The organism is Streptomyces sp. Ag109_O5-10 (assembly GCF_900105755.1).
Classification (GTDB): domain Bacteria; phylum Actinomycetota; class Actinomycetes; order Streptomycetales; family Streptomycetaceae; genus Streptomyces.
The window spans coordinates 449,081-506,751 of record NZ_FNTQ01000001.1 but is presented as its reverse complement, the minus strand read 5'-3'; the positions used below and the strand labels follow the sequence as shown (position 1 = coordinate 506,751).

At 72.1% G+C, this 57,671-nt stretch carries 47 protein-coding genes (2 of these 47 running past the window's edge); 22 read left to right on the top strand and 25 right to left on the bottom strand.

The features are described 5' to 3' along the window. The 5 genes from BLW82_RS02515 to BLW82_RS02495 all read left to right on the top strand — a co-directional run. Window positions 1–1,744, top strand: the 3' portion of a protein-coding gene (locus BLW82_RS02515; RefSeq protein WP_093497248.1) for an alpha-galactosidase. Its footprint begins 443 nt before the window's first position; only the last 1,744 of its 2,187 coding nucleotides appear in the window; the start codon falls outside the window, past its left edge; it ends in the stop codon at window positions 1,742–1,744. 123 nt (window positions 1,745–1,867) lie between these two features. Beyond that, window positions 1,868–3,046 carry an ROK family transcriptional regulator gene (locus BLW82_RS02510; protein WP_093497247.1) on the top strand — a complete coding sequence of 393 codons (1,179 nt, stop codon included), beginning with the start codon at window positions 1,868–1,870 and terminating at the stop codon, window positions 3,044–3,046. 35 nt (window positions 3,047–3,081) lie between these two features. Next, complete coding sequence (locus BLW82_RS02505; RefSeq protein WP_093497246.1) at window positions 3,082–4,878, top strand: alpha-galactosidase D; 1,797 nt, start codon at window positions 3,082–3,084, stop codon at window positions 4,876–4,878. 109 nt (window positions 4,879–4,987) lie between these two features. Continuing rightward, on the top strand, window positions 4,988–7,333 hold the full coding sequence (locus tag BLW82_RS02500; protein ID WP_093497245.1) for a glycosyl hydrolase family 95 catalytic domain-containing protein: 2,346 nt from the start codon (window positions 4,988–4,990) through the stop codon (window positions 7,331–7,333). 44 nt (window positions 7,334–7,377) lie between these two features. Further along, a complete protein-coding gene (locus BLW82_RS02495; protein WP_093507807.1) occupies window positions 7,378–8,586 on the top strand; it encodes an SGNH/GDSL hydrolase family protein in 1,209 nt (402 codons plus the stop codon). 21 nt (window positions 8,587–8,607) lie between these two features. Here the strand turns inward: BLW82_RS02495 and BLW82_RS02490 are convergent, their stop codons facing one another. The 4 genes from BLW82_RS02490 to BLW82_RS02475 all read right to left on the bottom strand — a co-directional run bounded on the left by BLW82_RS02490 (window position 8,608) and on the right by BLW82_RS02475 (window position 15,106). Continuing rightward, complete coding sequence (locus BLW82_RS02490; protein ID WP_093497244.1) at window positions 8,608–11,481, bottom strand: helix-turn-helix transcriptional regulator; 2,874 nt, start codon at window positions 11,479–11,481, stop codon at window positions 8,608–8,610. 123 nt (window positions 11,482–11,604) lie between these two features. Further along, window positions 11,605–11,958, bottom strand: coding sequence for a UBP-type zinc finger domain-containing protein (locus tag BLW82_RS02485; protein WP_093497243.1), 354 nt, complete (start codon window positions 11,956–11,958; stop codon window positions 11,605–11,607). After that, window positions 11,955–13,433, bottom strand: coding sequence for an ATP-binding protein (locus BLW82_RS02480; RefSeq protein WP_093497242.1), 1,479 nt, complete (start codon window positions 13,431–13,433; stop codon window positions 11,955–11,957). The genes BLW82_RS02485 and BLW82_RS02480 overlap by 4 nt, the downstream gene beginning before the upstream one ends. Then, window positions 13,430–15,106, bottom strand: a complete 1,677-nt coding sequence (locus tag BLW82_RS02475; protein ID WP_093497241.1) for an NAD(P)/FAD-dependent oxidoreductase — start codon at window positions 15,104–15,106, stop codon at window positions 13,430–13,432. The genes BLW82_RS02480 and BLW82_RS02475 overlap by 4 nt, the downstream gene beginning before the upstream one ends. A gap of 192 nt (window positions 15,107–15,298) precedes the next feature. Between BLW82_RS02475 and BLW82_RS02470 the strand changes: the two genes are divergently transcribed. Further along, window positions 15,299–16,168 carry a universal stress protein gene (locus BLW82_RS02470; protein WP_093497240.1) on the top strand — a complete coding sequence of 290 codons (870 nt, stop codon included), beginning with the start codon at window positions 15,299–15,301 and terminating at the stop codon, window positions 16,166–16,168. Between the two features lie 13 nt (window positions 16,169–16,181). On the opposite strand, the gene BLW82_RS02465 is transcribed toward BLW82_RS02470, so the two are convergent. Continuing rightward, window positions 16,182–17,417 (bottom strand): DUF4032 domain-containing protein, encoded by a 1,236-nt coding sequence (locus BLW82_RS02465; RefSeq protein WP_093497239.1) that lies wholly within the window; start codon window positions 17,415–17,417, stop codon window positions 16,182–16,184. A gap of 126 nt (window positions 17,418–17,543) precedes the next feature. Here BLW82_RS02465 and BLW82_RS43820 point away from each other — a divergent pair, with 126 nt between their 5' ends. Beyond that, window positions 17,544–18,068, top strand: coding sequence for a hypothetical protein (locus BLW82_RS43820; protein WP_143063620.1), 525 nt, complete (start codon window positions 17,544–17,546; stop codon window positions 18,066–18,068). Here the strand turns inward: BLW82_RS43820 and BLW82_RS02455 are convergent. The 3 genes from BLW82_RS02455 to BLW82_RS02445 all read right to left on the bottom strand — a co-directional run bounded on the left by BLW82_RS02455 (window position 18,065) and on the right by BLW82_RS02445 (window position 20,402). After that, a protein-coding gene (locus BLW82_RS02455; RefSeq protein ID WP_371131269.1) for an IS5 family transposase occupies window positions 18,065–18,816 on the bottom strand; the annotation gives its coding sequence in 2 pieces (ribosomal slippage) (window positions 18,065–18,528 and window positions 18,528–18,816; 753 coding nt in all). The two genes, BLW82_RS43820 and BLW82_RS02455, sit on opposite strands and share 4 nt — an antisense overlap. A gap of 124 nt (window positions 18,817–18,940) precedes the next feature. Further along, window positions 18,941–19,690, bottom strand: coding sequence for an MBL fold metallo-hydrolase (locus BLW82_RS02450; RefSeq protein WP_093507806.1), 750 nt, complete (start codon window positions 19,688–19,690; stop codon window positions 18,941–18,943). Window positions 19,691–19,775: 85 nt separating this feature from the next. Further along, entirely contained in the window at window positions 19,776–20,402 is a 627-nt protein-coding gene (locus BLW82_RS02445; protein WP_093497238.1) for an alpha-ketoglutarate-dependent dioxygenase AlkB, read from the bottom strand. Window positions 20,403–20,536: 134 nt separating this feature from the next. On the opposite strand from BLW82_RS02445, the gene BLW82_RS02440 reads away from it, so the two are divergent. Both BLW82_RS02440 and BLW82_RS02435 read left to right on the top strand, forming a co-directional pair. After that, window positions 20,537–21,166 carry a TetR/AcrR family transcriptional regulator gene (locus tag BLW82_RS02440; protein ID WP_093497237.1) on the top strand — a complete coding sequence of 210 codons (630 nt, stop codon included), beginning with the start codon at window positions 20,537–20,539 and terminating at the stop codon, window positions 21,164–21,166. Window positions 21,167–21,180: 14 nt separating this feature from the next. After that, window positions 21,181–22,854, top strand: coding sequence for an FAD-binding dehydrogenase (locus tag BLW82_RS02435; protein WP_093497236.1), 1,674 nt, complete (start codon window positions 21,181–21,183; stop codon window positions 22,852–22,854). Between the two features lie 151 nt (window positions 22,855–23,005). Here BLW82_RS02435 and BLW82_RS02430 read toward each other — a convergent pair whose 3' ends face one another. Then, a complete protein-coding gene (locus tag BLW82_RS02430; protein ID WP_093497235.1) occupies window positions 23,006–23,353 on the bottom strand; it encodes a DUF488 domain-containing protein in 348 nt (115 codons plus the stop codon). Between the two features lie 165 nt (window positions 23,354–23,518). Here BLW82_RS02430 and BLW82_RS02425 point away from each other — a divergent pair, with 165 nt between their 5' ends. The 4 genes from BLW82_RS02425 (at window position 23,519) to BLW82_RS02410 (ending at window position 28,355) form a co-directional block, all read left to right on the top strand. Beyond that, the gene (locus tag BLW82_RS02425; RefSeq protein ID WP_093497234.1) at window positions 23,519–24,922 is read left to right on the top strand and encodes a M1 family metallopeptidase; all 1,404 of its coding nucleotides are present in this window, start codon (window positions 23,519–23,521) and stop codon (window positions 24,920–24,922) included. Window positions 24,923–25,031: 109 nt separating this feature from the next. After that, on the top strand, window positions 25,032–25,775 hold the full coding sequence (locus BLW82_RS02420; protein WP_093497233.1) for a hypothetical protein: 744 nt from the start codon (window positions 25,032–25,034) through the stop codon (window positions 25,773–25,775). Between the two features lie 19 nt (window positions 25,776–25,794). Further along, on the top strand, window positions 25,795–26,496 hold the full coding sequence (locus tag BLW82_RS02415; RefSeq protein WP_093497232.1) for a response regulator transcription factor: 702 nt from the start codon (window positions 25,795–25,797) through the stop codon (window positions 26,494–26,496). Then, complete coding sequence (locus BLW82_RS02410) at window positions 26,493–28,355, top strand: HAMP domain-containing sensor histidine kinase (protein ID WP_093497231.1); 1,863 nt, start codon at window positions 26,493–26,495, stop codon at window positions 28,353–28,355. The genes BLW82_RS02415 and BLW82_RS02410 overlap by 4 nt, the downstream gene beginning before the upstream one ends. Here BLW82_RS02410 and BLW82_RS02405 read toward each other — a convergent pair. After that, window positions 28,348–28,602 (bottom strand): WhiB family transcriptional regulator, encoded by a 255-nt coding sequence (locus BLW82_RS02405; RefSeq protein WP_093497230.1) that lies wholly within the window; start codon window positions 28,600–28,602, stop codon window positions 28,348–28,350. The genes BLW82_RS02410 and BLW82_RS02405 overlap by 8 nt on opposite strands. A gap of 111 nt (window positions 28,603–28,713) precedes the next feature. Beyond that, the gene (locus tag BLW82_RS02400) at window positions 28,714–29,928 is read right to left on the bottom strand and encodes a saccharopine dehydrogenase NADP-binding domain-containing protein (RefSeq protein ID WP_093497229.1); all 1,215 of its coding nucleotides are present in this window, start codon (window positions 29,926–29,928) and stop codon (window positions 28,714–28,716) included. 121 nt (window positions 29,929–30,049) lie between these two features. Between BLW82_RS02400 and BLW82_RS02395 the strand changes: the two genes are divergently transcribed. Next, on the top strand, window positions 30,050–30,742 hold the full coding sequence (locus tag BLW82_RS02395) for a TetR/AcrR family transcriptional regulator (RefSeq protein ID WP_093497228.1): 693 nt from the start codon (window positions 30,050–30,052) through the stop codon (window positions 30,740–30,742). A gap of 90 nt (window positions 30,743–30,832) precedes the next feature. On the opposite strand, the gene BLW82_RS02390 is transcribed toward BLW82_RS02395, so the two are convergent. Further along, complete coding sequence (locus BLW82_RS02390) at window positions 30,833–31,720, bottom strand: LysR family transcriptional regulator ArgP (protein WP_093497227.1); 888 nt, start codon at window positions 31,718–31,720, stop codon at window positions 30,833–30,835. Window positions 31,721–31,816: 96 nt separating this feature from the next. Here BLW82_RS02390 and BLW82_RS02385 point away from each other — a divergent pair, with 96 nt between their 5' ends. Both BLW82_RS02385 and BLW82_RS02380 read left to right on the top strand, forming a co-directional pair. Then, a complete protein-coding gene (locus tag BLW82_RS02385; protein WP_093497226.1) occupies window positions 31,817–32,434 on the top strand; it encodes a LysE/ArgO family amino acid transporter in 618 nt (205 codons plus the stop codon). Between the two features lie 129 nt (window positions 32,435–32,563). Next, window positions 32,564–33,877 carry an MFS transporter gene (locus tag BLW82_RS02380; protein ID WP_371131283.1) on the top strand — a complete coding sequence of 438 codons (1,314 nt, stop codon included), beginning with the start codon at window positions 32,564–32,566 and terminating at the stop codon, window positions 33,875–33,877. Window positions 33,878–33,881: 4 nt separating this feature from the next. On the opposite strand, the gene BLW82_RS02375 is transcribed toward BLW82_RS02380, so the two are convergent. Next, entirely contained in the window at window positions 33,882–34,331 is a 450-nt protein-coding gene (locus BLW82_RS02375) for a cyclic nucleotide-binding domain-containing protein (RefSeq protein WP_093497225.1), read from the bottom strand. A gap of 397 nt (window positions 34,332–34,728) precedes the next feature. Between BLW82_RS02375 and BLW82_RS02370 the strand changes: the two genes are divergently transcribed. The 3 genes from BLW82_RS02370 to BLW82_RS02360 all read left to right on the top strand — a co-directional run bounded on the left by BLW82_RS02370 (window position 34,729) and on the right by BLW82_RS02360 (window position 36,576). Further along, the gene (locus BLW82_RS02370) at window positions 34,729–35,148 is read left to right on the top strand and encodes an ATP-binding protein (protein ID WP_093497224.1); all 420 of its coding nucleotides are present in this window, start codon (window positions 34,729–34,731) and stop codon (window positions 35,146–35,148) included. A 236-nt stretch (window positions 35,149–35,384) separates the two neighbouring features. Further along, on the top strand, window positions 35,385–36,218 hold the full coding sequence (locus BLW82_RS02365; RefSeq protein ID WP_093497223.1) for a SigB/SigF/SigG family RNA polymerase sigma factor: 834 nt from the start codon (window positions 35,385–35,387) through the stop codon (window positions 36,216–36,218). 58 nt (window positions 36,219–36,276) lie between these two features. Continuing rightward, complete coding sequence (locus BLW82_RS02360; protein WP_093497222.1) at window positions 36,277–36,576, top strand: DUF5133 domain-containing protein; 300 nt, start codon at window positions 36,277–36,279, stop codon at window positions 36,574–36,576. 7 nt (window positions 36,577–36,583) lie between these two features. On the opposite strand, the gene BLW82_RS02355 is transcribed toward BLW82_RS02360, so the two are convergent. Continuing rightward, window positions 36,584–38,833 carry an FUSC family protein gene (locus BLW82_RS02355; protein ID WP_093497221.1) on the bottom strand — a complete coding sequence of 750 codons (2,250 nt, stop codon included), beginning with the start codon at window positions 38,831–38,833 and terminating at the stop codon, window positions 36,584–36,586. A gap of 16 nt (window positions 38,834–38,849) precedes the next feature. Continuing rightward, window positions 38,850–40,226, bottom strand: coding sequence for an NAD(P)/FAD-dependent oxidoreductase (locus tag BLW82_RS02350; protein WP_256215603.1), 1,377 nt, complete (start codon window positions 40,224–40,226; stop codon window positions 38,850–38,852). A gap of 257 nt (window positions 40,227–40,483) precedes the next feature. Between BLW82_RS02350 and BLW82_RS02345 the strand changes: the two genes are divergently transcribed. Next, on the top strand, window positions 40,484–41,293 hold the full coding sequence (locus tag BLW82_RS02345) for a methyltransferase domain-containing protein (RefSeq protein ID WP_093507803.1): 810 nt from the start codon (window positions 40,484–40,486) through the stop codon (window positions 41,291–41,293). A 26-nt stretch (window positions 41,294–41,319) separates the two neighbouring features. On the opposite strand, the gene BLW82_RS02340 is transcribed toward BLW82_RS02345, so the two are convergent. From BLW82_RS02340 to BLW82_RS02305, 8 genes are all read right to left on the bottom strand, one after another. Beyond that, window positions 41,320–41,754 carry an ATP-binding protein gene (locus BLW82_RS02340; protein WP_093497220.1) on the bottom strand — a complete coding sequence of 145 codons (435 nt, stop codon included), beginning with the start codon at window positions 41,752–41,754 and terminating at the stop codon, window positions 41,320–41,322. Window positions 41,755–41,850: 96 nt separating this feature from the next. Next, window positions 41,851–43,755 carry an AMP-dependent synthetase/ligase gene (locus BLW82_RS02335; protein ID WP_093497219.1) on the bottom strand — a complete coding sequence of 635 codons (1,905 nt, stop codon included), beginning with the start codon at window positions 43,753–43,755 and terminating at the stop codon, window positions 41,851–41,853. Window positions 43,756–43,895: 140 nt separating this feature from the next. Continuing rightward, a complete protein-coding gene (locus tag BLW82_RS02330; protein ID WP_093507802.1) occupies window positions 43,896–44,984 on the bottom strand; it encodes a glutamate--cysteine ligase 2 in 1,089 nt (362 codons plus the stop codon). A gap of 106 nt (window positions 44,985–45,090) precedes the next feature. Then, window positions 45,091–47,295, bottom strand: a complete 2,205-nt coding sequence (gene glgB, locus BLW82_RS02325) for a 1,4-alpha-glucan branching enzyme (protein ID WP_093497218.1) — start codon at window positions 47,293–47,295, stop codon at window positions 45,091–45,093. 4 nt (window positions 47,296–47,299) lie between these two features. Continuing rightward, entirely contained in the window at window positions 47,300–48,652 is a 1,353-nt protein-coding gene (locus BLW82_RS02320; protein ID WP_093497217.1) for a maltokinase N-terminal cap-like domain-containing protein, read from the bottom strand. Window positions 48,653–48,683: 31 nt separating this feature from the next. Further along, window positions 48,684–50,402 (bottom strand): maltose alpha-D-glucosyltransferase, encoded by a 1,719-nt coding sequence (gene treS, locus BLW82_RS02315; protein WP_093497216.1) that lies wholly within the window; start codon window positions 50,400–50,402, stop codon window positions 48,684–48,686. Continuing rightward, complete coding sequence (locus BLW82_RS02310) at window positions 50,399–52,384, bottom strand: alpha-1,4-glucan--maltose-1-phosphate maltosyltransferase (RefSeq protein ID WP_093497215.1); 1,986 nt, start codon at window positions 52,382–52,384, stop codon at window positions 50,399–50,401. Before BLW82_RS02310 ends, treS begins: the two co-directional genes overlap by 4 nt. A gap of 100 nt (window positions 52,385–52,484) precedes the next feature. After that, entirely contained in the window at window positions 52,485–52,778 is a 294-nt protein-coding gene (locus BLW82_RS02305; protein ID WP_093497214.1) for a DUF5133 domain-containing protein, read from the bottom strand. A gap of 323 nt (window positions 52,779–53,101) precedes the next feature. Between BLW82_RS02305 and BLW82_RS02300 the strand changes: the two genes are divergently transcribed. Together BLW82_RS02300 and glgX are read left to right on the top strand one after the other, a co-directional pair. Continuing rightward, entirely contained in the window at window positions 53,102–53,605 is a 504-nt protein-coding gene (locus BLW82_RS02300) for a pep a2 (RefSeq protein WP_093497213.1), read from the top strand. 23 nt (window positions 53,606–53,628) lie between these two features. Further along, window positions 53,629–55,737 carry a glycogen debranching protein GlgX gene (gene glgX / locus BLW82_RS02295; protein ID WP_093497212.1) on the top strand — a complete coding sequence of 703 codons (2,109 nt, stop codon included), beginning with the start codon at window positions 53,629–53,631 and terminating at the stop codon, window positions 55,735–55,737. Window positions 55,738–55,899: 162 nt separating this feature from the next. Here the strand turns inward: glgX and BLW82_RS02290 are convergent, their stop codons facing one another. Both BLW82_RS02290 and BLW82_RS02285 read right to left on the bottom strand, forming a co-directional pair. Beyond that, on the bottom strand, window positions 55,900–56,730 hold the full coding sequence (locus BLW82_RS02290) for a VOC family protein (RefSeq protein ID WP_177232806.1): 831 nt from the start codon (window positions 56,728–56,730) through the stop codon (window positions 55,900–55,902). Between the two features lie 256 nt (window positions 56,731–56,986). Then, on the bottom strand, window positions 56,987–57,671 hold the 3' portion of the coding sequence (locus BLW82_RS02285; protein WP_093507800.1) for an RNA polymerase sigma factor SigF. The gene runs 107 nt beyond the window's last position; 685 of the gene's 792 nt are visible here — the last part of the coding sequence; its start codon lies off the right edge, out of view — the gene reads right to left on this strand; it ends in the stop codon at window positions 56,987–56,989.

The following is a 57,671-nucleotide window of genomic DNA, read 5'->3' as shown; positions in this document are numbered from 1 at the left end:
CGGCCCGGAGCCGTACGACCTGGCGCAGGTCACGACCCTGCTGCCGCTGCCCCGGCGGGCCGCGGAGATCCTCGACTTCACCGGCAAGTGGAGCCGGGAGCGCTCCCCCCAGCGGCGGCCGCTGGGCTTCGGCACGCACAGCCGGGAGGTCCGGCGCGGCAAGCCCGGCCTGGACTCGCCGTACCTGATGGCGGTCGGCGTGCCCGGGTTCGGCTTCGGTACCGGTGAGGTCTGGGCCGTGCACGTGGCCTGGAGCGGCGACCAGCGGTATCTGGCCGAGCAGTTGCCGGAGGGCGCGGGCACCCACGCCGGGGTGCTCGGCGGCGGCGAACTCCTGCGGGCGGGGGAGATCCGGCTCGCCCCCGGCGACACGTACACCGCCCCGGTCTGTCACTTCGCCTGGTCCGACCAGGGGCTGGACGGTCTCGCCGACCGTTTCCACACCCTGCTGCGGGCCCGCCCCGCCCATCCACGCGGGCCCCGCCCGGTGATCCTCAACAGCTGGGAGGCGGTCTACTTCGACCACGACCTGGACCGGCTGCTGCGGCTGGCCGACAAGGCCGCCGAGGTCGGCGTCGAACGGTTCGTGCTGGACGACGGCTGGTTCCGGGGCCGCCGTTCGGACCACGCCGGGCTCGGTGACTGGACCGTCGACCCCGTGGTCTGGCCGGAGGGGCTGACCCCGCTGGTGGACCATGTGCGCTCGCTCGGCATGGAGTTCGGGCTGTGGGTGGAGCCGGAGATGGTCAACCTCGACTCCGACCTGGCCCGCGAGCACCCCGACTGGGTACTCGGCCCGGCCCGCGGGGTCGGCCCCGCCGCCCGCCACCAGCACGTACTGGACCTGTCCAACCCCGACGCCTGGCAGTACCTGCTGGACTCGCTGGACGGTCTGGTGGAGAAGTACGGCATCGCCTACCTCAAGTGGGACCACAACCGCGAACTCCACGAGAGCGTGCACGGCACCGCCGAGCGTCCCGTGGCACACGCCCAGGTGATCGCCCTCTACCGGCTGGTCGACGCCCTCCGGGAACGGCACCCCGCGCTGGAGATCGAGAGCTGCGCCGCCGGCGGCGGCCGGATCGACCTCGGCATCCTGGAGCGGACCGACCGGGTCTGGCCCTCGGACTGCAACGACCCCGTGGAACGCCAGGCCGTCCAGCGCTGGACCGGGCAGCTGCTGCCCCCCGAACTCGTCGGCACCCACGTCGGCCCGCGCACCAGCCACACCACCGAGCGGATCGGCTCCGACCCGCTGCGGCTGGCCACCGCGCTGTTCGGGCACGCCGGCATCGAACAGGACCTCACCCGCAGTTCACCGGAGGAACTCGCCCGCCTCACCGCCTGGACCGCGCTCCACCGCGAGCTGCGCCCGCTGCTGCACGGCGGCCGCACGGTCCGCGCCGACCTCGCCGACGACGCGACGCTGCTGCACGGGATCGTGGCCTACGACGGTTCGGCCGCCCTCTACTGCTGGGCGCGGCTCGCGACCTCGCCCGAGGGCCAGTACGGGCGCGTACGGCTGCCCGGCCTCGCTCCGGGGGAGACCTACCGGGTACGGGTGCGCACCGAGCTGGGCCTGCCGTCCTTCCACCAGGTGGCGGGGCCCGCCTGGCTGGTGGCGGCCCTCGACGGCCGGCTGACCCTGCCCGGTTCCGTCCTCACGGTCGCGGGACTGCCGCTGCCGAACCTCAACCCCGGACAGGCCCTGCTGCTCGACCTCGCGAGGGTGACACCCGCATGATCCGGCGGGCAACGGCCGTGCCCCGCCCCTCATTCGAAGGTCTCAACAGCCACACAGAGAATCTTGAGGTGATTCCTGTTTCTTTTATTGACAGCGGAAATTAAGGGCCATAGGTTCCCGGCCATGCGCTCGACCACCCGTGGCGAAACGTTTCCGGTGTCCACGCCGGCCGCCTCGCAGATCTTCACCACGGTCCTGTCCCACGGCCCCCTCACCCGGCTGGAGGCGGCCCGCCGATCCGGGCTGTCCCCGGCCGCCGTGACCAAGGCGGTCCGGCCGCTGCTCGCGGCCGGATACCTGGCCGAGGACGCCGGCGACGGGGACAGGCCCGCCCTCGGACGGCCCGCGAACCTGGTACGGGTCGACGGCGGGCGCGCCCTGTTCATCGGCGTCAAGGTGACAGGCGACGCGGTCATCGCCGTCCTGACCGACCTGTGCTGCCGGATCCGGCTGGCCCGGCGGCTGCCGGTCACCGACCGCGCGGTGCGGGCCGTCCTCACCTCGATCGCCGAACTCACCCACGAACTGCGCGTCGAGGCCGAGGACTTCGGCGCGCCGGTCCTCGGCCTGGGGATCGCGGTCTCGGGGGACGTGGACCGGGCCGAAGGGGTCGCCCGCTACTCGCCGTTCCTCGACTGGCGCGGCGTACCCCTCGCCGAACTCGCGGGCCTGACCACGGGGTTGCCGGTGGTCGTCGAGAACGACGTGCGGGCGCTCACCGTCGCCGAGCAGTGGTTCGGCGCCGGCGTCGGGCTCTCGGACTTCGCCGTGGTCACCGTCGGGGCGGGCATCGGCTGCGGCCTGGTGGTCCACGGCCGGCTGGTGGCCGGTGCCCACGGCGTGGCCGGCGAGATCGGGCACGTGGCCGTCGACCCGGCCGGACCGCTCTGTCACTGCGGCAACCGAGGCTGCGTGGAGGCGATCGCGGGAGACGCCGCGATCGTCGCCCGTGTCCGGCAGGTGACGGGACGCCAGGTCGCCGGCCCGGCCGAGGCCGCCGCCCTCGCCCACGCGGGCGTGGCCGGGGCGCGGGAGGCGTACGCCAGGGCCGGCGAGGCCATCGGCCGGGGCATCGCGACCGTGGCGAACCTGTTCGGCCCCGAGCGCGTGATCATCTCCGGCGAGGGCCTGGCCGCCCACGACCTGTTCGCCGGGCACATCCGTGACGCCTTCACCGCGGCCGCCTTCGGCTCCGCCGCGCGATGCGACGTCCAGACCCGCCCGCTCCCCTTCGAGGAGTGGGCGCGCGGGGCCGCGGCCACCGCGATCCACTCCTTCGTCACCCCCACTCCCCAGGGCTGAGCCGCCCACGATCCCGAACCCAGGAAGCAGGGTCCATGAGGTCACCGACGTACCCCCACCTGCCCGCACGCGGGCTGAGAGCCGTCCTCGTACTGGCGCTCACCGCGGCCTTCGCCGCCGCCGTGCCCGCCGCCGAGGCCCAGACCCCCGCCCCGATCGCCGCCAAGCCCTACATGGGCTGGTCCAGCTGGAGCATGCAGTCGTCCAAGTACCCCGGCCTCAACGACCAGGGCGACTACAGCTACCTCACCGAGGCCAACGTCCTCAAGCAGACCGACGCCCTGGCGAGCAAGCTCAAGAAGTACGGCTACGACTACGTCAACATCGACGCCGGCTGGTGGATGGACTGGACCTGGAAGCAGGGCTACGACCAGTACGGCCGCCAGAAGGCCGACCCCGCCCGCTTCCCCAGCGGCATGAAGGCCGTCGCCGACCACATCCACGCCAAGGGCCTCAAGGCCGGCATCTACCTCCCGGTCGGCCTGGAGAAGGGCGCGTACGGCGAGGGCAGGACGCCGATCTGGAACGCCGAGGGCTGCACCACCGCCGACATCGTCTATCCCGACCTGCGCACCACCAACGGCTGGGACAGCTCGTACAAGCTCGACTTCGACAAGCCGTGCGCGCAGAAGTACATAGACTCCCAGGCCCAGTTGCTCGCCGGCTGGGGCTACGACTTCCTCAAGCTCGACGGTGTCGGCCCCGGCTCCGGCAAGAGCGGCGACCAGTACGACAACGTCGCCGACGTCGCCGCCTGGCACCAGGCGATCGCCGCCACCGGCCGCCCGATCCACCTCGAGGCCTCCTGGTCCCTGGACTACGGGCACGCCGCCGACTGGCAGAAGTACACCAACGGCTGGCGCATCGACACCGACGTCGAGTGCTACTGCAACACCCTGGTCAGCTGGGAGAACTCCGTCGACGACCGTTGGGACGACACCCCCGCCTGGACCGGCAAGGCGGGCCCCGGCGGCTGGAACGACCTCGACTCCCTCGACGTCGGCAACGGCGCGATGGACGGCCTCACCAAGGCCGAACGGCAGAGCTACGCCACCCTGTGGGCCATCGCCAAGTCACCCCTGTTCACCGGCGACGACATCACCAAGCTCGACGACTACGGCCTCTCCCTGCTGACCAACAGCGAGGTCATCGGCGTCGACCAGAGCGACAACCCGCCGGCCCGCCCGGTCACCGCATCCGACCCGCAGCAGGTCTGGGCCGCGAAGAACGCCGACGGCACGTACACGGTCGCCCTCTTCAACCTCGCGGCCTCGCCCGCCGCGGTCACCGCCGACTGGACGGCGCTCGGCTTCACCGGCAAGGCGTCGGTGCGGGACCTGTGGAACCACGAGGACCTCGGCAGCTTCCAGAACAAGATCACCGAGGCGCTGCCCGCGCACGGCTCGCGCCTGTTCACCGTGACGCCGAAGGGCAGCGCGCTCGCCTCCACCGGCTACGAGGCCGAGGCGAGCGGCAACACGCTGAGCGGCAACGCGTCCGTCGCAGGGTGCGACGCGTGCTCCGGCGCGAAGAAGGTCGGCAACCTCTATCTCGGCGGCAAGCTGACCTTCAACAACGTGGTGGTCGACAAGGCCGGTACGTATCTGGTGAAGGTCGCCTACGTCAGCGGTGACTCCCGGCCGGCCACCGTCTCGGCCAACGCCGGGGGCGGCACCAGTCACAAGTTCCCGTCCACCGGCGACTGGGGGACGGTGGCGAGCGTGAGCGTGCCGGTGACGCTGAAGGCCGGGGCGAACACCATCAGCTTCGACAGCGGGTCGGGGTACGCGCCGGACATCGACCGGATCGACGTTCCCAAGTCGCCTCGGTAGGTCACCTCGGTACGTGCGCCGTCGGGAACTGCGGGCCGGTGGGGGCCGGCCGCGCGGTTCCCCGCGCCCCTGACGGGGCGCTTCTCTTCGGACGTCGGATTGGAACCCCATGGACAACCACCCCAGCCGCCGCAGCTTCCTCGCCCTCGCCGCCGCCACCGGAGCCCTCGCCGGGCTCCCCGCCTTCACCGCCTCCGCCGCCCCGGAGCGGTCCACCGCGCCGCTCGCCTCTCCTCGTCACCAGCTCTGGTGGCAGGCGCCCGCCGACGACAGTTCGATGATCACGCAGGGCCTGCCCGTCGGAAACGGCCGGCTAGGTGCTCTCGCCGGCAACGACTCCGGCCGTGAGCTCCTGCTGGTCACCGACGCCACGCTGTGGACCGGCGGGCTGAACGACACCCTCGACTCCGACGGCCAGTTCCCCTACGGCCGCGCCGACTTCGGCTCCCTCACCCTCCTCGCCCGGCTCACCGTCGAGATACCCGACCACGACCTGGGCGCCGTCTCCGGCTACCGCCGCACCCTCGACCTCGACAACGGCGTGGTGTCGGCCTCCTACGTCCGCTCCGGAGTGACGTACCGGCGGCAGATCTTCGCCAGCCGCCCGGACGACGTGATCGTGCTGCACTTCGGCCAGGACGGCGGCGGGCGCTACACCGGCACCATCACGCTGGAAGGCACCCACGGGGAGACCGGCGGCACGGCCGAGTCCTTCGCCGGGTCCTTCGCCAACGGACTGAGGTACGGGGCCGCCGTCAAGGCGTACGGCAGCGGCGGCAGCGTGCGGGTGAACGGGTCGCACATCACCTTCACCGACTGCCGCGAACTGACCGTCGTCCTCAGCGGCGGCACCGACTACGCACCGGACGCCACCGCCCACTACCGCGACCCCTCCGTGAACCCGGTGGCGCTGGCCCGCACCAAGGTCGCGGCGGCCGCCCGGCACTCGGCGGACTCGCTGCTGCGCACCCACGCCGCCGACCACCGGGCGCTGTTCGGGCAGTTCGACCTCTCGCTCGGCACCTCGACGGCCGGGCAGCGGGAGCTCGACACCTGGGCGCGCATCCAGGCGCGCGCCGACACCGGCGACCCCGACCCGGAACTGGAGGCCGCCTACGCCCAGTTCGGCCGGTACCTGATGATCGCCGGATCGCGCGACAGCCTGCCGATGGGCCTGCAGGGCATCTGGCTGGACGGCAACGACCCGGACTGGATGGGCGACTACCACACCGACATCAACATCCAGATGAACTACTGGATGTCCGACCGGCTGGGCCTGTCCCAGTGCTTCGACGCCTACACCGACTACTGCGTCGACCAGCTCCCGTCCTGGACCGACCTCACCCGGCGCCTCTTCCAGGACTCCCGCAACCGCTACCGCAACTCCAGCGGCAAGGTCGCCGGCTGGACCGTCGCCATCTCCACCAACCCCTACGGCGGAGGCGGCTGGTGGTGGCACCCGGCGGGCAACGCCTGGCTGTGCCAGAGCCTCTGGGAGCACTACGAGTTCACGCAGTCCCGCGCCCACCTGGAGAAGATCTACCCCCTCCTCAAGGGCGCCTGCGAGTTCTGGGAGGCGCGGCTGCTCACCACTACCCTGGACGACGGGAAGGAGGTGCTGATCGCCGACAGCGACTGGTCACCGGAGCAGGGGCCGCTGGACGCCAAGGGCATCACCTACGCTCAGGAACAGGTGTGGATGCTGTTCGGGAACTTCCGGACTGCGGCCGCCGAGCTGAAGAGGGATGCTGGATACGCGGGCACCATCGGCGCACTCCGCGACCGCCTCTACCTGCCGGTGGTGAGCCCCAAGACCGGCTGGCTGGAGGAGTGGATGTCCCCGGACAACCTCGGCGAGACCACCCACCGCCACCTCTCGCCGCTGATCAACCTCTTCCCCGGCGACCGGATCCGCCCCGACGGCTCGACCCCCGCCGACATCGTCAAGGGCGCCACCGCACTGCTCACCGCACGCGGCATGGACAGCTTCGGCTGGGCCAACGCCTGGCGCTCGCTGTGCTGGTCCCGGCTGAAGGACGCCGACAAGGCCTACCAGCTCGTCGTCCGCAACCTGCGGCCTTCCGGCAACGGCAGCAACGGCACGTCGCCGAACCTCTTCGACATCTACCAGGTCGAGGAAGGACGGGGCATCTTCCAGATCGAGGCCAACTTCGGCACGCCGGCCGCCATCGCGGAGATGCTGCTGTACTCGCGGCCGGGTCACCTGGAACTGCTGCCCGCGCTGCCCGACGCCTGGGCGGCCGCCGGTTCGATCACCGGGGCGGGCGCCCGCGGCGGCTTCGTGGTGGACCTGGACTGGCGGGACGGCAAGCCGACCCGGGCCCGGATCCGCAGCGTGGGCGGCCGCACCACGACGGTCGCCTACGGCGGGACGTCCCGGACGGTGACGCTGAAGCCCGGCCAGTCCGTCACGCTGAGGGACCTGGTGCGGTGACCGGCGGGCTCGCACGGGCCGGCGGCCGCCTGGCCGCCTTACTGATGGTCGGGGCCGTCTGCCAGACCGGGTCCGCCGGAGCCACCGCCACCGGCCCCGGCCCGACCGTGCCCGCCCAGGGGGCCGCCGTCCAGGCGGCCTCCGTCCGGCCGGACATCGTCACCTGGGGGGCGAGCGCCGACGGGATGGGACAGGGCACCCCCGACCGCGGCTACCGGCTGGTCGTGCACACCAGCGCCGCCGGCACCGGCCTGCGGGTCCGCGTCTCCAACGCCTTCGGCGACCGGCCCCTGACCCTGGACAGCGTCTACGCCGGGATCCAGCGCGCGGGCGCCGCCCTCGAGCCGGGCAGCAACAGGCGGCTGACCTTCCACGGCGCCCGCACGGTCACCGTGCCGGCCGGCGCCACCGCGTGGAGCGACCCGCTGCCCGGCACCCTGCCCGCCGCGAGCAACCTGGTCGTCAGCCTGCACAGCCCCGACGCGGCCGGCCCCGCCACCGGCCACGGCATGGCCATGCAGACCTCCTACGTCACCCAGGGCGACCACACCACCGAGGAGAGCGCCGCCGACTGGACCGACACCACCGACTCCTGGTGGTACCTGGACTCGGTCGCGGTCCGGCCGAGGAACCGGGACACCGGGGCGGTGGCGGCGCTCGGCGACTCCATCACCGACGGCTGGGCGTCCACCGGCGACCAGAACCGGCGCTGGCCCGACTACCTCGCCCGCCGCCTCCAGAAGGCCGGCACCGAGATCAAGGGCGTGGCCGACGAGGGGATCTCCGGCAACATGGTGCTCGCCGACGGCGCCGGCCAGGCCGCCCTGAACCGGCTGGACCGCGACGTCCTCAGCCAGCCGGGCCTGCGGACCGTCTTCCTCTTCGAAGGGGTCAACGACATCAAGGCCCACACCGGGGTCACCGCGGCCGGCCTCATCGCCGGCTACCGGGAGATCGTCCGGCGGGCGCACGCGGCCGGGAAGTGCGTGGTCGCCTCGACCGTCGGCCCGTTCGAGGGCTGGCCGGAGTGGGACCAGGCGGGCGAGGCGGTACGCCGGCAGGTCAACCAGTACATCCGCACCAGCGGCGCGTTCGACGCCGTCGCCGACTTCGACCGGATCCTGCGCAGCCCCTACGACCAGGCGCGGCTGCTGCCGTTCCTGGACAGCGGGGACCACCTCCACCCCGACGACAAGGGCATGCAGGCCATGGCCGACTCCGTCGACCTGGCGAGCCTCGACTGCGACCACTGAAACCGGCGGCCCCCCGTCCGGTCACCCCCGGGCCGTCGGCTCGGGGGTGATCAGGCGTTCCCGGTAGGCGATCGCCACCGCCTCCGTACGGCTCGCCGCGCCCAGCTTGGCGAGGATGTTGGAGACGTGCACGCTGGCCGTCTTGCCGGTGATGAACAGCTCCTCGCCGATCTGCCGGTTGCTGCGGCCCAGTGCCAGCAGCCGCAGCACGTCCTGCTCGCGAGCGGTCAGCGGCGAGGCCGAGCCCTCCGCCGCCGACCGGCGCAGCAGCGCCTCCGCACGCTGCAGCAGCGGCGCGGCGCGCAGGGCCGCCGCCGTCTCCCGGACCGACCGTGCCTGCTCCCCGGCCTCCGTGCGCCGGCCGTCGGCCGCCAGCGCCTCGGCGTACCGCAGCCGTACCCGGGCCGTCTCGTACACGTCGCCGTCCGTGAACGCGGCCGCCGCCTTCTCCCAGGCCGCGATGTCCGGCCCGGACCCGGCCCGGGTCCACTCGGCCTCGGCACGCGCCAGCCAGGCCTGCCCCTCCGGACCCTGCCCCGCGGCCGTCGCCCGCGCCAGCTCCAGCAGTTCACCGGCGACCCCGGTCCAGCGGCCGGCGCTCCCACCGCCGCGCCGTTCGGCCGCCGCCCGGTCCGCGACCGCGGCCAGCGCGAGCGTGGCGAGCCGGACCGTCACGTGCGGCGCCCGCCCCATCTCGTCGGAGAGCACCGCGACCGCATCCCGCGCCCTGGCCACGGCCTCCTCCGCATCACCCCGCAACGCGGCCGCGTCGGTCAGCACGATGCCCCCGATGAACGTGCCCATCCAGTCGAACGGCTCGCCGAGCAGCGCCCGCGCCCGCTCCACGACGTCCGGCTCGCCCCGGGCCAGCGCGATGTACAGCACGGGCCCCTCGGCGAAACCGGGCGCCGGATCAGCGCGGGCCACCCGCACACACTCGTCCCACTGCCCCAGCGTGTAGAGCACCAGCAGCCGCAGATACCGCATCTCCAGGGCGTACGGCGAGGACAACAGCCCCGCACGCCGGGCCCGGTCGAGCCCCTCGGTGATCCACGGCAGGCACTCCCGCAGCTCGCCCGACTCGAAGCAGCCGATGGCCAGGCTGAACAGCGCCCGCATCTCCACCGGCGTGTCCCCGGCCGACCTGGCGAGCTCCCGCGCCTCCCGGAGCCGCTCCCGCCCCTCCGCGGTGCGCCGGCCACCGCCCTCCAGCCGGGCCAGGGAGATCAGCAGATCGGCCCGGGCGGCGGTGGCGCCGATCCGCTCGGCGACCTCCAGGGCCTGCCGCGCGACCCGCAACGCCGTGTCGTCGTCGCCGATCTGGCGGGCCGCCATGACATGGGTGGCCGCGGCCCACACCCAGGTCCGGGACGGCGGTTCGGCGGGGATCATCGCGAGCGCCTCGCTGCTGTAGGCGAACGCGGCGGCGAGGTTGTCGACGGTCATGAGGTTCTCCGCGAGGGTGTACCGCACGCGGGCCGCGAGTTCCGGATCCGCGTCCTGCCCGGTGCCGGCCAGCGCGGCCCGGGTCAGGGACACCGCCCGGTGCGCGTCGCCGGAGTGCGCTGCCGCCGCCGACGCCCGCAGCGTCAAGGACACCGGGTCCAGCCCCTCACCCGAGGGCCGTGCCTGGCAGGGCACGGCCGGCCACAGGTCCAGGGCCGTCTCCAGCTGCCGCAGCTCCTCCGCCGGGGCACCCACCCGCCGGGCGTGGTCCGCGGCCTCCAGCGACGCGGCCAGTGCCCCGGGCAGATCGTGGCTCTCCCGGTAGTGGTGCGCCCGCTCGGCCGCCGTCTCCGCCCCGCCCCCGCGCGCGGCGAGCAGCCTCGCGTACGTGCCGTGCAGCCGCGCCCGCTGCCCGGGCAGCAGGTCGCCGTACACGGCCTCGCGCGCGAGGGCGTGCCGGAAGGCGTACGTGTCCCCGTCCCCGGCGACGAACAACTGCCGCCCCACGGCCTCCCGCAACGCCGACTCCAGCTCCTCCTCCGGCAGCCCGACCACGTCCCGCAGCAGATCGTGCCCCACCCGGCGCCCGGCCACCGCGGCCGTCCGCAGCACCTGCTGGGCCGTCTCCGACAGCTGTTCGACCCGGATGAGTAGCAGGTCGGCGAGCCCGGTGGGCATCCCGTCCGTGTCGGCGGCGGCCACCAGCTCCTCCGTGTAGAAGGCGTTGCCCTCCGCCCGCTCGACGATGTCCCGCACCGTCGCCTCGGACAGCGGCCGCTCCTCCAGGGCCCGCACCAGCCGCGCCACCTCGGCATCGGCCAGCCGCCGCACCTCGAGCCGCTCCACACCCGGCAGCCGCACCAGTTCGGCGAGCAGCGGACGCAGCGGATGCCGCCGGTGCAGATCGTCGGCCCGATAGGAGGCCAGCACGGCGAACCGCCGGGGGAGCACCCCCCGGCTCAGCAGGAACCGCAGCAGGTCGCGCGACGACTGGTCGGCCCAGTGCAGATCCTCCAGGACCAGCAGCAGCGGCGCCCTCGCGGCGAGATCCGCGAACAGCGCGGCGACGCCCTCGAAGAGCCTGAGCCGCGCATCCGCGTCGCGGGAGGAGTCCGGCCCGGCCCCGAGGAGCCGGTCCACCACAGGATGCGCGGCGAGTACCGCGCCGAACCGCTCGTCCCCCGCCAGCACCCCGAGGACCTCGGTGAACGGCAGATACGGCAGCCCCACGTCCCCGAGATCGACGCAGTGCCCGACCACGACGGTGGCCCCGGCACCGGCCGCCCGGGCCGCGACCTCGTCCAGCAGCCGGGTCTTCCCGACCCCCGCGTCACCGGCGACAAGGAGGGCCTGCCCGCTACCGTCCCGGGCGCGGTCCAGTACCCGGGCGATTCGGCCCAGTTCGTCGTCCCGCCCGATCAGAGGGCTGCCAAAAGATCTCTGCGACACGCCCTCATCCTCGCAAGAAGCGCAAGGCGAACCCCGCCGGGGGCGCAGGGAACCGGTCGACCAGCCCCCACGCACCCGCAGCCGCCATCGTCACAGAACCCCCCACCCCCGTAGGCCCTCGGCTCAGCCCCGCAGAACCCGCGCCCAGTCCGCCGGCACCCGCTCCGCGGGCCCCGGCACGGACTGCTCCGCGGGATGGCTCACCGGCGGCGCCAACTCCGGCCCGGCCTCGTACAGTTCCTCCGTCTCGTAGTTCCAGAACCAGCCCTCGCCCGGCTCGTAACTGCGGATCACCGGATGCCCGGACTCGTGGAAGTGCGCCGTGGCGTGCTTCGACGGCGAGTCGTCGCAGCACCCGATGTGCCCGCACCGGGCGCACCGCCGCAGATGGAACCACCAGCCCCCGGCTGCGTCGCACTCCACACATCCGGCGCCGCTCGGCGGAACGACCGGGTCTATGGCGGTGTCGCCACTCATACTGCCTCCACAGGTGTCTCGGATTCCTCGGGCGTCTCGGCGGTCAGCGGGAGCAGCACCTGGAACCGTGTGTCGCCGGGCTCCGACTCCACCCGCATGCTGCCGTGGTGCTTGTTCACGACGATCCGCCAGGAGATGTCCAGACCGAGCCCCGTGCCCTGCCCGACGGGCTTGGTCGTGAAGAAGGGGTCGAAGATCCGGTTCTTGATCTCCGGCGCGATCCCGGTCCCGGTGTCCCGGAACTCGACCAGCAGCTGCTCGTGGTCGAGCGCGGTCCGCACGGTCAGCGTGCCGTGTCCGCCGCCCGCGCCGTCGCCGTCCTTCATCGCGCAGACGGCGTTGTCGATGAGGTTGGTCCACACCTGGTTGAGTTCGGCGGGGTAGGCGGGGACCGGCGGGACCGTACGGTCGTACTCCTTGACCACCCGGATGTCCTGCCCGATCTTCGCGGACAGCATCAGCAGGGTGCTGTCGAGGAGTTCGTGCACGTCCACCACCCGGTACGGCGCCCGGTCCAGCTGGCTGTACTGCTTGGCCGCGTCGACGAGGTTCGAGATCCGGGTGGTCGAGTCCTCGATCTCGTTCATCAACAGCTCGGTCTCGATGGTGTAGTTGAGCCAGCCGATCGAGTTCGGCAGGATCTCCTCGTCCACGGCCACCGCGACCTGGTCCAGCCAGTCGACGTCGAGACCGGCCTGTACGAAGGTCGGCGCTATCTGCCAGGCGTTGTCGCAGCCGTGGTCCTCCAGCCAGTCGGTGAGCGCGTCCTCACGGTCCGAGGCCTCCAGCGGACTGAGCGACGGTGCCTTGGCGACCCGCTCGGCGGTGCGCTCCTGGATCTCGATCAGCCCGGCCAACTGCTCCCGCGAGAAGGGACTCCCGGCGATGATAGCGAGCTTGTGCCGCATCTTCGCCACCCGCTCGCGCAGCGTGGACGTTGCGCGCACGGCCGCGGCGGCCGGGTTGTTGAGCTCGTGGGTGAGCCCGGCGGACAACGAGCCGAGTGCCAGCAGCCGTTCGCGCTGCCCGATCGCCGCCTGGGTGTTCTTCGAACCGAAGAACAGGCCTTCCAGCAGGTGTACGGCCATCGGGAACCACTCGCGCATGATGTCCGCGAACGTGTCGGCCGGCAGCACGAAGAACCGGGTCGGCTCGGTCACCCGCATCGAGTTGTTGTAGGCCTGCCGCACCCGGTCCCCGAGGTAGGCCTGCATGGCGCCCGCGTACACGCCTGACTGCGAGGTCCGGGTCACCTCGACGTCGTCCCCGCCGACCCGCCGGGAGAGCACCACCGTGCCCTCGACCATCACGTAGAAGCAGGTGGCCGGCTCACCCTCGGTGTAGACCGGGCCCGGCTGGAACAGCTCCACCCGGCCCGCCGCGCACAGCCGCCCGAGCTGTTCCGGCTCCAGCTTCTCGAACAGGAACAACGCGCCGATCTCCTTCGGGCTGCACGGCGTCGGCTGCCCGCTCATGACTGTTCCAGGTACCGGTGGACGAGCATCACTGCCATGGCTCCTTCTCCGACGGCGGACGCGACGCGCTTGGCGGACTCGGCGCGTGCGTCGCCCGCCACGAACACGCCGGGAATGCTGGTCTCCAGGTGGTACGGCGGCCGGTCCAGCTCCCAGCCCGCCGGCGCCCGTCCGCCGACGGTCAGGTCCGGTCCGGCCAGGATGAACCCGCGTTCGTCCCGCAGCACCGTGTCGCCGAGCCAGTCGGTGAGCGGTGCCGCCCCGATGAAGACGAACATCCACTGGGCGTCGACCTGTTCCCGTTCCCCGCTCTGCACATGGCGCAGGGTGAGCTGTTCCAGCCGCTCGACGCCGTGCGCGGCGTCCACCACGGTGTGGCTGCGCACGGCGATGTTGGGGGCCTCGCTGATCTGCTGGATCAGGTAGTACGACATCGACGCCGACAGGTCGGCACCCCGGACCAGCAGGGTCACCGACTTCGCGAACCGGGACAGGTACATCGCCGCCTGGCCGGCCGAGTTGGCACCGCCGACGATGTAGACGTCGTGGCCCTGGCAGGAGGTCGCCTCGGTGAGCGCGGAGCCGTAGAACACCCCGCAGCCGGTCAGGCCGATGCAGCCCTCGGCGTCCAGTTGCCGGTACTGCACCCCGGTCGCCAGGATCACGCTGTGCGCGGCGACGGCCGAGCCGTCCGCGAACCGCACCACCCGCGCCGCCCCGTTGATCTCCAGGCCCGTGACCTCGCGGGCGGTCAGGATCTCCGCGCCGAACTTGGCGGCCTGCCGCCGGGCCCGGTCGGTGAGCTGGGCGCCCGACACGCCGTCCGGGAACCCCAGGTAGTTCTCGATCCGCGAGCTCTGCCCGGCCTGCCCGCCGGTCGCCGACCGCTCCACGAGCACGGTCCGCAGCCCCTCCGACGCCCCGTACACGGCCGAGCCCAGACCGGCCGGGCCACCGCCGATCACCACCAGGTCGTAGAAGTCCGCCGTCGGGGTCGTCGCCAGGCCCACGTGTGCGGCCAGCTCGGGCGCCTCCGGCTCCACCAGCGGCGTGCCCTCCGGCGTGATCACCAGGGGCAGCCGCGTTCCGTCGGCGCCCGCCGCGGCCAGCAGCCGCTGCCCCTCCGGCTCCTCCACCGAGTACCACCGGTAGGGCACCTGGTTGCGGGCCAGGAACTCCCGCACGTCCGAGGAGCGCGCCGACCAGCGGTGCCCGACGACCTTGGTGGCCGGCACCGGCTTGTAGTCGCTGGCCCGCCAGGCGTCCAGCAGGTCGTCGAGGACCGGGTAGAGCTTCTCCTCCGGGGGATCCCAGGGCTTGAGCAGATAGTGGTCCAGATCGACGACGTTGATCGCGTCGATCGCCGCGTTGGTGTCCGCGTACGCGGTCAGCAGCACGCGTCGCGCGCCCGGGTACACGTCCAGGGCCTGTTCCAGGAACTCGATGCCGTTCATCTGCGGCATCCGGTAGTCGGCCAGGATCACCGCCACCAGGTCGCCGCGCAGCTTCAGCTCCCGCAGCGCGCCCAGCGCCGACTCCCCGGACTCCGCGCGCACGATGCGGTACGACGCGCCGTAGCGGCGCCGCAGGTCCCGGGCGACGGCACGGGAGACCCCCGGGTCGTCGTCCACGGTCAAGATGACGGTCCGTGCTGCGTCGGCAGCCTGTGCCATACGTCTCCCACCCCGAGCCGTTGGTTCCACGGGACGGCGGACCCCTCCGCGAGGAGCGCGGCCGCCGTACCGGTTCCCGCCCATCGTATGTTCGATCGCCGGCCTTCGCTCTTGTACGCCGGTGTCCAGCGGGCACACGTCAGTGCGGAAGACTGATCACGCGGAAGCGGGAACCGACGAGGAGGCCGGCACATGACACGCCCGATCACGGCAGGGGTCGACGGTACGGAGGAGAGCCTCGCCGCTCTCGACTGGGCGGCCCGCGAAGCGGTGCGCCGGGGGCTGCCGTTGCGGGTGGTGCACGCCTGGCGGTACGAGGAGCACGAGGCACTCGCCGGTGACCGGGAGGATCAGCTCGGGTGGGTGTCCGACGCGGTCGCCGAGTCGGTGCGGACCGTCACCGGGCGGTATCCGGAGCTCGGGGTGGCCGTCGACGTGGTGGCGGGCGGCCCGGTCGAGGCGCTGGTCGAGGCGGCGGCCGGGGCCGAGCTGCTGGCGCTGGGTTCGCGCGGGCACGGCCGGGTCGTCGGGTTCCTGCTGGGCTCCGTCGGGCAGCAGGTGATCGCCGGGGCCGCACGCCCGGTCGTCCTGGTGCGCGCCGGCGACCGGCCCACCGCCGAGGCAGCCGGGCGGGAGGTCGTCGTGGGCCAGCAGGGCGGCCCGGAGGACAGCGCGGCCGCGCTGGAGTTCGCGTTCGGGACGGCCGCGGCCCGCGGCGCGGCGGTCCGGGTGGTGCGGGCCTGGACCTTGCCGCCGGTCTTCGCCTACAGCCCCGGCTCGCTGAGACTGCTGGACGAGTCCGGAGGCATGGAGCCCTACGAGAGGAAGGCGCTGTCCGAGGCGGTCCGGCCGCTGCGCGAGCGGTTCCCGGACGTGCCGGTCGCCGAGCACGTGGAGATGGGCAGCGCCGCGGAGGTGCTGCTCTCGGTGGCCGGACGCGCCCAGCTGATGGTCGTCGGGCGGCGCGCCCACCAGAGCGCGGTCGGCGCTCGCATCGGCTCGGTCGCGCACGGGGTGCTGCACCACGCCGACTGCCCGGTGGCCGTCGTACCGCACGGGTGACCCGGCGCGGGCCTCACTCCGGAGTGACCGGCTCCAGCGTCTCCCGCGCCTTGGGCAGCACGTTCTCGATGTAGTCCTCGACCGCCTTGTCCAGGCCTATGTCGTGCTGCGCCCGCTCGGACAGGTACCAGCGGTGTTCCAGCAGCTCGTGGTAGATCTCCGCCGGGTCCATCGAACCGCGCAGCTCCAGCGGCACGGCCCGCACGGTGGGGCGGAAGACGTCCCGCACCCACCGGTGGGCCAGCACCTCGGGGCGGGCGGCGAGGGGGTCGCCGGGGGCGTAGTCGTCCTGGGTGGCCATCCAGCTCTCCAGGTCGTTCAGCAGCCGCCGCGCCTGGTTCTCCTCGGCGTCCAGGCCGGTCAGCCGCAGCAGCTGGCGCTGGTGGTGGCCGGCGTCGACGACCTTCGGCACGAAGGTGACCGTGTCGCCGTTGGAGGAGTGCTGGATCTGCATCTCCGCGACGTCGAAACCGAGGTCGTTGAGCCGCCGGATCCGGCGCTCGATGTAGTGGTACTTGCCCGCCGGGTACACCGAGGTCCGGGTCAGCTCCTCCCACAGCTCGCCGTACCGGGTGCAGATCTCGAACCCGAACTCGATCGGGTCCAGCGACGGGTGCAGCGCCCCCGAGGCCTCCAGGTCGAGCAGCTCCCCGCTGATGTTCACCCGGGCCAGGTCGAGGTCGTACTCCCGCTGCCCGTTGCTCAGCTGCGGGTGCAGGTCGCCGGTCTCGGCGTCCACCAGGTATGCCGCGTACGCGCCCGCGTCCCGCCGGAACAGGGTGTTGGACAGCGAGCAGTCGCCCCAGGCGAACCCGGCCAGGTGCAGGCGGACCAGCAGCACCGCCAGGGCGTTCATGAGGCGGTGCATGGTGGCCGGGCGTATCGTCGTCTCGAACATCGAGCGGTACGGCATCGAGCCGCCCAGGTGCCGGGTGACCAGGACCGGCTCCAGCGGCTCGCCTTCCGTGTCGGTGCGGCCGGTGATCACCGCGAGCGGGTCTACCGCGGGGATGGCGAGCCGGTCCAGGTCGCGCAGCAGCTCGTACTCGCGCAGGGCCGGGCGCTCCGCCAGCTCCTTCACCGCGATGACCTCGCTGCCGGCCCGGGCGTAGCGCACCACGTGCCGCGAGATGCCGCGGGGGAGTGGCACGAGGTAGTCCTCGGGCCACTCCTCCAGCGGGACGTCCCAGGGGAGTTCGAGCAGGAGCGCGGGATGCTCCGGGTTGGTGGCGTTGATCTGCAAGGCCATGGGACGAACCTTAGACACCGTTTCCTTTGGCCGTAGTCACGCCAGGGTGCGGGTTCATGGTGGCAGTACGGTGGGGCCGCCCTGATCCACTATGTCTGCGAGGTTGGTCCGATCATGCACGGAGACTTGGACAGCACGTCGGCGCGGGCGCTGGCATGCTCGACTGGACTGCGGATCGGAGGGGCCCTGTACATCCTCGCTGAGCGGGCTGGACTCGCTGACCCGTACTACCTTGCCGATGCAGGTCTACGGGCCGGTCTGCGGGGCGCACCAGGTCGGACGCTCGATCAGGATGTACTGCAACATGCTCGGTCCGGCCTGGATGCTGCTCAGAGCAGCTACTCGGTGGACCGTGCCGCACCATTCACCCAGGCCGGCTTCATGCTGATGGGGCGAATCTTGCAGGCGCTTGAGCAACCTGATGAGCATTACGGTTTGCCAGAGATCCACTCCCTTGCTCGAAGCACCGCAGCCCTGTGGCCGGGTTCGATCGGCCTTGAGATTGACCCTGGCGGCAGCCTGATGTCCTACGAACGGGCCTGTCAGATCGACGCTCAGCGAGAGTTGGAGGCTGGCGGCCTTGATAGGCTTCGTCAGGTTCTGGGCGCGCAGGAGCTGGGCTATCGCCGTCTGGCCAGAGCCCTCGCCTAGGCGGCCGGCGAGCGTGCCAGCCTGCGGTGGCTGATCAAGGCAGCGGCGATGCCTACGAAGGCCAGGAAGTGCTCGGCCTTGCGCTCGTAGCGACGGTGTAGGCGGCGGCATCCGGCCAGCCAGGACACCGTGCGCTCGACCACCCAGCGGTGTCGACCGAGCCTGTGTGAGGACTCAATCCCTTTGCGGGCGATGCGGTGACGAATGCCCCGCTGTCGGAGCCATTTGCGCAGGTGGTCGTAGTCGTATCCCTTGTCGGCATGCAGTTTCGCCGGCCGTCGTCGACGTGGTCCGCGCCGGGAGCGAATCGGCGGGATGCCACACACGAGCGGCTTGAGTCCAAGGCTGTCGTGGGTGTTGGCGGCGGAGATGCCCAGCGACAGGGGCAGGCCGTTGCGGTCGGTGATCAGGTGGATTTTCGATCCGCTCTTGCCACGGTCGGTCGGATTCGGTCCAGTCAGTAGCCCCCTTTTGACGCCCTCAGGCTGACGGAGTCGATCGCGCACCGCGACCAGTCCAGGTCGCCTCGGGCACCGAGCTCGTCGAGGAGGACGCGATGCAGTCGGGCCCAGACGCGCCCCCGACTCCATTGGGCAAAGCGACGGTAGACGGTAGGCCATGCAGGGCCGAAGACCGGCGGCAGTTGCCGCCACGTACAGCCTGAATTGGCTACGAAGATGATGGCGGCCAGCGTTTCGCGGTCACCCGCCCGACGCCGTCCACCGCCCTGCGGACGCTTGATCTCCATGGGTGGCACCACTCGCCGGAACAGCACCCACAAGTCATCCGGAACCAGCCGCTCAACCAGGTCTGTCACAAATCACCCAACGACCCAGCAGCACCAAAGGAAACGGTGTCTTAAGGCCGGTGCGTCACGAGGCCAGCTCCCGGGCCCGGTCGGCGGCCGCCCGCACCGAGCCGCGGTGCAGCGGGCCGTGTCCAGGCAGCAGCGCGTCGCCGTCGAGGGCGCCGATCAGGTCCAGTGAGGCGACGGCCCGGGCCCGCTCGTGGTGGAACATGTCGGGCAGCAGCTGCGGGCCCTGGATCCGCGAGGTGCGGTGGCCACTGACCAGGGCGTCCCCGGAGATCACCAGACCGGCCTCGGGCAGGTGGTAGACGGTGTGCCCGTCGGTGTGGCCGGGGGTGTGCACCGGGACCGGGCGGCCCGGCAGGTCGAGGGGGCCGTCGGCGACCGGGAACGCCGCGGGCGCCTTGACCGGGTGCTGCTCGGTGCCGCCGACCCGCAGCACGTGCACCAGCCACGGCACCACACCCGGCCGCCAGGCGTTCTTCACCACTTCGCCCACCGACACCTGCTGGAGGAAGTCCCGCCGGGCGTGCGGGACTTCGGCCTCGTGGAGATAGACCGGCGTGCCGTGGGTGTCGCGCAGGTACTCGGCCGAGCCGAGGTGGTCGTTGTGCGCGTGCGTGATCAGCACGGCCGCGACCGCTTCCGGTGAACTGCCCACCTCCGCGAGGGAGTCGAGCAGTCCCTGCCGGTCCCCGGGGTAGCCGGTGTCCACCAGCGTGACGGCGTCCCCGTCCTTGAGGATCACCCAGTTGGTGTGCTGGCCGTGCACCAGATAGGCGCCCTTGCCGACTTCGTGTACCTCTGCCCGCATGATCACTCCGGCTTGCCCGTTCGTGCCGATCGAAACGGAGGACAGCCAACCACATGCGGCGGGCGGCCCGTGGCCGAGGCCCTGGTCACCGCACGCCCTGTGGCCGGAACTGGATGCTGATCCGCGGTCCGGCGGCCCGGGCCGTCTTCGGTACGCAGTGCTCCCAGGTCCGCTGGCAGGAGCCGCCCATCACGATCAGGTCGCCGTGGCCGAGCGGGCGCCGGACCGAGGGGCCGCCGCGCCGTGGCCGCAGCAGGAGATCGCGGGGCGCGCCCACGGAGAGGATCGCGACCATGGTGTCCTCCCGCGCGCCCCGGCCGATCCGGTCGCCGTGCCAGGCCACGCTGTCCCGGCCGTCGCGGTAGTAGCAGAGCCCGGCCGTGGCGAACGGCTCGCCCAGCTCATCGCCGTAGTGCTGGGTGAGCGCCTCGCGGGCCTCGGTGAGGACGGGGTGGGGTAGCGGGTCGCCGGCGCCGTAGAAGGAGAGCAGGCGCGGTACGTCCACGACGTTGTCGTACATCTGCCGTCGCTCGGCGTGCCAGGGGACGTCCGCCGCCAGCTCTTCGAACAGGGCGTCGGCGCCGCTCAGCCAGCCGGGCAGCACGTCGATCCAGGCGCCGGAACCGAGCACGGTCCGGCCGATGCCGTCGAGGGTGCCGAGCCGCAGTTCGTCGGTCTGGTCGAACAGGGAGCCCTGGAGGTGCGTGGCCATGAGCCAAGCGTACTCCGTAATCGAAAACCTGTTCCTATTTGATCTCCGGCGGGTTCGCGGCGCGGATGTGCGGTCGGCCTCTTTCGATACACCGATGTATTCGATACATTCGTGTATCGAACGGAGGTCGGCCCATGACGGTGGACGGCGGCGCGCACCGGCGCGTGACCCGGCGGCGGGTGCAGACCCGCGCCCGGCTGCTCGACGCCGCGTTCACCGTGTTCGCGGCGAAGGGCTTCGGGCGGGTCTCCATCGAGGAGGTCTGCGAGGCCGCCGGGTTCAGCCGGGGCGCCTTCTACTCCAACTTCGCCACCCTCGACGAGCTGTTCTTCGCCCTCTACCGGGAGCGCGCCGACCTCATTGCCCAGCAGGTCGCCGACGCGCTGGCCGGCGACGGACCCGACCTGGACGTACCGGCCTCCGTGGACCGGGTCACCGACGTGCTCCTCCTCGACGTGGACTGGCTGCTGGTCAAGACCGACTTCCTGGTGCACGCGGCCCGGGACCCGGCCGTCGCCGGGGCCCTCCTCGACCACCGTGCGCGGCTACGGCAGGCCGTCGCCGACCGGCTCTTCCGGGCCCGCGGCCACGCCCCGCTCCCCGCCGTCCTCGGCGGCGTCCAGGGCGCCGCGCACGCCGTGGTCGCCGCGTACGACGGGGTCACCACCCAGCTGCTGCTCGACAAGGACGTGGACCGGGCCCGTGCCTGGCTCAGACAACTGCTCACCGCGCTGCTGACCGACGGCAGCACCCGATTCGGATAAGAAGGGGCGACGCCATGGACGCGGACGTCATCGTCGTCGGAGCCGGCCTGGCCGGCCTGGTCGCGGCGCACGAACTCACCAGCAGGGGCAGGCGCGTCGCCCTGGTCGACCAGGAGAACGCCGCCAACCTCGGCGGCCAGGCGTTCTGGTCCTTCGGCGGGCTCTTCCTCATCGACTCTCCCGAACAGCGCCGCCTCGGCATCAAGGACTCCCTCGACCTGGCCTGGAACGACTGGCGGGGCAGCGCCCAGTTCGACCGCGAGGACGACGAGGACTCCTGGGCGGTGCGCTGGGCCCGGGCCTACGTGGAGTTCGCGGCGGGGGAGAAGCGGCCCTGGCTGCAGAGCCACGGCATCTCCCTGCTGCCGACCGTCGGCTGGGCCGAGCGCGGCGACCTGCGTGCCGACGGCCACGGTAATTCCGTCCCCCGCTTCCACGTGGCCTGGGGCACCGGCACCGGCGTGGTCGAGCCCTTCGTCCGGTACGCCAGGCAGGCCGCCCGCGACGGACTGCTCACCTTCCACCACCGCCACCAGGTCGACGAACTCGTCATCGCGGACGGCGAGGCGCGCGGCGTCCGCGGCACCGTCCTCGCCCCCGACGACTCACCCCGCGGCGTCGCCTCCAACCGCGACCGCGTCGGCGACTTCGAACTGACCGCCCAGGCCGTCGTCGTCACCACCGGCGGCATCGGCGCCAACCACGACATCGTCCGCCGCTACTGGCCCGAACGCCTCGGCACGCCCCCCGCCGAGATGGTCACCGGCGTCCCCGCCTACGTGGACGGCCGCATGCTCGACATCAGTGCCGAGGCCGGCGTCCGCCTGGTCAACCGCGACCGCATGTGGCACTACACCGAGGGCATCCAGAACTGGAACTCCATCTGGCCCGGTCACGGCATCCGCATCCTGCCCGGCCCGTCCTCGGTCTGGCTCGACGCCCTCGGCCGCCGCCTGCCCGACCCCTGCCTGCCGGGCTACGACACCCTCAGCACCCTCCGGCACCTGCGCACCACCGAGGACATCGCCGGGTACGACCACTCCTGGTTCGTCCTCACCCGCAAGATCGTCGAGAAGGAGTTCGCGCTCTCCGGCTCCGAGCAGAACCCGGACATCACCGCCAAGGACCGCAAGGCCGTGCTGCGCGACCGGCTGCTCGGCAAGGGCGCGCCCGGCCCGGTCCAGGCCTTCCTCGACCACGGGGCGGACTTCGTCACCGCGACCTCCCTGGAGCAGCTGGTCGAGAAGATGAACGGGCTCACCGACAAGGCGCTCCTGGACGCGGCGGAGGTGCGCCGCCAGATCGTCGCCCGCGATCTGCAGATCGGCAACTCCTACAGCAAGGACTCCCAGGTCCAGGGCATCCACAACGCCCGCCGCTACATCGGCGACCGCCTGGGCCGGGTCGCCACCCCGCACCGCATCCTCGACCCGGCCGCCGGACCGCTGATCGGCGTCAAGCTGCACGTCCTCACCCGCAAGACCCTCGGCGGCATCCAGACCGACCTGGACTCCCGCGCCCTCGGCGCCGACGGGCAGCCGATCGGCGGGCTCTACGCGGCCGGCGAGGTGGCGGGCTTCGGCGGCGGCGGCGTGCACGGCTACAACGCGCTGGAGGGTACGTTCCTCGGCGGCTGCCTGTTCTCGGGGCGGGCGGCGGGACGCGCGGCGGCGAAGCAGACCGGGTGAGTGGTGCGCCGGAAGTGCCGTGGGGTGCCGTCCGCCGGCTTCCGTCCGCGGCGCCGTCGTGGCTGGTCGCGCACCCGCGGCGGAGCCGCACACGGACACGGACCCGCGCCCCTTCGGGGCGCTGCCGAACCGCAGCGGACGCGGCACCGGCTCAGTCGGCCAGGAGCCGCGCCAGCACGGCGACGTGGCTCTCGGCCGGGGTCTTGGAGGCGGTGAGCAGGGTCACCGGCCCCTCGCGCACCGACTTCCGCAGGCCGTCGAGGAGTTCGGCGGCCTCGGGAGCGGCCAGCTCCGCCTCGTAACGGCGCACGAACTCCTCGTACGAACCGCCCGCGTGGAACCAGCGGCGCAGTTCGTCCGACGGTGTCAGCCCCTTGGGCCACTCGTCCACGTGCGCGACCTCCTTGGACAGCCCGCGCGGCCAGAGCCGGTCCACCAGGACGCGCACCCCGTCCGCCGGCTCGGGCGATTCATAGATCCTGCGCACGCGCACGCTCACGGTCGATGCACCCTTCGGCTCGCTGACGGTGCCGTGAGCGTAAACAGCGGCCCCGGCCCACGGGCTGCCGACGCGGCGCAGCTTGACCAGAATGAGGGGGAAACGCGGACCCCCGCGCGCCTAGTCTGTGGGCCATTGATCATCGGCCACCCCCAAGGAGTCCATGTGCAGGGCGCAAGCAGACGTACCGCAGTCCTCCGCCGCGAAGCCGTCCTCGGCACCGTCCCGGTCGCCGTCGCGGCGCTGCTCGCCGCCGCCGGAACGGCCTCGGCGAGCACGGTCGGCACGGCGGGCGCGGGCGACCCCTATTTCCCGCTCAGCGGCAACGGCGGCTACCACGTCAGCCACTACGACCTGACGCTCCGCTACGACACCTCCTCCCGGCACCTCGACGGCCGTGCGGTCCTCACCGCCCGCGCCACCGAGAAGCTGACCCGCTTCGACCTCGACCTCAGCGGCCTGAAGGTCACCCGGGTGACCGTCGACGGCCGGACCGCCCGGTTCAGCCGCAGCGGACAGGAACTCGTCGTCACACCGGCGCGGGCACTGGCGAAGGGCCGCGACTTCCGGGTCACCGTGGCGTACAACGGCACGCCCAAACAGGTCACCGACCCGGACGGCTCGGCCGACGGCTGGATCCGCACCGACGACGGCGCGTTCGTGGCCGGGGAGCCGCAGGGCGCGATGACCTGGTTCCCGGCCAACAGCCACCCGAAGGACAAGTCGTCGTACGACTTCACGATCACCGTCCCCAAGGGGCGCACCGCCGTCGCCAACGGCGTCCTTCTCGGACAGCACACCTCCGGCGGCCGTACGACCTTCCGGTGGCGGCAGACCGAGCCGATGGCCGCGTACCTGGCCACCGCCACCGTCGGCAAGTTCAAGGTCCAGCAGTACACCACCCGGGACGGGATCAAGGTGTACAACGCGGTCGACCCGCGTGAGGCGAGCGCGTCGGCGGCCGTGCTGAAGAAGCTGCCGTCGGTCCTCGAGTGGGAGAGCAAGCTCTTCGGGCCGTACCCGTTCCGGTCCGCCGGGTCCATAGTCGACCACGCGCCGGACGTCGGGTACGCGCTGGAGACGCAGGGCCGGCCGGTCTACGACTCGGCGCCGGACCTGAGCACGCTCGTGCACGAGAACGCCCACCAGTGGTTCGGCGACTCCGTCTCCCTCACCGCCTGGAAGGACATCTGGCTCAACGAGGGCTTCGCCACGTACGCCGAGTGGCTGTACAGCGAGCAGCACGGGGGCGACAGCGCGCAGAAGAGTTTCGACGCGCTGTACACGAAGCCGGCGAGCGACGAGCTGTGGGCGTATCCGCCGGGGGATCCGGGGAGCGGGAAGAACATCTTCGGCGAGCCGGTGTACGCGCGGGGCGCGATGGCTCTGCACGAGCTGCGCAAGACGGTCGGGGACCCGGTGTTCTTCCGGATTCTGCGGGCGTGGGCCGCGGAGCACCGGTACGGGCACGGGACCACTGCGGAGTTCGTGAAGCTCGCCGAGGCGGAGGCGGGCAAGGACCTCGGTTCCCTGTTCCAGACGTGGCTGTACCAGAAGGGCAAGCCGTAGCGGGCGTTCGGATGACGGCCGGTGGGAGCTCGTCGCGGAGTTCCCACCGCCCCTGACGGGGCACTGAAAGCTGACGAGTTTCTCACATTCGTCGGCCAAGGTCGGTCTCATGATCCATCGCAGAACAGCTGTCGCCCTCCTCTCCGCCTCCCCCCTCCTGCTCTCCGGGTGCGAGGGTGGCGCCGAGGCCGCGCCGAGCCGGTCGCGGGACGACCGGCCGGCGCCGGGGACGGCTTCCCCCACACCCGAGAGCAACAGCCCGCGGCCGAACGGCATATCCGGGCTCGGGCCGAGGACCACGGCCGCGATACCCGGGCGGGCGGAGCAGGTAGTGGTCGCCTCCGGGCGCGGCAAGGACTCCCCGCTCTCCACCGTCGTCCTGTACGAACGGGACGACGACGTCTGGCAGCCCGGTGCCGCCTGGCCCGCGCACAACGGCAGGGACGGCTGGAGCGAGCACCACATGGCCGGGGACCTGCGCTCGCCCGTCGGCGTGTACGGGCTCACCGACGCCGGGGGCCTGCTCGGCGACCCGGGGAGCAGGCTGCCGTACCACCACTCCTACGGCTTCACCTCGCCCGGCACCGGGTTCGAGGGCGAGCCGCTGGACGGTTCCTTCGACTACGTGATCGCCATCAACTACAACCGCGAGCCGGGCACTTCACCGCTCGACTGGACCCGGCCGATGGGTGCAGGGCGGGGCGGCGGCGTCTGGCTGCACGTCGACCACGGCGGCCCCACGCACGCCTGCGTCAGTGTCGCCAAGGCGCACATGAAGCAGTTGCTGCGCACCCTCGATCCGGCACGGCATCCGGTGGTCGTCATGGGGCACGCGGCCTGGCTCGCGCAGTAGGCGGCTAGGGTTCGAACTTGTGTGTGCGCATGTGCTGGTCGCCGAGGACGACGAGATGCAGGCCGAGCTGATCCGGAGATCGCTGCTCGCCGAGGGGCACAGCGCGACCGTGGTCCACGACGGGGCCGCCGCGCTGGACGCGGCCCGGCGGCTCGGTCCCGACCTGGTCGTGCTCGACCTGATGCTCCCGGTGATCGACGGCTTCGGCGTCTGCCGGGTGCTGCGCGGCGGCGACCCGGAGATCCCGGTGCTGATGCTCACGGCCCGCTCCGACGAGGACGACGTGCTGCTCGGCCTGGAGCTGGGTGCCGACGACTACATGACCAAGCCGTACAGCCCGCGCGAGCTGATGGCCCGGATCCGGACCATCCTGCGGCGCAGCGGACGGGCCGCCCCGGTCCGGGAGGAGGAACCCGCCGTGACCGCCGCCGGGATCAGCGTCGATCCCGTGCGGCACACGGTGCGCTGCGACGGGGAGCCGGTGGAGGTGACCCCGGCCGAGTTCCAGATCCTGCTCGCCATGGCCGGGGAGCCCGGCCGGGTCTTCACCCGCCGGCAGCTGCTGCAGTGCACCCGGGGCTTCGACCGGTCCTCCACCGAACGGGCCGTCGACGTCCACGTGATGAACCTGCGCCGGAAGATCGAGGCCGATCCCCGGCGGCCGGTACGGCTGGTGACCGTGTTCGGCGTCGGCTACAAGCTGAGCGGCGGGCGGCCGTGAAGCCCCGGATACCGTGGCGCAAACGGCTTCTGGTCCGGCTGCTGTTCGCCTCGGTGCTGATCGCCGTCTGCTCCGTCGCCGCCACCGCCTGGCTCGCCGTGACGACCACCACCAGCGCGCTGGAGGAGGAACAGGGGCAGGACCTCGCCGCCGACAACAAGATCCTCGCCGAGCTCAGCGGGTACGCGGCGGACCATCCCGAGTGGGCCGGGGTCCAGCACACCGTACGGGCGCTGGCCGCCAAGACCGGCCGCCGGATCGCGCTGACCACCGCCGACCGCACGCTGATCGCCGACTCGGCGTCCCATGACACCCCGCTGCCTCCTCGGCCCGCGGCGGCCGTGGACCCCCTGCACACCGACACCTACACCGAGTTCGGCGCCCAGCTCAGCGGCATCGACCCGCGCGCGGTCGGCCCGTTCCGGCTGACGGCGAGCGAGCGCGACGGACTGGACATGATCGCGAAGAAGCTGCGTTACTGCTTCGACCGTGTCGCCGCTCCGACTGCCGTCCGGCACACTCCGAGCGGGCGCCCCTACCTCGTCGCCGACGAGGGCACCGACGGCCTCCTCTACCGCAAGTCCCGCTGCGGCGAGGGGTACGCCGACCCGGCCACCGAGATGAACGCGGCGCTCGCCTATCCGACCCGCACCGAGACCAAGGCCCTCGCGGCACTGACGGACCTGGCCCGCCCCTGCCTCCGGGCCAAGGACATGGACCTGGGCGGCCCGCTCTCCCTCACCTACGACACGACGGGCCGCAACCCGGTCTCCGGCGCCTTCCTCGTCACCAAGAAAAAGGTGGTGCAGCGGGGGACCGACCAGATGGCGAAGAACTGCATCGCCGACGCCCGGCGCGCCCAGCTCGAACCGTACGTCGCCCCGGCTGCCGAACTCTTCCTCGGCATCGGCGACCAGACCGCACCCCGCTTCGACATGTCCCGGGCCAACAAGTCGAGGATCGTCGGCGCGGCCGGTCTGGTCCTCGCCGTCACGGTCGCCGTCACCGCCGTCGTCGCCACGCGCCTGGTACGGCCGCTGCGCGCGCTGACCGCCGCCGCGCAGCAGCCGCCCGAACTGCACGCCCGGGCGCCGGTGCGCACCCGGGACGAGACCGGGCTGCTGGCCGAGGCGTTCAACGACCTCACCGAACGCCGGGAACGCCTGGAGGAACAGCGCAGAGCGATGGTCAGCGACATCGCCCACGAACTGCGCAGCCCCCTCACCAACATCCGCGGCTGGCTGGAGGTCACCCGGGACGGCCTCGTCGACCCCGACCCGGCGCTGCTGGGCTCGCTGCACGAGGAGGCACTGGTCCTGCAGCGGATCATCGACGACCTTCAGGACCTGGCCGCCGCCGACGCCGGCACCCTGCGGGTGCACCGCGAACCGGTGCGCGCCGCCGACCTGGTCGACCAGGCGGCCGCCGCCCACCGCGTCGCCGCCGACGCGGCCGGGGTCACCCTGCTGACCGACACCGACGGCACCGCCTGGCTCGACGCGGACCCGGTGCGGATGCGACAGGCCCTCGGCAACCTGGTCTCCAACGCCATCCGGCACACCCCCGCCGACGGCGAGGTGACCCTGTCCGCCCGACGGGCCGGCGACGACGTCGTCCTCACCGTCACCGACACGGGCCCGGGTATCGCCGCCGACGATCTCCCGCACGTCTTCGAGCGGTTCTGGCGCGCGGAGAAGTCCCGCAGCCGCCGTACCGGAGGCAGCGGCCTCGGCCTGCCGATCGTGCGCCATCTGCTCGCCGCCCACGACGGCACCGCCGAGGCGCGCAGCGAACCCGGCAAGGGCGCCGAGTTCACCCTGCGGCTGCCGGCCGCACCGGCCCCGGCCGACGTCAGCTGAACCGGCGCTCCGCCCGCTGCCTGCGGCGGGCCAGCAGCCGGCGTTCCGCCTCGGTGGTACCGCCCCAGATGCCGACGGTCTGCCCGGACTCCATCGCCCAGTTCAGACAGTGTTCCTGTACCGGACAGCGCTCGCAGACCGCTTTCGCGCGCCGGGTCTGATGCAATGACGGGCCGGTGGTGCCGATGGGGAAGAAGAGGTCGGGGTCCTCGTTGCGGCACTCGGCGTGGTCTCGCCAGTCGTTCATCGATGTCACCTGCGATCCAAGTCGACTCTGCCGTACGTGTGCGTTGCTCGGGTCCGGGTCACCGGTCCGGGCGCGGCTGAAACGGCCAAGTCCGTGAGGATTCGCGGGCGGTCACTGCTCGCGCAGGCCCCACGGGGAGCCGTACTCGGTCAGCAGGTCGAGGAACGGGCGGGCCGGGAACGCCTCCGGGCCGAGGACGCCCGAGCCCGACCACGCGCCGGTGGCCAGGAGTTCGAGGGCGACGACCGGGTTGAGGGCCGTCTGCCACACCACGGCCTGACAACCGTACTCCGCCATGGACCACTCGTTGTCGACAACGTGGTAGAGATACACCTCCCGCGGCCGCCCGTCCTTCACGCCGCGCACCCAGGTGCCCGCGCAGGTCTTGCCGCGCATGCGCTCGCCGAGCGTCGCCGGGTCCGGCAGCGACGCGGCGACCACGTCGCGGGGCGAGACCGCGACCGGCCCGTCGGTGCCGGGCACCGTCACCGGGGTGGTGCGGTCCAGGCCCAGCAGGTGCAGCGTCCTGAGCGTCTCGATGAACTCGCGCCCGAGTCCGTACTTGAAGGTGACCCGCCGCGCGTCCACCCAGCGCGGCACCAGCAGCACCTCCTCGTGTTCGACGTTCACGCACTCGACCGGCCCGATCCCCTCCGGGAAGTCGAACACCTCGGGCTCGCTGAACGGAGCGGTGGTGAACCAGCCGCGCTCCCGCTCGTACACGACGGGCGGGTTGAGGCACTCCTCGATGGTGGTCCAGATGCTGAAGGACGGCGCGAAGTCGTAGCCGTCCACGGTCAGGTTCGCGCCGTCGCGGATGCCGATCTCCTCGATCCCGTCGAAGAGCTCGTCGGCCGCGTACCGGGCGAACACGTCCGAAAGACCGGGTTCCACCCCCATGCCGACCAGCGCCAGCGCGTTCGCCTGCTCCCACTCCCCGGCCAGCGCGAACTGCTCGTCGCCCAGCTTGACCCCGCACTCCTCGTAGGGCAGTTCGGGATGGGGCCGGGACAGTGACATCGCCATGTCGAGGTAGTCCGTGCCGGCCTTGCGGGCGGCCCGGAACAGGGGCATGACGAAGCGCGGGTCGGTGGCGTTGAGCAGCACGTCGCAGCCGTGCCGGGCCAACAGGGCGGCCACGGCCGCCTCGTCACCGGCGTCGACGCGTTCGGCGCGGAACCGGTCGTCGCCGACGGCCGCCACCGCCGCCTCGGCACGGGCCCGGTCGTAGTCGGCGACCACCATCAGGTCGAAGAACGGCCGACGGGCCGCGATCCGGGTGACGGCGGTGCCCACGCCGCCGGCTCCCACGAGCAGTACACGCATGCCGGAATCTCCTTCTCGGACAGAGAGCTTGGGTCGGGTACGGGGCGCCTTGGCCGGAATGAAACGCCGGGCCGTCGCGTAAGGTCAATGGCGTTGGCATAAGAGCGGCGGGGAGTGCGAGATGCCCAAAGCGGTCGTACCGGAGGAAAAGCGGCGCAGGCGTCGGCCCACCCGCAGCGGCACGGTGCTCTCCGAGCGGCTCATCGTGGAGACCGCGCTGCGTCTGCTGCGCGAGCACGGCAGCGCCGGCCTGACCGCCCGCCGCCTCGGCCTGGCCCTCGACTGCGACCCCAGCACCCTGTACCGCTACTTCCGGGGCATGGACGACCTGACCCTCGCGATCGGCGACGCGCTCATCGGCCAGGCGCTGGCCGGCTGGACGCCGACGGGGGAGTGGCGGACGGATCTGCGGACCATCGGCCTGCGCATCCACGCGCAGTACGTCGCCCACCCGCAGGCGGCCCTGCTGACGACGAACCGGGTGACCGGCCGGGCTCACGAACTCGCCGCCGACGAAGCGGTCCTGGACATCCTGCGCACCGCGGGCTTCGCACTGCCCGACACCGTCCGCATCTACCACGCCTTCATCGACCAGACCCTCGCCTTCGCCGCCCTCGACGCGGCCTCCCTCACCCTCCCGAAGGACTCCCAGCGCGCCGACGAGGACAAATGGCACTCCACTTACGCCCATCTCCCGCGCACGACCCACCCACGCATCGCGGAGGCGTCCCGACTGCTGGCGAAACGCATGGTGACGAGCGCATACCCAACGGCCCTGGAAATGCTCCTGGACAGCGCCGAACGGTCCTTGTGACCGCCCCCGCCCAGAGCGCTCCCTCAGGGGCGCGGGGCACTGCGCGACAAGCCCCCGCGCAGCCGCACCCGCACTACCCCGGCCGCCCCCTCACGGCCGGCGCAACGCACCCGCCGCCGTCCGCAGCACCGCCTCCGCCACCGCCCCCAGAGCCGGCGAGTCCAACTTCCACTGCTGCCAGAACAGCGTCACGTCGACCCACAGCTCCCGCCGCTCGCCCAGCCGCACCAGGCGCCCCTCCCGCAACCGCGGCACCGCCTGCGGCTCCGGCACCATGCCCCACCCCAGCCCCTCCGTCACCGCGTCCACGAACCCCTCCGACGTCGGCACGTAGTGCCGCAGCGCGCTCGCCCCCGCACCGCCCAGCCGCCGTACGAATCCGTCCTGGAAGTCGTCGACCCGGTCGAACACGACCACCGGCGCCCCGGCCAGCGCCTGCGGCAGCGACCCCGCGAGACGCGTCGCCGCGAACTCCGGCGCCGCCACCGGCAGATACCGCATCCGCCCCAGCGCCCGCACCGAACACCCCGGCACGGCATCCGGCGACGAGGTCACCGCCGCCATCACCAGCCCCTCCCGCAGCAGCGCGGCCGTATGGTCCTCGTCCTCCCGCCGCAGCTCGACATAGACGCCCGGCAGCCCGGTCAGTGCCGGCAGGAACCACGTCGCCAGCGAGTCCGCGTTCACCGCGACCGACACCCTGGTCGGCTCCCCGGCGCCGCTCATGCCCAGCTCGCCGCGCGCGTCCCGTTCCAGCCGCGCCAGCTGCCGGGCGAACCGGACCAGCACCTCACCCGACTCCGTCGGCCGCACCGGCTTGGTCCGTTGCAGCAGCACCCGGCCCGTGCGCTGCTCCAGCGCCTTCACCCGCTGGCTGACCGCCGACGGCGTCACGTGCAGGGCCGCTGCCGCCGCGTCGAACGTGCCCTCGTCCACCACCGCCAGCAGCGTCCGCACCTGGTCGAGCGGAAGCTCCACCGTCCCACTCCCGTCCTCTCCCGCCTTCAGCCGCGTTAATGGTACGTAAAAATCTTTAGCTGTACGCACAGTGATCGCTTCCGTAGCGTCGAGGGCATGTCCAGCTCTCTCGCCGCCGCTGCCGCGGGCTTCGGCAGCGGCCTCTCGCTCATCGTCGCCATCGGCGCCCAGAACGCCTTCGTGCTGCGCCAGGGCATCCGCCGTGACACGGTCCTCGTGGTCGTCGGCATCTGCGCGCTCTCCGACGCCGTCCTCATCTCGCTCGGCGTCGGCGGGGTGGGCGCGGTCGTCGTGGCCTGGCCGGGCGCGGTACGGGCGGTCGGGCTGATCGGCGGCGCCTTCCTGCTCTGCTACGGCGCCCTGGCCGCCCGCCGGGTCTGGCGGCCCGGCACCGGTGGCCTGCGCGCCGACGGCGAGGCGGCCGGGTCCCGGCGGCGGGCGGTCCTCACCTGCCTCGCCATGACCTGGCTCAACCCGCACGTGTACCTGGACACCGTGTTCCTGCTCGGCTCCCTCGCCGCCGGCCGGGGCGACCTGCGCTGGACCTTCGGCCTCGGTGCCGCCCTGGCCAGCCTCTGCTGGTTCACCGCCCTCGGCTTCGGCGCCCGGCTGCTCGGCCGGTACCTCGCCGGGCCGGCCGCCTGGCGGGTGCTGGACGGGCTGGTGGCGCTGACCATGACCGGGCTCGGCCTGATGCTCGTGGCGGGATCCTGAGGCGCCCGGATCGTCGCAGGGCCGCATCCTGAGACGAGCGGTTCGGCAGCCGCCGGAGTTGCTGAGATAGTGAACCCGCAACCGAAAAGATGTAGCGGGCATCGAGAAGAGCGGGACACCAGGAACTCCGTGGACACCAGCGAGAGCGGCATCCAGTCCGACATACAGCCTCCCCAGGCCCCCGACGACTCCACGGCCGCCCCGCCCCGGAGCGGCTGGCGGCGCTGGGCGATGGACACCCGTCCGCTGCGCATCCCGGCCTACCGCAGGCTGTGGACGTCGACCATCGTCACCTCGGTCGGCAGCCAGCTGACCGCCGTCGCCGTGCCCAAGCAGATCTTCGACATCACCGGGTCGTCCGCCTGGGTCGGCGCGGCCAGCCTCGCCGGACTGCTGCCGCTGATCGTGTTCGCGCTGTGGGGCGGCGCGGTGGCCGACACCATGGACCGCCGCAGGCTCCTGCTGATCACCAACATCGGTATCGGCGTGACCTCGCTGCTGTTCTTCGTGCAGGCGGTCACCGGCATGAAGTCCGTGGCCGCGCTGATGGTGCTGCTCGCGATGCAGCAGGCGTTCTGGGGGCTGAACGCGCCCGCCCGTACGGCGTCCATCGCGCGGCTGGTCCCCGAGGCACAGCTGCCCGCCGCCAACGCGCTCGGGTCGACGGTCATGCAGACCGGGCAGGTGGTCGGCCCGCTGCTCGCCGGTGCGCTGATCCCGGTCATCGGGCTGCCCATGCTGTACCTGATCGACGCGCTGGCGCTGTGTGTGACGGTGTGGGCCGTCTACCGGCTGCCCGCGCTGCCGCCACTCGCGGGCGCGACGGCGCGGCGGGCCGGGGTGCGCGAGATCGTGGAGGGCTTCCGGTACATCTCGATGCACAAGGTGCTGCTGCTGTCGTTCCTCGCGGACATCATCGCGATGGTCTTCGGCATGCCCCGCGCCCTGTTCCCGCAGCTCGCCGCGGAGACCTACGCCCCCTACGGCGAGGGGCTCGCGCTCGGCCTGCTGTTCGCCGCCATCCCGGTCGGCGCGGTGCTCGGCGGGCTCTTCTCCGGCACCTTCTCGCGGGCCCGCCGGCACGGCCTGATGGTGATCGGCGCGGTGGTCGGCTGGGGCGCTGCCGTCGCCGGTTCCGGGCTGAGCCGCAACCTCTGGGTCGCCGTGGCCTTCCTGGCCGCCGCCGGGGTTGCCGACATGGTCTCGATGGTCTTCCGCGGCGCGATCCTGCTGTCGGCGGCGACCGACGAGATGCGGGGCCGGATGCAGGGCGTGTTCACCGTGGTGGTCGCGGGCGGCCCGCGCCTGGCCGACGTGCTGCACGGCACCGCGGGCTCGGTCTTCGGGCCGCGCGCGGCGGTCGTGGGCGGCGGGCTGCTGGTGGTGGCGGTGATGCTGGCCCTGGCCGCCGCGGTCCCGGCCCTGCGCCGGTACCGCGTCTGACCGGCTAGGCGGGCCGTCGCCCGACGTAGGCGTCGAGCAGCTTGCCCCGGGTGGCCTCGAGACGGCTGGCGAGGATCTCGGCGACGGTCCGCACCAGCGACAGGCCGAGCAGCGGGTCCTCCACGCACAGCGCGAGCACGGCCGCGGCGTCGTACTCGTAGGCCCGCACCTGGCTGAAGGCCACCGCCCCGAAGTCCCAGGTGTACGGCGGGAACAGCCAGGACCAGCCGAGCAGGTCGCCGGCGCCCAGGGTGGCGACGGTGACCCGCTTGTGGGACGTCACCTCCTGGTCCAGGTTGACCGCGCCCGAGCGGATCACCCAGAACCGGTCGGCGGTGCCGCCGGCCTCGAAGATCCTGGAGTCCTCGGGGAAGGACACCTCGTGAGCCAGTTCCATGAGGCGCTCGCGCTGGGCCTGGGGCAGGGCGGTGAGCAGTTTGATGGCTTTGGTCATGGCACGGGGCTCCTCGCCGGCGAGGGTACGGGGTGCTTTCCCTACGCCCATTTCAGCCGCTGCCGCCCTGCCGGGCACCTCGAGGCAGGTGGGAACCGCCGTCGTGAACCGGTCCGGACATGAAAAAGCCCTGGCTGGACGGGGGAGGCCAGCCAGGGCCGTCAGAGGTGGCGGGGGAGGACCTGCTGTCAACTCCTCGACCACTTATGGATGAACGATAAACCATCCAGAGCGATTCTGCGTACTCGTGAACAGGGTACGTGACCCGTTTCACTTTGGGGACCCCTTGTCGCCCCCGATCGTGTTTGACCGCGTCCCGACCGGTGAGCCGAAAGGAAGAGCCCCGTACGGACGGGACCGAGCCAATCCACCGGTCCACCACCCAGGGAGCGAAGGGATGTACGACAAGTACCGGACCGAGACAACCGTGGCACCATCCGAGTCCCGTCGGCCGCCGCTGCGGCCGGCCGACGCCCGCAGAGCGGTACGCGGCGAGGTCGCCCGGCGAGCCCTGCCGTGCCCCGCCGAAGCCCTCGACGACGCCCTGCTCGTCACCTCGGAGCTGACCACCAACGCGATCCTGCACGGCGGCGGGATCACCGGCTTCGCCGTCGACGTCGAGGGGTGCGCGGTACGGGTGTCCGTCAGCGACCGCAGCGACGAGATACCGGTGGCCGAGCGGGCCGTCGACGAACGGCACCGGTGGCGGGCCGGCGGCCGGGGCTGGCCCATCGTCTGCCGGCTGGCCCGGGACCTCGAGGTCGCCGGACTGCCCTGCGGAGGCAAGCGGATCACCGCGGTCGTGCCCCTGCGCTGAGCCCGCGGACAGACCGGTTCCGGCAACGTTGTTTGGGCGCGGATCGAAGGGGCAGGCGGAGTGTCGTGCTTCGGACCGGAGGCGCGCGCCAGTGGGAGCAGTCGTACGACAGCCCCCGGGCCGGTGCAACGGTCCGGGTGGAGCTTCCGCGGCGACCCTGACATCGCAGTTCGGGCCGAGTCCCGGAACCACGTTCCGGTGACGCCCTGAGACCCACAGTTCAGGAGCGAATCCGCATGCCCACCGACTTGCCGACCAGCCCTTCCCGCACGCCCGACCGCACCACCCGCACGGCGCCCCGCCGCGCCCACGACGACGCGCCCGACACGGCGGCCCTCTTCGCCCGCCTCGCCCTGCTGGACGACGGCCCCGAGCGGGACGTCCTGCGTGACGAACTGGTCGCCGCCTGGCTGCCGATGGCCCACCGGATCGCCGGCCGTTTCCGCGACCGCGGCGAGTCCGTCGAGGACCTGCGCCAGGTCGCCGCCCTGGGCCTGGTCAAGGCCGTCGACCGTTACGACCCCTCGCGCGGCGCGTTCGAGAGCTACGCGGTGCCCACCATCACCGGCGAGGTCAAGCGGCACTTCCGCGACCGGATGTGGGCGCTGCGCGTCCCGCGCCGGGTGCAGGAACTGCGCAACCGGGTACGGGTGGCCCGCCGCGAGCTCACCCAGAACCCGGGCTCCGCCGAGCCCACGGTCGCCGAACTCGCCGCTCATACCGGGCTGACCGAGGACGAGGTCAGCGCCGGGATGGAGGCCCTGGAGAGCTTCAGCACCCTGTCCCTGGACGCCGAACTCTCCGCCGCCGAGGACGGCTACAGCCTCGCCGACACCCTCGGGGAGGCCGACGGCTCCTACGACGTCGTCGTGGACCGCGAGGCGGCCAAGGAAGGGCTGCGCCGGCTGCCCGAACGGGAGCGGGCCATCCTCTACATGCGCTTCTTCGAGGACATGACCCAGAGCCGGATCGCCGACAAGCTCGGCATCTCCCAGATGCACGTCTCCCGGCTCATCAGCCGCAGCTGCGCCCGCGTCCGGGCCGAGGCGCTGGGCCGGAACGCCGAATGACCCCAACAACCCCCACGGCCGCCGTGGACCCACTTCAGACCGACCGAGGAGTGAAGCAGTGCTGACGCCCCACCCCGCCACCCTGCGCCGGCTCGTGGACGACTACGAGCGTGCACGCACCGCGGAGACGGCATCGGGCCCCGAAGCGGGCGACCTGGCCTACACGCTCTGCGTGATCACCGGAACCCGCGACATCGCAGCGGCCCTGGCGAAGGCCCGCCACCTGCTGGCCGCCGACGCGACGGCGGACCTGCCCTCCGTCACCATCCCCGCCACGCCCACTGTTCCGGTGCCGGCCCCGACGGTTCTGGGGGACGCGCGCGACCGCGCGTCCGTCCCCCTCGCGGTGGGGGAGTGACCCGGCCTCAGGGGGCGGGCCGCCGGACGGGGACGCCCAAGGGACGGGCCAGGCCCGTCACCGACTCGTCCAGGCGCTGGAGGTGGCGCAGCACGCGGTCGGTCACCCTGCCGTAGCGCGGGGCGCGGAGCGTGCCCGGTTCCAGAGTCGAGGCGATGCTGGGACCGGTCTCGATCTCCCCGTCCGCCCCGCCGCCGGCGACATGGGCGGCGATCGTCTCGATGTTGTGCACGATCCGCCGTCCCGCCCCGCGCAGCCGGGGATCCGCCGAGATGGACGGGTGGGTGGGCAGCAACTCCGCCGTGGCCGCCAGCGACCGGGCGTGGTAGGCGCAGGTCTCCAGGAGCGCCACCAGGTAGCGGGCGGTGTCCCGGCGGGAGCGCAGCGGGGTGATCGGATGGGTCAGCGGCTGGACGGCCGCCGCCAGGTCGGCCAGCGCCTGGTCCAGTTCACGGGCTTTCTCCACCAGGTCGACCGGCGGCGCCCCGGCCAGCTGGTCGGTGGCGGCCCGGATCACGTCGGCCAGCCGGTCCAGCGTCGTCACCAGCAGGTCGTCGGTACGGCGGGCGGTGTGCACCGGCAGCACCACCGCGGCCGCGATCACCCCGCACACCGCACCGAGCGCCGTCTCCTCCACCCGCAGCACCAGGACGTCCAGGCTGTACGTGTTGAGCAGCGTGTACAGCAGACCCAGCATCGCCGTCACGAAGAACGACATGAGGGTGTACGAGACCGGTGCCGAGTAGAACATCGCGAAGATGAAGAGCAGCACCAGCCCGAACGCCGTCCAGGTGTGGTGCCCGACCAGTCCCGCGAGCAGGATGCCCGCCACGACGCCGAGCACCGTGCCGAGCAGCCGCCGGTAGCCCTTGACCAGGATCTCGCCGGTGGACGCGGTGTTGAGGAACACGATCCAGCAGGTCAGCACCGCCCAGTACCAGCGCTGGGCGGACAGGAACTCGCCGCCCACGACGGCCAGCGACGAGCCGACCGCCACCTGCACCGCCGCCCGCGTGGTGGGGCGGCGCAGCCCGGTCGCCCCCACCGTCTCCCGGTCGGCCTCCTCGGCGCCCTCGATGGCAGCGTCCTCGGCGTCCAGTTCCTCCCGGGAGCGGGAGGTGGCCGGGGTGTCGTCGGACTCGTCCTGTGGGCCGTCCAGGGCGATCCGCAGTCCCAGCACCGCCCGCCCGGCCTCGCCGATGCCCCGGAAGACGTCCTGGACGGCGGGGGAGGCGGCCGGGAGGTTCTCCCCTTCGCGGTAGCCGAGCAACCGGTTGCGGAGCCGGGCCAGCGCGGTTCCCTTCCCGGGGCCGCCGGACCGCAGCACCAGCAGCCGCAGCGCCTCCAGATCCAGCCGCAGCCGCTCCATCGCCTCGTCCCGCACCGGCTCCCCGAGGGCCGACGGCAGCGGGGCACCCGGCAGATGGAGGGTGAGCGTGTTCGCCCGCTCCGTGCCGCGTGCGGTGAGCAGCAGCAGTCCGAGCCGCTCGGCGGCGATCTCCGCGTCCGCGATCCGCCGCTGCACCAGCCTCGCCGTCGCGTCGTCGGAGGTGCCGTCCGCGAGCCGCCCCTGGATGAGCAGCGCCGTCTCGTGCAGCCGGGCGGTCCTGACCCTGACCTCCTCCACCGCCTTGTCCAGCTCGTCCGGTCCGGCGTCGAGCAACTCGGCCTGTGCGGACACCAGCTGGGCGAACCGGGCCCGGAAGGCCCGCCGCAGCCGGTCCAGGATGCCCTCGGAGGTCTCCCGGACCAGCACGAAACGTGCCACGGCCGCACAGCCGAACGCCACCGTGATCGTGAGATACAGGCCCGGCAGCGCGGCCACGGTCGCGTGCACGAACAGCGAGGCGAAGTAGATCTGGAAGCCGATCAGCCCCAGCGCCGTGCCGCGGTCGCCGAAGCGGCGGCTGTAGACCGCGCAGAAGATGAGCGCCACGAAGAACAGGTCGCCCGTCACCACCCGCGCGTTGAGCAGCGCGCCCAGCGACATCGAGGCGAGCGCCACCGGCAGACCGAGCGCGAGCGTGACGGCCTGCTCCGGCCGCCCCTTCTCGCGGATCGCGAAGGTGGCCACCATCGCCGTGATCGCCCCCGCGACCAGATGGGTCACCCCGGTCCGCAGCGCCGCCAGCACGGCGAGCGTGAGCGCGACCGACGTGACCGTGCGCAGACCGGCGGTGAACCGGAGCAGGCCGGGGTCGGCCGCCGAGAGCCGTCCCCGGAGTTCCGCCCACGCCGACCGTCCCGCCGTGCTCACTCCGCCGCGCTCTGCGTCACGCCGGCGAACTGCCGGGGTCCTCGGGTCCCTCTACGCGCGCCCGCACCTGCTCGGGCGTCAGATAGGTGTCCGTGTACTCGAAGTCCTTGAGCCGGGCCGGTTTGCGGGACTGGAAGCCCGTGCGCACGAAATCGTCGCCGGCCAGCGCGTTCAGCAGCCAGTTGGTGGCGACCCGGGTCTTGGCCACGTTGGTGCGCAGCGCCGACCAGTGGTACCCCCGGGCCACCGCCTGGGCGGGCAGTCCGCGCAGCTCGATGCCGAGCGGCTTGGAGACCGCGTCCTTGCCGCCGAGGTCCACCACGAGCCCCAGGTCCTTGTGCACGTACGGGCGGAGCGCCTGGCCGCGCAGCGCCGCGATGACGTTGTCGGCGACCACCTTGCCCTGCCGCATGGCGTGCTGCGCGGTCGGCGGGCAGACCGCGCCCGGCTCCTCCTTCGCCTTGTCCGGTACGGCCGCCGCGTCGCCGAGCGCGAACACCCCGTCGTGGCCGGGCAGCGTCATCTCGGCGGTGACCGCGAGCCGCCCCCGTACCGTCTCCGCGCCCATCGTGGCGATCAGCGGGCTGGCGACCACCCCGGCCGTCCAGATCAGCGTGTGGGTGGGCACCACCCGCCCGTCGGTGAAGGTGACCTCCTCGGCACCGGCCTTCTCGATCGACACCCCGAGGGAGACGTCCACGCCGCGGCGGCGCAGCACCTCCTGCGCGCTGCGGCCGAGCTTGTCGCCGAGCTCCGGCATCAGCTTCGGGGCGATGTCGATCAGGTGCCACTTGATCAGCTTCGGGTCCAGGTTCGGGTAGCGGTTCAGGGCCGCGTGCGTGAGCTTCTGCAGACAGGCCGCGGTCTCGGTGCCCGCGTAGCCGCCGCCGACCACCACGAACTGCAGCCGCGCGGCGCGTTCGGCCGGGTCGTCGCTGGCGTCGGCGAGATCGAGCTGGGCGATGACGTGGTCGCGGATGTAGGCGGCCTCGGCGAGGGTCTTCATCCCGAACGCGTGCTCGGTCAGACCGGGAATGTCGAAGGTGCGGGTGACACTGCCCGGGGCCAGCACGATGTAGTCGTACCGCTCGTCGACCAGCCGGTCGGTTATGGTGCGGACGACGCACACCTTGGACTTCAGGTCCACGCCGATGGCGCCGCCCGGGATGATCCGGGTGCGGTACCGCTTGCTGCGGCGCAGCGAGACGGCGATCGACTGGGGCGTCAGCACCCCCGAGGCGACCTGCGGCAGCAAGGGCAGGTAGAGCTGGTAGGAGGTCGGCGAGACCAGGGTGATGTCCGCCTCCTCGGGCGAGAGTTTCCGCTCCAGTCGGCGCACGCACCCCACTCCGGCGAAGCCTGCGCCCACCACCAGGATCCTGGGTCGTGTCACGGTGTTTCCCTTTCCGCTGCTCCAGGCCGTTCGGCTCGACGCCGTCCGCGTGCCCAGGAACGCTTGCTTCGCACCACATCGATCCCACCGTGCCCGACGCCGTTCCGCCAGCCGGGCGGAGCAGGCAGACGAACGCGTGGGCTCCAGCATGCCCCTGGATCGCCGGGAGAAACCGGCCGTCGTACAGATATGCGCCGGACTTCTGTCCGATGAAAGGCCGTCCCGCCGCGATCTCGTACGCCAGTAGAGTGCCCGCCATGGCGCAGACTCAGCCCGGAACGGGCTTCCAGAAGCGGCACATCGACCCCGACCGTGTCACCCCGCTGGTGGCCGCCCTGGACTCCCAGGACGCCAACCCCGGGGTGCGGCGGCTGCGCGCGTGGGCCGAGGAGGCGCTGGCGGTGCGGCCCGGCGAGCGGCTCCTCGACGTCGGGTCCGGCACCGGCTCGCAGACCCGGGCCCTGGCCGCCGCCCTCGGCCCGGAGGGTGTCGCCGTCGGCGTGGAGGTCAACCCGAGTCTGCGCGCGGTCGCCGAGGAGCGTTCCGCCGACAGCAGGGCCCGCTTCCTGCAGGGCGAGGCGGAGGCGCTGCCCGTGCCGGACGGCTCGATGGACGTCGTGTGGTGCGAGCGGGTTCTCCAGCACCTCCACGAGCCCGACCGGGCGATCGCCGAGATGGCCCGGGTGCTGCGCCCCGGCGGCCGGGTGGCGGTACTCGACACCGACTGGGGCACCACCCTCCTGCACCCCGGCGACCCCGCGGTGGTACGTGCCCTGACATCGGCCGCACTCAACGGCGCCAACCCCTACTCGGGGCGCCGCCTGGTCGGCCAGCTCAGCGCGGCCGGGTTCGCGGTGGACGACCGCGGCTCGCAGGCCCTGCTCCAGGACCACGACGCGGTCGCCTGGCCGCTGATCCGCATGCTCGCCGAGGCCGCCGTGCGCACCGGCGCCGTGACCGGGGAACAGCGGGACACCCTGTACGCCGATCTCGCCGAGGCGGCCGAGCGGGGCGCGGTGCACATGTCGGTGACGATGTTCGGGGTGGTCGCGCACCTGCCCGGGTGACCGCACCCGCCCGCACCGGGCCGTCCTCACCAGGGCAGGAAGGCGTGGACGTCCTTGCCGTCCGCGGTGACGACCACGCTGACCTGGTCGCACAGCGTGTGCAGCAGGTGCCAGCCGACGCCGCCCCCGCCCCCGTCCGGGTGGAAGGGCCGCGGCTCGGGCCGGACCTGGCTGGAGTCGTGCATCGTGACGTGGACCCCGTCGTACGTGCGGCGCATGCGCAGTTCGAAGGGGCCCGGCGCATACTGGACCACATTGGCGGCCAGTTCCGTCACGACCAGCAAAATGTCGTTCCAGCAGTCCGGATGCGTGGGCGGCGAGGTGCGGGCGATACCGGCCAGGTAGCCGTCGGCGGCGAGCCTCGCACCGGTCACATCGCTCAGTCGGCCCGGGAAGGGGACCGTACATCCGTCGGTCTCCTGCGCGGATCGTCCGTCGTCCCGCCGTGGTCCGGTCCCCATCTCGTCTCTCTCAGTCCCGAAAGGGTGTCCTCGTCGCGCTGGTCTCTTCTTCTTCGCGGCGAGTTCCCACCATGGCGGCGGATAAGCGTGATCCGTTCACCGGAACACGTTGTCCGAATCGTCCCAGTCGGCCGGTTCCGGCTGGCCCGGGCGGCGTACCGCCTGCGAGCGGGCCTGGTACATGGCGTCGATCTCGGCCGCGTAGTGGCGTGCTATCGCGTCCCGGCGCAGCTTCATCGACGGTGTCAGCATGCCGTTGCCCGGGGCGAACGGTTCCTGGAGCACCCGGTAGACCCGGATCGACTCGGCGCGGGAGACCGCGCTGTTGGCGGACGCGATGGCGCGGGCGATCTCCTCGCGCAGCGCGTTCTCCTCGCGCGCCTCCCGCCCGGGTGAGTCGCCCGGCACGGCCAGCGCCCCCCGCCAGTGCGCGAGGAAGTCCGGGTCCAGAGTGATCAGCGCGCCCACACAGGGCCGGTCGTCCCCGACGACCACCGCCTGGTGCACCAGCGGGTGCATCCGCAACCGCTGCTCCAGCGGGGCCGGGGCCACGCTCTTGCCGCTGCTCGTGATGATGATGTCCTTCTTGCGGCCCGTGATGGTCAGATAGCCCTCCGAGTCCAGCCGGCCGATGTCCCCGGTGGCCAGCCAGCCGCCGCGCAGCGCGGCCCGGGTCGCGTAGTCGTCGCCGACGTACCCCTGGAACACCGACGGGCCGCGCACCAGGATCTCGCCGTCGTCGGCCACCTGGATCTGGGTGCCCGGCAGGGCCTGGCCGACCGTGCCCGACTTCTCCCGGCCCAGCGGCTGCATGGTGATCCCGCCGCTGGACTCGGTGAGGCCGTACCCGTCATGGACGTACATGCCGATGCCCTCGTAGAAGAGGGTGAGTTCCCGGCTGAGCGAGGAGCCGCCGGACGTGGCCCGCAGCACCCGGCCGCCGAGTGCGGCGCGCAGCTTGCGGTACACCGTCCGCTCGTACAGGGCGTGCTGCAGCCGCAGGTCGAAGCCCGGGCCCGCCCCGGTGCCCAGCCGCTGCCGCTCCGTGGCCGCGGCGAAGTCCCGCGCGGTCTCCGCGGCCCGCTCGAACAGGGCGCCCCGGCCGTGCTGCTGGGAGGTGCGCAGGAAAGTCTTGTACAGCTTCTCCAGCACCGACGGCACGGCGTACAGATAGGTCGGCCGGAACGTGGCCAGCGCCGTGGCCAGCGCGGCCTCGGTCATCTCCGGTTCGTGGCCCATCAGGATCCCGCCGCGCAGACAGATCACCATGATCATCAGGCCGTACACGTGCGAGAACGGCAGGAAGGCCAGGACGGAGGCCTGCTCGCCGGGGCGTGCCGCGGTGTGCCCCCAGCCCGCCAGCAGGGTGTCGCACGGGGAGGCGAGCCCGCGGTGGCTCAGCGCGCAGCCCAGCGGACGGCCCGAGGTGCCCGAGGTGTAGGTGATGGCCGCCGTCGAGTCGGGCATCACGATCCGGCGCAGCGACTCCACCGTGGTCAGCGGGACGAACGTGCCCTTCTGCACCAGCTCGGGCAGCGCCCCCGCGTCCAGCTGCCACACGTGCTTGAGCCCCGGCAGCCCCTCGCACACGGTGCCGACGGTCATCACCGCCTGCTCGTCCTCGACCAGCACGGCCACACAACGGGCGTCCCGCAGGATCCACTCGACCTGGTCCCGGGAGGACGTCGGGTGGATGGGGACGACCTCCGCCCCCACCGACCACAGCGCGAGGCCGAACACCGTCCACTCGTAGCGCGTCCGCGCCATCACGGCCACCCGCTGCCCGGGCGAGATCCCCGACGCGATCAGCCCCTTGGCCAGGTCGACCACCCCGTCCCGCAGTTCGACCGCGGTGACCTCCTCCCAGCCCGCGGCGGTGCCCTCGGGCCGGCGTGCCAGCACCGGCAGTGTGGGGTTCCGGTCCGCCGTCTCGAAGACGCTGTCGGCGAGCCCGCCGGTCAGGGCCGAAGCGGTCGTCGGAGCGAGGGCGTAGTCGCGCATGCGCTGCTCCTGGATGTACGGAGGGTTACCCTCCCGATCGGTACTGTTGTCGACGCGGGTCGAATCTAGCCCAGGGGAGTGCGGCTCGTGTCGGGAACGGTCAACTCGTTTTCCACCCGATGACAAAGCTCAGCCCGGAGTCAGCCCTGGGTGCGGCGCACGCACTCCACCACGACGTCCCGCAGACTGCCGGTGCGCTCCAGGAACGACCGCTGCTCGCGCGCGCCGGTACCCCTGTGCAGCAGCTGTGCGACGGCCTCCTCGACACCCACCGTGTCACCGCTGTCGGCGAGCGCCTCCGCGGTGTGCGCGAGCAGCGCCCGCACCACCTCCACGGCGGGCCGCGGCCGCATGGTCACGGGGTCGAGAAGATCCTGCTCCAGGCCCAGGCGGGCGGCCTGCCAGGAGGCCAGCCGCAGCATGCTCACACCGGTGTCGAGCGGCGGCCGCCCGGCCCGCCAGTCACGCCCGGCCGTCTCCACCAGCGCGCGGATCAGCGTGGCGATGAGGACGGTGGTGTCCGCCCGCAGGCACACGTCGGCCACCCGGACCTCCACCGTCGGGTAGCGCGTGGACAGGCGGGCGTCGAAGTAGACCATGCCCGCGTCGAGGATGACCCCGCTGGCCACCATGTCCGCGACCCGCCGCCGGTACCCCTCGGGCGAGCCGAACAGCTCGGTCGGCCCCGCCGACGGGCCGCGCGCCCACAGCCGGCTGCGGAAGCTGGCGTAACCGGAGTCCCGGCCCTGCCAGAACGGCGAGTTGACGCTCAGCGCGCGCAGCACCGGGAGCCAGGGCCGGATCCGGTCGAGGACGGCGACGCCCTCCTCGTCGGACTCCACCGACACGTGCACATGGCAGCCGCAGACGAACCAGTCCACCATGGCGGCGCCGTACCGCCCGGCCATCCAGTGGTAGCGCTCGTGCCGGGTGAGCGCCGGGTCGACCGGCAGCGGGCAGGTGGCGAGCGCCGCCACCGCGCAGCCGAACTCGCCGGCCAGCCGGCCCGCCTCCTTGCGGCAGCCGACTATCTCGGCGCCGAGCTCCGCCATGTCCCGGTGCGGACTGGTGGCGAGCTCCAGCATCTGCCCGAACAGTTCGGTCTGGAACACGGCCTGCCCGGGATCGTCCAGGGCGGCCCGGTCGACGACGGCGGCCGACCGGGGCATCGGCTCCCCGCTGTCCGGGTGGACCAGCAGAAGTTCTTCCTCCACTCCGACGGTACGCAGCACGGGGATCCGCCCTCCGGCCGGGCCGCGACCGGGCGCGGCGGGGTCTTTCATCCCGGACTGCCCGGACCCGGCCGCGTGAACACGTGCCGCCGTCCTCGGCGGGCTACGGGGCGACAGGCTCCAGCCACACCGTGCCGAGCGGGGGCAGCGTGAGCCGCAGGACCCCGTCGTCGGCGAGCAGCGGCCCCCGGCTGACGACGTCCCCGCCGCCGTACCGGGCACTGTCCGTGTTGAGGATCTCCTGCCAGACCGGCGCCCCCTTGGGCACGCCCAGCCGGTAGCCGGGACGGACCACGGGGGAGAGGTTGGAGACCGCCAGCAGCGGCCGGGCCTCGGCATCGAACCTCAGGAAGGCGAAGACGTTGTCCTCGGCCGCGTCCCCCACGACCCACTGGAAACCCGCCGGATCGGTGTCCCGCTGCCACAGCGCGGGGTGCGCGCGGTACCCGGAGTTGAGATCCCGGACCAGATCCCGGACACCCCGGTGATCGGCCTCGGCCCCGTACTCCGGGTCGAGCAGCCACCAGTCGGGGCCGTCGGCGTGGGACCACTCGCCGCCCTGGGCGAACTCCTGCCCCATGAAGAGCAGTTGCTTGCCCGGATGGGCCCACATGAAGGCCAGATACGCGCGGTGGTTGGCGCGCTGCTGCCACCAGTCGCCGGGCATCTTCGAGACCAGCGAGCGCTTCCCGTGGACGACCTCGTCGTGGGATATGGGCAGGACGTAGTTCTCGCTGTACGCGTACACCATCGAGAAGGTCATCTCGTCGTGGTGGTACTTGCGGTGCACGGGCTCGTGCTGGATGTACTCCAGCGAGTCGTGCATCCAGCCCATGTTCCACTTCAGCCCGAAGCCCAGCCCGCCGCTGTCGGTCGGCCGGGTCACCCCGCCCCACGCGGTGGACTCCTCGGCGATGGTCACCACCCCGGGCGCCCGCCGGTAGACGGTCGCGTTCATCTCCTGGAGGAACGCCACCGCGTCCAGGTCCTCGCGCCCGCCGAACACGTTCGGCGTCCACTGGCCGGAGTCCCGCGAGTAGTCGAGGTAGAGCATCGAGGCGACCGCGTCCACCCGCAGGCCGTCGACGTGGAACTCCTCGCACCAGTACACGGCGTTGGCGACCAGGAAGTTGCGCACCTCCACCCGGCCGAGATCGAACTCGTAGGTGCCCCAGTCCGGATGCTCGGCCCGCCGCTCGTCCCCCGGCTCGTACAGCGGGTCCCCGTCGAAGCGGGCCAGTGCCCAGTCGTCCTTCGGGAAGTGGGCCGGCACCCAGTCCATGATCACGCCGATGCCGGCCCGGTGCAGCGCGTCGACCAGGTACCTGAAGTCGTCGGGGGTGCCGAGCCGGGAGGTCGGCGCGTAGAAGCCGGTGACCTGGTAGCCCCAGGAGCCGCCGAAGGGATGCTCGGCGACCGGCATGAACTCGACGTGCGTGAAGCCCAGGTCGGCGACGTACGCGGGCAGCTCCTCGGCCAGCTGACGGTAGCTCAGGCCCGGCCGCCACGACGGCAGGTGCACCTCGTACACCGAGAACGGCGCCTCGTGCACCGGGACGTCGCCCCGGTGCGCCATCCACTCCGCGTCGGTCCATTCGTACCGGGACACCGTCACGATCGACGCCGTCGCGGGCGGCACCTCCGTCCGCCGCGCCATCGGGTCCGCCTTCAGGAAGCGGCCACCGTACCGGGAGGTGATCTCGAACTTGTACCGGGCACCCTCGCCCACCCCCGGCAGGAACAGCTCCCACACCCCGGCCGCGCCCAGCGAACGCATCGGGAACTGCGCGCCGTCCCAGCACGTGAAGTCCCCGGCCACCCGAACCCCCTGCGCGTTCGGCGCCCACACCGTGAACCGGGTGCCGGCCACCCCGTCATGGGTCATCGGCTCGGCGCCGAGCGCCTTCCACAGCTGCTCGTGCCGCCCCTCCCGGATCAGATGCAGGTCGAACTCACCGAGCGCGGGCAGGAACCGGTACGGGTCGTGGACCTCGTGCTCCCCGTCCTCGTACTCGACGAGCAGGGTGTACGACGGAACCTCGGCGAAGGGCAGCACGGCCGCGAACAGGCCGTCGTCCTCCGGCTCCAGGGGACTGCGCACCCCGTCGGCCAGCACGCTCACGGCGCGGGCGTGCGGGCGCAGGGCCCGGAAGAGGGTGCCGCCGTCCACGACGCGGGCGCCGAGCACGGCGTGCGGATCGTGGTGGGTGCCCGCGAGCAGCCGCCCGCGGTCGGCCGCGTCCAGGGGCGGGGCCGTGGGGCGGGAGGGGCCGGAGGGCTCCGGGAGCGAGGATTCGCGCAGTGCCATGACGTCAGCCTCTCCAGCGGGCGAGCCGCTCGATCGCGGCCATCGGAACCGGAAGCCAGGCCGGCCGGTGCCGGGCTTCGTACACCACCTCGTACACCGCGCGGTCCGTCTCGTGGGCGCGCAGCAGTGCGTGCTTCTTGCGCGGGTCCCAGCCGGCCCGCGCAGCGTAACCCGCGCAGTAGGCCTCCCGGCAGCGGCGGGCCCACTCCGGGCGCCAGGGGCGGCGTTGTCGGGCGGCGTAGTCGAAGGAGCGCAGCATCCCGGCGACGTCCCGCACCGGCGACTGGGTGCTGCGCCGCTCGGCGAGCGGCCGGGACGGTTCGCCCTCGAAGTCGATGACGAACCATTCGTGGTCCGCCCGAAGCACCTGACCGAGGTGGAGATCGCCGTGGATCCGCTGGGCGAGCGGCCCCGCGTCACAGGTGGTGAGCGCCTCGAAGGCGCCGCGCAGCCCGGGGACGAACGGGCGCAGCACCGGCACGGCGTCCGCGGCCTCCGCCAGCCGCGCCGACATCGCCTCGGCCGTGCGGCTGTGTTCGTCGTGGACGGCGGCCGGGAAGGCGGCGGCGAGCGCGAGATGCACGTCCGCGGTGGCCCGGCCCAGCTCGTGCGCCTCGGTGGTGAAGTCGTCCCCGGCCGCGAGCGCCCGCAGGGCCAGGGTCCAGCCGTCGGCCGCGCCCGGCAGGAAGGGCTGCAGCACCCCGAGGGTCGCCGGGCTCGGCTCGGTGGTGCGGAACCAGGCCACCGGCGCCGGCACCCGCGCACAGCCCTGTGCGGCCAGCGCGCCGGGGACCTCCAGGTCCGGGTTGACGCCGGGCTGGATCCGCCGGAACACCTTCAGGATGTAGGAGTCGCCGTACACCAGGGAGGAGTTGGACTGCTCGGCGTCCAGCAGCCGCGGGGCGAGTCCGCCGGGTATCCGGGCCTCAGGGGCGGTCTCGAAGCGCAGCGGGCCGGCCGTGCCGGGTATGCGCAGCCGTTCCAGGAGCAGTTCGGCGGCGCGCGGGTCGTGCAGGGCGTCGTAGACCGCGAGTCCGGCCAGCGGACCGTCCTCGGCCCGGCCTATGTAGGCCCGCTCCAGTCTGGGGTCGCGGTGCTCGCGGACGCCGAGCAGGAGCTGGTAGCAGTCACCGGACGGGGTGCTGCCGTGGGGGGAGTGGTCGGCGTGGACCAGCAGGTGCAGGCAGTGGGGGAAGAGCTCGGTCATGGACAGCACGGACAGCTCGGTGACGGGCCGGTCCTTGCCGGCGAACCAGCGCTGCCGCGGCAGCCAGTCGCGCAGCAGCCCGCCCAGCGAGACCAGTGGCCGGTCGAGTCCGGCCGCCGTGCTCCGGGGCAGCTCAACGGTCTTCGTCATCGTGACGCGTCCTTTCCTCGGCTCCGCACGCTCAGCGCCGACGGCCGATGCGGGAGGCGACTCGGGAGAGCCGGAACCAGTAGAAGCCGTGCCCCGCGAGGGTGAGCAGATACGGCAGTTCACCGATGGCGGGGAACCGCACCCCGCCGATCAGCTCGACCGGGTGCCGGCCGTCGTAGGCCCGCAGATCGAGCTCGGTGGGCTGCGCGAAGCGGGAGAAGTTGTGCACGCACAGGACCAGGTCGTCCTCGTACTCGCGGAGGAACGCGATCACCGCCGGGTTGGAGGACTGCAACTCGGTGTAGGACCCCAGTCCGAAGGCAGGATTCTGCTTGCGGATCTCGATCATGCGGCGGGTCCAGTGCAGCAGGGAGGACGGCGAGGACATGGAGGCCTCGACGTTGGTGACCTGGTAGCCGTAGACGGGGTCCATGATGGCCGGCAGGTAGAGGCGTCCGGGGTCGCAGGAGGAGAAGCCGGCGTTGCGGTCGGGGGTCCACTGCATGGGGGTGCGTACGGCGTCGCGGTCGCCGAGCCAGATGTTGTCGCCCATGCCGATCTCGTCGCCGTAGTAGAGGATCGGCGAGCCGGGCAGGGAGAGGAGCAGGGCGGTGAAGAGCTCGATCTGGTTGCGGTCGTTGTCGAGGAGGGTGGCGAGGCGGCGGCGGATGCCGATGTTGGCGCGCATACGCGGGTCCTTCGCGTATTCGGCCCACATGTAGTCGCGTTCCTCGTCGGTGACCATTTCCAGGGTCAGCTCGTCGTGGTTGCGCAGGAAGATGCCCCACTGGCAGCCGGAGGGAATGGCGGGGGTCTTGGCGAGGATTTCCGAGACGGGGTAGCGGGATTCCCGGCGGACGGCCATGAAGATCCGCGGCATCACCGGGAAATGGAACGCCATGTGGCACTCGTCGCCGCCCTTGTCGTAGTCGCCGAAGTAGTCGACGACGTCCTCAGGCCACTGGTTCGCCTCCGCCAGCAGCACGGTGTCCGGGAACATGGCGTCGATCTCGCGGCGGACCCGCCTGAGGAACTCGTGGGTGGCGGGGAGGTTCTCGCAGTTGGTGCCCTCCTCCGCGTACAGGTACGGCACCGCGTCGAGGCGGAAGCCGTCGATGCCCAGGTCCAGCCAGAACCGGAGCGCCGCCAGCACCTCTTCCTGGACGGCCGGGTTCTCGTAGTTGAGGTCGGGTTGGTGCGAGAAGAACCGGTGCCAGTAGTACTGCTTGCGGACCGGGTCGTACGTCCAGTTGGAGACCTCGGTGTCCACGAAGATGATCCGGGCGTCCTGGTACTGCTTGTCGTCGTCGGCCCACATGTAGAAGTCGCCGTACGGCCCGTCCGGGTTGGTCCGCGACTCCTGGAACCACGGGTGCTGGTCGCTGGTGTGGTTGACGACGAAGTCGATGATGACGCGCATGCCGCGCTGGTGGGCGGCGTCGACGAACTCCACGAAGTCGGCGAGGTCGCCGAACTCGGGGAGGACGGCCGTGTAGTCGGAGACGTCGTAACCGCCGTCCCGCAGGGGGGACTTGAAGAAGGGCGGCAGCCAGAGGCAGTCGACGCCGAGCCACTGCAGGTAGTCGAGTTTCGCGGTCAGGCCCTTGAGGTCGCCGATGCCGTCGCCGTTGCTGTCCTGGAAGGAGCGGACCAGGACCTCGTAGAAGACGGCGCGTTTGAACCAGTCCGGGTCCCGGTCCTTGACGGGAGTGTCCTCGAAGGTGTCCGGGACGGGGTCGTTGACAGTCATGACGCGCTGGGCCCTCCGTTCGCTGGTGTCGGCCGCCCTGCCTGGAGCACGTGCGCCGGCGTCCGGCCGGGGGTGAGGCGCACATAGTTGGTCCTGCCCCATGAGTAGGTCTCACCGGTCAGTTCGTCCTGCACAGACAGGACGGCGTTCCAGTCCAGGCCGAGTTGCGGCATGTCCAACGAGACCGTGGCCTCCTGGGTGTGGTGCGGATCAAGGTTCACGACCACCAGGACCGTGTCCGGCCCGGTGCGCTTGCTGTACGCGATGACGGAGTCGTTGTCCGTGTGGTGGAAGCGCAGGTTGCGCAGCTGCCGCAGCGCGGGGTGACGGCGCCGGGCGGTGTTGAGGCGGGTGATGAGCGGTGCGATGCCGTCGGTGTCGGCGCGGGCCCAGTCCCGGGGCTTGAGCTGGTACTTCTCCGAGTCGAGGTATTCCTCGGAGCCCTCCTTCAGCGGGGTGTTCTCGCAGAGTTCGTAGCCGCTGTAGATGCCCCAGGTGGGGGAGAGGGTGGCGGCCAGTACGGCCCGGATCTCGAAGGCGGCCCGGCCGCCGTGCTGGAGGTAGGCGTGCAGGATGTCCGGGGTGTTGGCGAAGAAGTTCGGCCGCATCCAGGCAGCCGACTCGCCTGACAACTCCGTCAGATAATCGGTGAGTTCCTGTTTGCTGTTGCGCCAGGTGAAGTACGTGTACGACTGCTGGAAGCCGATCTGGGCCAGGGTGCGCATCATCGCGGGCCGGGTGAAGGCCTCGGCCAGGAAGATCACATCGGGGTCCTCGTGGTTGATCTCCGCGATCACCCGCTCCCAGAACACCACCGGCTTGGTGTGCGGGTTGTCCACGCGGAAGATCCGCACCCCGCACTCCATCCAGTGCCGCAGCACCCGCACCGTCTCGGCGACCAGCCCGTCCATGTCGGCGTCGAAGGCGACGGGATAGATGTCCTGGTACTTCTTCGGCGGGTTCTCGGCGTAGGCGATGGTGCCGTCCGGCCGGTGGTGGAACCACTCCGGGTGCTTCTCCACCCACGGATGGTCCGGCGAGCACTGCAACGCGAAGTCCAGCGCGACCTCCAGCCCGTGCCGGCCCGCCTCCGCCACGAACCACCGGAAGTCCTCGATCGTGCCCAGGTCCGGGTGGACGGCGTCGTGACCGCCCTCGGGCGAGCCGATCGCCCACGGCACCCCCACGTCCTCGGGACCCGCCTCCAGGGTGTTGTTGGGGCCCTTGCGGAAGGTGGTCCCGATGGGGTGGACCGGCGGGAGATAGACCACGTCGAAACCCATCTCCGCGATCTTCGGCAGCCGCCGCGCCGCCGTCCGGAACGTGCCGTGCGGCCGCTCCGGCGTGCCCTCCGAACGCGGGAAGAACTCGTACCACGAGCCGTACAGCGCCCGCTCACGCTCCACCAGCAACGGCAGCGGCTCCGAAGCGGTCACCAACTCCCGCAGCGGATACCGCGCCAGGATCTCGTCGACCTCGGGAGCCAGGGCGTTCGCCAGCCGCGTGTGCACGGGGAGGGAATCGTCGCCCAGGGCCCGGGCCGCCGCGATGACCCGCTCGCGTCCGGGTCCGTCCGGGACTCCGTCGGCCGCCCGCCGGTAGAGCTCGGCGCCCTCCTCCAGCACCAGGCCCGTGTCGATACCCGCCGGGATCTTCACCCGGGCGTGCTGCCGCCAGGTGGCGAGCGGTGCGCTCCAGGCCTCCACGCGGTATGTCCAGCGGCCCGTCGCGTCCGGGGTGACCTCCGCGCCCCAGCGGTCGGTGCCGGAGTCAAGTTCCCGCATCGGCGTCCACGGGCCCGGCCGGCCGTCGGGATCGCACAGCACCACATTGGCGCCGACGGCGTCGTGCCCCTCGCGGAAGACGGTGGCGGTGACCTGGAAGGTCTCGCCGGGGACCGCCTTCACCGGCCGCCTGCCGCACTCCACGGCCGGCCGGACGTCACGCACCGGAACGCGGCCGATGGCCTCAGTCGCCTTCATGGGTCTCACCTCCGCCGTTCGCGGAGCCGGGCCCGGGGCCCGGCTCCGCGGTCCGTAGTGTGCCGGAAGACCGGTGTCTTCCCGCGGTCCGCCTGCGGGATCAATGCCTCGCGGAAGGCCGTTCCGCCGGCGGTCCCGGCCGGACCTTCCCGCTCAGCTGGGACCGCCCGTTCTGTTCCCGCACATACGTGACGAGGCTGGTGCGCAGGTAGCGCTCGGCCGCGTCCACCGCCTCCCGGGCGCAGCGCTTGCCCATCAGGACGCACAGCGTGTAGCCCGAGTCCTCGAAGGTGGACCGCACCTCGCGGTCCTGCGGCGAGGCGAGCATGACGCGCTCCCACGCCCGGTAGCGCCGCAGCTGCCGGGCCACCTCGGCCTTCGCGGGTAGCAGCATGGCCGTGTCTTTCCTTCCGACGCTCTCGAATGGGCACGTGTCCCCGGATCGGGGGAGGGTCCGGGCATGGAGGACCACGGAGCCGTTACGGCGAATCGAGGCTTTCACTCATGGTGCATGCGCGATGACCGAGCGTCTTGTTGGAACTTCAACCACCTCCGGAGGTGCCGCTCGTCCCGTGCGCCTCTCGTGTTGCACGAATGGCGTAGCGCCCGCACAGTGAAGGTGACTCAGGAGCGACCAGCGCTCACGCTGCGCTTCCGGAACGGACTTCCGGACGGGCGAGGGGGAGCGAGAGCTTCGCGGGTGAGGAGTAAGCGACAATGAAGACCGCAGTGCCCTGCTACTACCACCTCGACGTGGAGGTCAGCCCGGAACGGGTGGGACAGGTCAGCCGCATAATGGCCGCCCACCTGCGTTACTGGGATCTCGACAACCTCGTGGAACCTGTCTGCCGCGGTGCCGAACTGCTGCTGACCGCCATCGACCAGCACGCGACGGACAAACACACGTCCATCGAGATGTGGTGGAACGGGCAGCACCTCATCACCGCGATCGGGGACGACGACCGGGATCTCCGGCCCGACCAGGACCTGCGCGGGTGCCTTGCGCACCTCGCCGCGACCAGCGACGGCTGGGGGTGCTGCGCCTCGGAGACCGGCAGCAAGATCATCTGGTTCTCGCAGCGCGCCCGGTCCGGGGAGCGTGTCCCGCTGGTCCCGACCGGTCCTGAGCCCCGGCTGCGCCGGGTCCTCAAGGTGCCGCGCGCTCTTCCCGTCGCCCAGTTGGCCGCATCCGCCGGCGGCGTCCTGGAGGGCGCCCGGTGACGGCGAGGAAGTCCCGGAAAGGGGTGCCCGTGTGGAGCGGGCACCCCTACCCGTTGGGGGCCTCCTTCGACGGGCAGGGCGCCAACTTCGCCCTGTTCAGCGAGGTCGCCGAGCGGGTCGAACTGGTCCTGGTGAACGACGCCGGCACCGAGACGACGGTGCCGATGACCGAGGTCGACGGCTTCGTCTGGCACGCCTACCTGCCCGGCGTCGGGCCCGGACAGCGCTACGGCTACCGGGTGACCGGCCCCTGGGACCCCGAACTCGGCCACCGGTGCAACCCGGCGAAACTGCTCCTGGACCCCTACGCGCGGGCCATAGACGGCCAGATCGACAACCACGCCTCCCTGTACGAGCGCACCCCCGGCGGACCCTCGCCGGCCGACAGCGCCGGGCACTCGCTGCTCGGCGTGGTCACCGACCCCTACTTCGACTGGGGCGACGACCGGCCGCCCCGCCGTCCCTACTCCGACTCGGTGATCTACGAGGCCCACGTCCGCGGCCTGACCCGCACCCACCCGGAGGTGCCCGAACGACTCAGGGGCACTTACGCCGGACTCGCGCACCCGGCGGTCCTCGACCACCTGACCTCCCTCGGTGTCACGGCGGTCGAGCTGATGCCGGTGCACCAGTTCGTGCAGGACGGGGTGCTCCAGGACCGGGGTCTGTCCAACTACTGGGGCTACAACACCATCGGCTACTTCGCCCCGCACAACGCGTACGGCGCCTTCGGCAGCCGGGGCCAGCAGGTCAACGAGTTCAAGGCGATGGTGAAGGCGCTGCACGCGGCCGGCCTCGAAGTGATCCTCGACGTGGTCTACAACCACACCGCCGAGGGCAACGAGATGGGCCCCACCCTGTCCTTCCGGGGCATCGACAACGCCTCCTACTACCGGCTGGTCGACGGCGACTGGGCGCACTACTACGACACCACCGGCACCGGCAACAGCCTGCTGATGCGGCACCCCTACGTGCTCCAGCTGATCATGGACTCGCTGCGGTACTGGGTGACCGAGATGCACGTCGACGGCTTCCGCTTCGACCTCGCGGCCACCCTGGCGAGACAGTTCCACGAGGTCGACCGGCTCTCGGCCTTCTTCGACCTGATCCAGCAGGACCCGGTGATCAGCAGGGTCAAGCTCATCGCCGAGCCGTGGGACCTCGGGGAGGGCGGCTACCAGGTCGGCAACTTCCCCCAGCTGTGGTCGGAGTGGAACGGCCGCTACCGGGACGCCGTACGGGACTTCTGGCGCGCCGAGCCGGGCTCGCTGGGCGAGTTCGCCTCCCGGCTCACCGGCTCCTCCGACCTGTACCAGGCCAGCAGGCGGCGGCCGCGGGCGAGCGTCAACTTCGTCACCGCGCACGACGGCTTCACGCTGCGCGACCTGGTGTCGTACAACGACAAGCACAACCAGGCCAACGGCGAGGGCAACCGGGACGGCGAGAGCCACAACCGGTCCTGGAACTGCGGGGCGGAGGGCGAGACCACCGACCCGGCCGTGCTGGAACTGCGGGCCCGCCAGCAGCGCAACCTCCTCGCCACCCTGCTGCTGTCCCAGGGCATCCCGATGCTCAGCCACGGCGACGAACTCGGCCGTACCCAGCGCGGCAACAACAACGCCTACTGCCAGGACAACGAAGTCTCCTGGATCGACTGGGAACTGACCGAGGAACAGCAGAACCTCGCCGACTTCACCCGGTACGTCATCGGTCTGCGCGCCGCCCACCCGGTGCTGCGCCGGCGGCGCTTCTTCCTCGGCGAGACCACCACGCGTCCCGGGCAGCCGCTGCCCGACCTGGTGTGGCTGCTGCCGGACGCCCGCGAGATGACCGACCGGGACTGGCAGCGGCCCGACGCGCACTCGGTCGGCGTCTTCCTCAACGGCGACGCCATCGCCGAACGCGACCCCTACGGGCGGCGGCTGATCGACGACTCGTTCCTGCTGCTCCTCAACAGCCACTGGGAACCGGTTGACTTCCGGCTCCCCGACGACTCCTACGGCGAGCGCTGGACGACCCTCATCGACACGGCAGCCCCGGAGGGGGTGCCGGACGAACGCGAGCGCAAGGCGGGCACCCGGTTGCGTGTGGAGTCACGGAGCATGGTCGTGCTGTCGCGGCCGTCGAGGTAGCACGACGCGTGCGGGGGCGTGGGGGTTGGTCGCGCAGTTCCCCGCGCCCCTAAAAGCAGGGCGCTGCGGTGAGCGCCCCGGCAGGGGCGCGGGAATCCGCGCGACCAGCCACGCCGCACCCGCGCCGGACCAGCACGCCGCACCCGGCGACGACGGCACCGGCTATCGCGCCCCGCGAGCCGTCGTCACCGTGAACTGCGCACCGTCCGGATCCCGGAGGATCGCCTCGGTGTCCCCCTCGCTCAGCACGCTGCCACCGTGTTTCTCGGCGATCCGGGCGCACGCCGCCACGTCGGACACGGCGAAGTGGATCTGCCAGTGCGGCCGTACCGACGGATCGGGGGCCGCCTCCACCGCCCCCGAGTCGATACGGGCCACGGCGTCGCCGCGGCTGCGCAGCACCACCTCGCCGCCCTCGTACTCGACCTCGCAGCAGCCCGGTTTGTCCGAGGCCCAGCCGAGTACCTCGCCGTAGAAGATCGCCGAGTCGAAGGCGTTGCGGGTGTGCAGGCGGATGAAGGTCGGCGCGGCCTGCCGCCAGGTCTCCCAGTTGGAGACCAGTTCCCCCTCCCAGATGCCGAAGACGGCACCGTCCCGGTCGGCGATCAGCGCCGCCCGGCCGGGCGGGAAGGACAGCGGTCCCACCGCCGGGGTGCCGCCGCGCTCCCGGGCCCGGGCCACCGCCTCGTCCGCGTCGGGCACCGCGAAGTACGGGGTCCAGGCCACCGCCATCTGCCACATCGCGGCGACCGCGGCGATGCCCGCCACCGGCACCCCGTCCGCCAGCGCGATCCGGAAGTGGTCGCCGAGCCTGACACTGCGCCATCGCCAGCCGAGCACGGCGCTGTAGAAGTCCTCGGTCGTCTGCAGGTCGCGGCTGGTCAGGCTGACCCAGCACGGGGCACCGAAGACCGAGTGCGTGGAGACCACCGGCCGCTTCGTCTGCGCGGGTCCGGTCTGCGCGGGTCCGGGGGGAGGCGTGTCGTCGTTCATGGCACTCGCGTCCTGGTGTCGGGGCCGGCAGGGCGACCGGTCTGCCACCAGTCTCCAACCGGAAGCGGTGGGAATGCCTGCCGAGTACCCCGGTGGCGCGGAGCCAGACGGGTGACGCGAGGGGTGGACGGGAGAGAGCGAGCCGGACCGGATCTCCGCCTGGAGGAGGAGATCGACCAGCTCAAGGAGGCCTTCGCCGACCCTGCCGTGGTGGGCCGGGCCATCGGGACGGCCGTCGCCCTCGGCCGGGTGACCCTCATCCGCTCTCGGACAGCAGCTCCTCGCGCAGCCGGTCGAAGCAGGCGCTCAGCAGGCGGGAGACGTGCATCTGCGAGATGCCCAGCTGCTCGGCGATCCGGCTCTGGGTCATACCGTGGAAGAACCGCAGGTAGAGGATGAGCCGGTCGCGCTCGGGCAGGCCCTGGAGGCAGGGCTCCGCGGCCGCGCGGTCGACGATCAGGTCGTAGCCGGGGTCCGGGGCGCCCAGGGTGTCGCCGAGCGCGTAACCGTCGCCGCCGGCCACCTCCGCGTCCAGCGACAGCGCCGAGTAGCACTCCAGAGCCTCCATCCCGGCCCGCACCTCCTCCTCGGTGAGCTGCGCCAGGGCGGCTGTCTCGGCCACGGTGGGCGGGCGCCCGGGGGTCGTCTGGTCCAGCTCCCTGAGGGCGCTCCGGACCCGGTTGCGCAGCTCCTGGACCCGGCGCGGCACGTGCAGGGTCCACATGTGGTCCCGGAAGTGGCGCTTGATCTCCCCGGTGATGGTCGGCACGGCGTACGCCTCGAAGGCCCGGCCGCGCGCGGGATCGTAGTGGTCGACGGCCTTCACCAGCCCCAGCGCGGCGACCTGGTAGAGATCCTCCAGGGTCTCGCCCCGGCCGCGGAACCGTACGGCGATCCGCTCGGCCATGGGCAGCCACAGCTCGACCAGCTCGTCCCGCAGC

Coding starts and splice junctions, on each gene's coding strand:
- BLW82_RS02510 (WP_093497247.1), top strand. CDS start 1,868: ATGCGCTCGACCACCCGTGGCGAAACGTTTCCGGTGTCCACGCCGGCC.
- BLW82_RS02505 (WP_093497246.1), top strand. CDS start 3,082: ATGAGGTCACCGACGTACCCCCACCTGCCCGCACGCGGGCTGAGAGCC.
- BLW82_RS02500 (WP_093497245.1), top strand. CDS start 4,988: ATGGACAACCACCCCAGCCGCCGCAGCTTCCTCGCCCTCGCCGCCGCC.
- BLW82_RS02495 (WP_093507807.1), top strand. CDS start 7,378: ATGGTCGGGGCCGTCTGCCAGACCGGGTCCGCCGGAGCCACCGCCACC.
- BLW82_RS02485 (WP_093497243.1), bottom strand. CDS start 11,958: ATGAGTGGCGACACCGCCATAGACCCGGTCGTTCCGCCGAGCGGCGCC.
- BLW82_RS02480 (WP_093497242.1), bottom strand. CDS start 13,433: ATGAGCGGGCAGCCGACGCCGTGCAGCCCGAAGGAGATCGGCGCGTTG.
- BLW82_RS02475 (WP_093497241.1), bottom strand. CDS start 15,106: ATGGCACAGGCTGCCGACGCAGCACGGACCGTCATCTTGACCGTGGAC.
- BLW82_RS02470 (WP_093497240.1), top strand. CDS start 15,299: ATGACACGCCCGATCACGGCAGGGGTCGACGGTACGGAGGAGAGCCTC.
- BLW82_RS02465 (WP_093497239.1), bottom strand. CDS start 17,417: ATGGCCTTGCAGATCAACGCCACCAACCCGGAGCATCCCGCGCTCCTG.
- BLW82_RS02450 (WP_093507806.1), bottom strand. CDS start 19,690: ATGCGGGCAGAGGTACACGAAGTCGGCAAGGGCGCCTATCTGGTGCAC.
- BLW82_RS02445 (WP_093497238.1), bottom strand. CDS start 20,402: ATGGCCACGCACCTCCAGGGCTCCCTGTTCGACCAGACCGACGAACTG.
- BLW82_RS02440 (WP_093497237.1), top strand. CDS start 20,537: ATGACGGTGGACGGCGGCGCGCACCGGCGCGTGACCCGGCGGCGGGTG.
- BLW82_RS02435 (WP_093497236.1), top strand. CDS start 21,181: ATGGACGCGGACGTCATCGTCGTCGGAGCCGGCCTGGCCGGCCTGGTC.
- BLW82_RS02420 (WP_093497233.1), top strand. CDS start 25,032: ATGATCCATCGCAGAACAGCTGTCGCCCTCCTCTCCGCCTCCCCCCTC.
- BLW82_RS02405 (WP_093497230.1), bottom strand. CDS start 28,602: ATGAACGACTGGCGAGACCACGCCGAGTGCCGCAACGAGGACCCCGAC.
- BLW82_RS02400 (WP_093497229.1), bottom strand. CDS start 29,928: ATGCGTGTACTGCTCGTGGGAGCCGGCGGCGTGGGCACCGCCGTCACC.
- BLW82_RS02395 (WP_093497228.1), top strand. CDS start 30,050: ATGCCCAAAGCGGTCGTACCGGAGGAAAAGCGGCGCAGGCGTCGGCCC.
- BLW82_RS02385 (WP_093497226.1), top strand. CDS start 31,817: ATGTCCAGCTCTCTCGCCGCCGCTGCCGCGGGCTTCGGCAGCGGCCTC.
- BLW82_RS02375 (WP_093497225.1), bottom strand. CDS start 34,331: ATGACCAAAGCCATCAAACTGCTCACCGCCCTGCCCCAGGCCCAGCGC.
- BLW82_RS02370 (WP_093497224.1), top strand. CDS start 34,729: ATGTACGACAAGTACCGGACCGAGACAACCGTGGCACCATCCGAGTCC.
- BLW82_RS02365 (WP_093497223.1), top strand. CDS start 35,385: ATGCCCACCGACTTGCCGACCAGCCCTTCCCGCACGCCCGACCGCACC.
- BLW82_RS02345 (WP_093507803.1), top strand. CDS start 40,484: ATGGCGCAGACTCAGCCCGGAACGGGCTTCCAGAAGCGGCACATCGAC.
- BLW82_RS02340 (WP_093497220.1), bottom strand. CDS start 41,754: ATGGGGACCGGACCACGGCGGGACGACGGACGATCCGCGCAGGAGACC.
- BLW82_RS02335 (WP_093497219.1), bottom strand. CDS start 43,755: ATGCGCGACTACGCCCTCGCTCCGACGACCGCTTCGGCCCTGACCGGC.
- glgB (WP_093497218.1), bottom strand. CDS start 47,295: ATGGCACTGCGCGAATCCTCGCTCCCGGAGCCCTCCGGCCCCTCCCGC.
- BLW82_RS02320 (WP_093497217.1), bottom strand. CDS start 48,652: ATGACGAAGACCGTTGAGCTGCCCCGGAGCACGGCGGCCGGACTCGAC.
- treS (WP_093497216.1), bottom strand. CDS start 50,402: ATGACTGTCAACGACCCCGTCCCGGACACCTTCGAGGACACTCCCGTC.
- BLW82_RS02310 (WP_093497215.1), bottom strand. CDS start 52,384: ATGAAGGCGACTGAGGCCATCGGCCGCGTTCCGGTGCGTGACGTCCGG.
- BLW82_RS02305 (WP_093497214.1), bottom strand. CDS start 52,778: ATGCTGCTACCCGCGAAGGCCGAGGTGGCCCGGCAGCTGCGGCGCTAC.
- BLW82_RS02300 (WP_093497213.1), top strand. CDS start 53,102: ATGAAGACCGCAGTGCCCTGCTACTACCACCTCGACGTGGAGGTCAGC.
- BLW82_RS02290 (WP_177232806.1), bottom strand. CDS start 56,730: ATGAACGACGACACGCCTCCCCCCGGACCCGCGCAGACCGGACCCGCG.